52 protein-coding genes (2 of these 52 only partly in view) are annotated in these 57,671 nt (G+C 41.4%); 27 read left to right on the top strand and 25 right to left on the bottom strand.

The features are described 5' to 3' along the window. The 5 genes from MMO42_RS04825 to MMO42_RS04805 form a co-directional block, all read left to right on the top strand. Positions 1-1,670, top strand: partial view of a TonB-dependent hemoglobin/transferrin/lactoferrin family receptor gene (locus tag MMO42_RS04825; RefSeq protein WP_241319516.1) — the 3' portion only. 586 nt of this gene lie to the left of the window's left edge; 1,670 of the gene's 2,256 nt are visible here — the last part of the coding sequence; its start codon lies off the left edge, out of view; the stop codon is at positions 1,668-1,670. A 69-nt stretch (positions 1,671-1,739) separates the two neighbouring features. Next, positions 1,740-2,546, top strand: a complete 807-nt coding sequence (locus tag MMO42_RS04820) for a hypothetical protein (RefSeq protein WP_241319515.1) — start codon at positions 1,740-1,742, stop codon at positions 2,544-2,546. A gap of 464 nt (positions 2,547-3,010) precedes the next feature. After that, positions 3,011-3,781 carry a molybdate ABC transporter substrate-binding protein gene (gene modA / locus MMO42_RS04815; RefSeq protein WP_241319514.1) on the top strand — a complete coding sequence of 257 codons (771 nt, stop codon included), beginning with the start codon at positions 3,011-3,013 and terminating at the stop codon, positions 3,779-3,781. A gap of 7 nt (positions 3,782-3,788) precedes the next feature. After that, positions 3,789-4,481, top strand: a complete 693-nt coding sequence (gene modB, locus MMO42_RS04810) for a molybdate ABC transporter permease subunit (protein ID WP_005292665.1) — start codon at positions 3,789-3,791, stop codon at positions 4,479-4,481. After that, entirely contained in the window at positions 4,478-5,095 is a 618-nt protein-coding gene (locus MMO42_RS04805) for an ATP-binding cassette domain-containing protein (RefSeq protein WP_241319513.1), read from the top strand. Before modB ends, MMO42_RS04805 begins: the two co-directional genes overlap by 4 nt. On the opposite strand, the gene MMO42_RS04800 is transcribed toward MMO42_RS04805, so the two are convergent. Then, positions 5,090-5,356, bottom strand: coding sequence for a metal/formaldehyde-sensitive transcriptional repressor (locus MMO42_RS04800; protein ID WP_241319512.1), 267 nt, complete (start codon positions 5,354-5,356; stop codon positions 5,090-5,092). The genes MMO42_RS04805 and MMO42_RS04800 overlap by 6 nt on opposite strands. Positions 5,357-5,412: 56 nt before the next feature. Between MMO42_RS04800 and dmeF the strand changes: the two genes are divergently transcribed. Continuing rightward, positions 5,413-6,357 carry a CDF family Co(II)/Ni(II) efflux transporter DmeF gene (gene dmeF, locus MMO42_RS04795; protein WP_241319511.1) on the top strand — a complete coding sequence of 315 codons (945 nt, stop codon included), beginning with the start codon at positions 5,413-5,415 and terminating at the stop codon, positions 6,355-6,357. A 46-nt stretch (positions 6,358-6,403) separates the two neighbouring features. On the opposite strand, the gene chrA is transcribed toward dmeF, so the two are convergent. From chrA to MMO42_RS04745, 10 genes are all read right to left on the bottom strand, one after another. Next, positions 6,404-7,747, bottom strand: a complete 1,344-nt coding sequence (chrA, locus tag MMO42_RS04790; protein WP_241319510.1) for a chromate efflux transporter — start codon at positions 7,745-7,747, stop codon at positions 6,404-6,406. 139 nt (positions 7,748-7,886) lie between these two features. Then, positions 7,887-8,171 (bottom strand): gamma-butyrobetaine hydroxylase-like domain-containing protein, encoded by a 285-nt coding sequence (locus tag MMO42_RS04785; protein ID WP_241319509.1) that lies wholly within the window; start codon positions 8,169-8,171, stop codon positions 7,887-7,889. Further along, positions 8,161-9,153, bottom strand: a complete 993-nt coding sequence (locus MMO42_RS04780) for a HEAT repeat domain-containing protein (RefSeq protein ID WP_241319508.1) — start codon at positions 9,151-9,153, stop codon at positions 8,161-8,163. The genes MMO42_RS04785 and MMO42_RS04780 overlap by 11 nt, the downstream gene beginning before the upstream one ends. Positions 9,154-9,165: 12 nt before the next feature. Then, positions 9,166-9,987 carry an ABC transporter ATP-binding protein gene (locus tag MMO42_RS04775; RefSeq protein ID WP_241319507.1) on the bottom strand — a complete coding sequence of 274 codons (822 nt, stop codon included), beginning with the start codon at positions 9,985-9,987 and terminating at the stop codon, positions 9,166-9,168. A 1-nt stretch (position 9,988) separates the two neighbouring features. Further along, a complete protein-coding gene (locus MMO42_RS04770; RefSeq protein WP_241319506.1) occupies positions 9,989-10,831 on the bottom strand; it encodes an ABC transporter permease in 843 nt (280 codons plus the stop codon). Positions 10,832-10,984: 153 nt separating this feature from the next. Further along, a complete protein-coding gene (locus MMO42_RS04765; protein ID WP_241319505.1) occupies positions 10,985-12,394 on the bottom strand; it encodes an ABC transporter substrate-binding protein in 1,410 nt (469 codons plus the stop codon). Between the two features lie 10 nt (positions 12,395-12,404). Beyond that, positions 12,405-12,650, bottom strand: coding sequence for a ferredoxin family protein (locus MMO42_RS04760; protein WP_005292685.1), 246 nt, complete (start codon positions 12,648-12,650; stop codon positions 12,405-12,407). A 10-nt stretch (positions 12,651-12,660) separates the two neighbouring features. Next, positions 12,661-14,400, bottom strand: a complete 1,740-nt coding sequence (locus MMO42_RS04755) for a fumarate reductase/succinate dehydrogenase flavoprotein subunit (RefSeq protein ID WP_241319504.1) — start codon at positions 14,398-14,400, stop codon at positions 12,661-12,663. A 44-nt stretch (positions 14,401-14,444) separates the two neighbouring features. Then, positions 14,445-15,200, bottom strand: coding sequence for a GntR family transcriptional regulator (locus MMO42_RS04750; RefSeq protein ID WP_241319503.1), 756 nt, complete (start codon positions 15,198-15,200; stop codon positions 14,445-14,447). A 254-nt stretch (positions 15,201-15,454) separates the two neighbouring features. Beyond that, a complete protein-coding gene (locus tag MMO42_RS04745; RefSeq protein ID WP_241319502.1) occupies positions 15,455-16,399 on the bottom strand; it encodes a LysR family transcriptional regulator in 945 nt (314 codons plus the stop codon). 94 nt (positions 16,400-16,493) lie between these two features. Between MMO42_RS04745 and MMO42_RS04740 the strand changes: the two genes are divergently transcribed. Next, a complete protein-coding gene (locus MMO42_RS04740) occupies positions 16,494-17,135 on the top strand; it encodes a LysE family transporter (protein ID WP_241319501.1) in 642 nt (213 codons plus the stop codon). A gap of 45 nt (positions 17,136-17,180) precedes the next feature. On the opposite strand, the gene MMO42_RS04735 is transcribed toward MMO42_RS04740, so the two are convergent. The 4 genes from MMO42_RS04735 to MMO42_RS04720 form a co-directional block, all read right to left on the bottom strand. Further along, positions 17,181-19,133 carry a family 2A encapsulin nanocompartment cargo protein cysteine desulfurase gene (locus MMO42_RS04735; RefSeq protein WP_241319500.1) on the bottom strand — a complete coding sequence of 651 codons (1,953 nt, stop codon included), beginning with the start codon at positions 19,131-19,133 and terminating at the stop codon, positions 17,181-17,183. Next, positions 19,108-20,040 (bottom strand): family 2A encapsulin nanocompartment shell protein, encoded by a 933-nt coding sequence (locus MMO42_RS04730; protein ID WP_005151670.1) that lies wholly within the window; start codon positions 20,038-20,040, stop codon positions 19,108-19,110. The genes MMO42_RS04735 and MMO42_RS04730 overlap by 26 nt, the downstream gene beginning before the upstream one ends. 236 nt (positions 20,041-20,276) lie before the next feature. Continuing rightward, positions 20,277-21,215 (bottom strand): serine O-acetyltransferase EpsC, encoded by a 939-nt coding sequence (gene epsC / locus MMO42_RS04725; protein WP_241319499.1) that lies wholly within the window; start codon positions 21,213-21,215, stop codon positions 20,277-20,279. 62 nt (positions 21,216-21,277) lie between these two features. After that, positions 21,278-21,787 carry a rhodanese-like domain-containing protein gene (locus MMO42_RS04720; protein WP_241319498.1) on the bottom strand — a complete coding sequence of 170 codons (510 nt, stop codon included), beginning with the start codon at positions 21,785-21,787 and terminating at the stop codon, positions 21,278-21,280. Between the two features lie 404 nt (positions 21,788-22,191). On the opposite strand from MMO42_RS04720, the gene tauA reads away from it, so the two are divergent. The 4 genes from tauA to tauD are packed head-to-tail and all read left to right on the top strand — an operon-like array spanning position 22,192 to position 25,784. Then, a complete protein-coding gene (gene tauA / locus MMO42_RS04715; protein WP_241319497.1) occupies positions 22,192-23,232 on the top strand; it encodes a taurine ABC transporter substrate-binding protein in 1,041 nt (346 codons plus the stop codon). Positions 23,233-23,241: 9 nt separating this feature from the next. Further along, entirely contained in the window at positions 23,242-24,033 is a 792-nt protein-coding gene (locus tag MMO42_RS04710) for an ATP-binding cassette domain-containing protein (protein WP_241319496.1), read from the top strand. Then, the gene (gene tauC, locus MMO42_RS04705; protein WP_241319495.1) at positions 24,030-24,908 is read left to right on the top strand and encodes a taurine ABC transporter permease TauC; all 879 of its coding nucleotides are present in this window, start codon (positions 24,030-24,032) and stop codon (positions 24,906-24,908) included. Before MMO42_RS04710 ends, tauC begins: the two co-directional genes overlap by 4 nt. A 30-nt stretch (positions 24,909-24,938) precedes the next feature. After that, positions 24,939-25,784 carry a taurine dioxygenase gene (tauD, locus tag MMO42_RS04700; protein ID WP_241319494.1) on the top strand — a complete coding sequence of 282 codons (846 nt, stop codon included), beginning with the start codon at positions 24,939-24,941 and terminating at the stop codon, positions 25,782-25,784. A 312-nt stretch (positions 25,785-26,096) separates the two neighbouring features. Here the strand turns inward: tauD and MMO42_RS04695 are convergent, their stop codons facing one another. Next, a complete protein-coding gene (locus tag MMO42_RS04695; protein WP_241319493.1) occupies positions 26,097-27,194 on the bottom strand; it encodes an AraC family transcriptional regulator in 1,098 nt (365 codons plus the stop codon). Positions 27,195-27,259: 65 nt separating this feature from the next. Here MMO42_RS04695 and MMO42_RS04690 point away from each other — a divergent pair, with 65 nt between their 5' ends. From MMO42_RS04690 to MMO42_RS04680, 3 genes are all read left to right on the top strand, one after another. Beyond that, complete coding sequence (locus tag MMO42_RS04690; protein WP_241319492.1) at positions 27,260-29,008, top strand: neutral/alkaline non-lysosomal ceramidase N-terminal domain-containing protein; 1,749 nt, start codon at positions 27,260-27,262, stop codon at positions 29,006-29,008. Further along, positions 29,005-30,291, top strand: coding sequence for a D-arabinono-1,4-lactone oxidase (locus MMO42_RS04685; RefSeq protein ID WP_241319491.1), 1,287 nt, complete (start codon positions 29,005-29,007; stop codon positions 30,289-30,291). The genes MMO42_RS04690 and MMO42_RS04685 overlap by 4 nt, the downstream gene beginning before the upstream one ends. Positions 30,292-30,444: 153 nt before the next feature. Further along, a complete protein-coding gene (locus MMO42_RS04680) occupies positions 30,445-31,608 on the top strand; it encodes an alanine racemase (RefSeq protein ID WP_241319490.1) in 1,164 nt (387 codons plus the stop codon). 53 nt (positions 31,609-31,661) lie between these two features. Here the strand turns inward: MMO42_RS04680 and MMO42_RS04675 are convergent, their stop codons facing one another. The 3 genes from MMO42_RS04675 to MMO42_RS04665 form a co-directional block, all read right to left on the bottom strand. Then, positions 31,662-32,030, bottom strand: coding sequence for a hypothetical protein (locus MMO42_RS04675; protein ID WP_241319489.1), 369 nt, complete (start codon positions 32,028-32,030; stop codon positions 31,662-31,664). 141 nt (positions 32,031-32,171) lie between these two features. Then, positions 32,172-33,413 carry an outer membrane protein transport protein gene (locus MMO42_RS04670; protein ID WP_241319488.1) on the bottom strand — a complete coding sequence of 414 codons (1,242 nt, stop codon included), beginning with the start codon at positions 33,411-33,413 and terminating at the stop codon, positions 32,172-32,174. A gap of 238 nt (positions 33,414-33,651) precedes the next feature. Beyond that, positions 33,652-34,092 (bottom strand): universal stress protein, encoded by a 441-nt coding sequence (locus tag MMO42_RS04665; RefSeq protein ID WP_004805552.1) that lies wholly within the window; start codon positions 34,090-34,092, stop codon positions 33,652-33,654. A gap of 249 nt (positions 34,093-34,341) precedes the next feature. Here MMO42_RS04665 and MMO42_RS04660 point away from each other — a divergent pair, with 249 nt between their 5' ends. After that, positions 34,342-34,632, top strand: coding sequence for a hypothetical protein (locus MMO42_RS04660; RefSeq protein WP_241319487.1), 291 nt, complete (start codon positions 34,342-34,344; stop codon positions 34,630-34,632). Positions 34,633-34,739: 107 nt separating this feature from the next. Beyond that, positions 34,740-35,231: a DUF2505 family protein gene (locus MMO42_RS04655; RefSeq protein ID WP_005292731.1), complete on the top strand. Its 492-nt coding sequence runs from the start codon at positions 34,740-34,742 to the stop codon at positions 35,229-35,231. A gap of 45 nt (positions 35,232-35,276) precedes the next feature. Here the strand turns inward: MMO42_RS04655 and MMO42_RS04650 are convergent, their stop codons facing one another. Next, on the bottom strand, positions 35,277-35,480 hold the full coding sequence (locus MMO42_RS04650) for an amino acid transport protein (protein ID WP_241319486.1): 204 nt from the start codon (positions 35,478-35,480) through the stop codon (positions 35,277-35,279). 132 nt (positions 35,481-35,612) lie between these two features. Here MMO42_RS04650 and def point away from each other — a divergent pair, with 132 nt between their 5' ends. Continuing rightward, complete coding sequence (gene def, locus MMO42_RS04645; protein WP_005292733.1) at positions 35,613-36,095, top strand: peptide deformylase; 483 nt, start codon at positions 35,613-35,615, stop codon at positions 36,093-36,095. Between the two features lie 149 nt (positions 36,096-36,244). Further along, entirely contained in the window at positions 36,245-37,522 is a 1,278-nt protein-coding gene (locus tag MMO42_RS04640) for a glutaminase (protein ID WP_241319485.1), read from the top strand. A 229-nt stretch (positions 37,523-37,751) separates the two neighbouring features. Here MMO42_RS04640 and MMO42_RS04635 read toward each other — a convergent pair whose 3' ends face one another. Together MMO42_RS04635 and metH are read right to left on the bottom strand one after the other, a co-directional pair. Beyond that, entirely contained in the window at positions 37,752-40,454 is a 2,703-nt protein-coding gene (locus MMO42_RS04635) for a tetratricopeptide repeat protein (RefSeq protein ID WP_241319484.1), read from the bottom strand. Between the two features lie 118 nt (positions 40,455-40,572). Next, complete coding sequence (gene metH / locus MMO42_RS04630; protein ID WP_241319483.1) at positions 40,573-44,259, bottom strand: methionine synthase; 3,687 nt, start codon at positions 44,257-44,259, stop codon at positions 40,573-40,575. A gap of 438 nt (positions 44,260-44,697) precedes the next feature. On the opposite strand from metH, the gene MMO42_RS04625 reads away from it, so the two are divergent. Continuing rightward, the gene (locus tag MMO42_RS04625) at positions 44,698-46,329 is read left to right on the top strand and encodes an inorganic phosphate transporter (RefSeq protein ID WP_005151709.1); all 1,632 of its coding nucleotides are present in this window, start codon (positions 44,698-44,700) and stop codon (positions 46,327-46,329) included. Between the two features lie 480 nt (positions 46,330-46,809). Here MMO42_RS04625 and MMO42_RS04620 read toward each other — a convergent pair whose 3' ends face one another. Both MMO42_RS04620 and radA read right to left on the bottom strand, forming a co-directional pair. Then, entirely contained in the window at positions 46,810-47,796 is a 987-nt protein-coding gene (locus MMO42_RS04620; RefSeq protein ID WP_241319482.1) for a Tim44-like domain-containing protein, read from the bottom strand. A gap of 95 nt (positions 47,797-47,891) precedes the next feature. Further along, on the bottom strand, positions 47,892-49,280 hold the full coding sequence (radA, locus tag MMO42_RS04615) for a DNA repair protein RadA (protein WP_241319481.1): 1,389 nt from the start codon (positions 49,278-49,280) through the stop codon (positions 47,892-47,894). Positions 49,281-49,556: 276 nt separating this feature from the next. On the opposite strand from radA, the gene MMO42_RS04610 reads away from it, so the two are divergent. The 4 genes from MMO42_RS04610 (at position 49,557) to dapF (ending at position 53,485) form a co-directional block, all read left to right on the top strand. Next, positions 49,557-50,969, top strand: coding sequence for an amino acid permease (locus MMO42_RS04610; RefSeq protein ID WP_005211422.1), 1,413 nt, complete (start codon positions 49,557-49,559; stop codon positions 50,967-50,969). A gap of 142 nt (positions 50,970-51,111) precedes the next feature. Beyond that, positions 51,112-51,351, top strand: a complete 240-nt coding sequence (locus tag MMO42_RS04605; protein WP_005151714.1) for a lipoprotein — start codon at positions 51,112-51,114, stop codon at positions 51,349-51,351. 22 nt (positions 51,352-51,373) lie between these two features. Next, on the top strand, positions 51,374-52,624 hold the full coding sequence (gene lysA / locus MMO42_RS04600) for a diaminopimelate decarboxylase (RefSeq protein ID WP_241319480.1): 1,251 nt from the start codon (positions 51,374-51,376) through the stop codon (positions 52,622-52,624). Between the two features lie 6 nt (positions 52,625-52,630). Then, positions 52,631-53,485, top strand: coding sequence for a diaminopimelate epimerase (dapF, locus tag MMO42_RS04595; RefSeq protein WP_005292759.1), 855 nt, complete (start codon positions 52,631-52,633; stop codon positions 53,483-53,485). Between the two features lie 49 nt (positions 53,486-53,534). On the opposite strand, the gene MMO42_RS04590 is transcribed toward dapF, so the two are convergent. Continuing rightward, positions 53,535-54,146, bottom strand: coding sequence for a LysE family translocator (locus tag MMO42_RS04590; RefSeq protein ID WP_241319479.1), 612 nt, complete (start codon positions 54,144-54,146; stop codon positions 53,535-53,537). Positions 54,147-54,309: 163 nt separating this feature from the next. Between MMO42_RS04590 and xerA the strand changes: the two genes are divergently transcribed. The 4 genes from xerA to MMO42_RS04570 all read left to right on the top strand — a co-directional run. Then, positions 54,310-55,197, top strand: coding sequence for a site-specific tyrosine recombinase/integron integrase (gene xerA, locus MMO42_RS04585; protein ID WP_241319593.1), 888 nt, complete (start codon positions 54,310-54,312; stop codon positions 55,195-55,197). Positions 55,198-55,635: 438 nt separating this feature from the next. Then, entirely contained in the window at positions 55,636-56,385 is a 750-nt protein-coding gene (locus tag MMO42_RS04580) for an electron transfer flavoprotein subunit beta/FixA family protein (RefSeq protein ID WP_004654672.1), read from the top strand. A 17-nt stretch (positions 56,386-56,402) separates the two neighbouring features. Continuing rightward, the gene (locus tag MMO42_RS04575; protein ID WP_005292765.1) at positions 56,403-57,338 is read left to right on the top strand and encodes an FAD-binding protein; all 936 of its coding nucleotides are present in this window, start codon (positions 56,403-56,405) and stop codon (positions 57,336-57,338) included. Positions 57,339-57,413: 75 nt separating this feature from the next. Continuing rightward, positions 57,414-57,671, top strand: the beginning of a protein-coding gene (locus tag MMO42_RS04570) for an AraC family transcriptional regulator (protein ID WP_241319592.1). Its footprint extends 585 nt past the window's final position; the window shows 258 of its 843 coding nt (coding positions 1-258); its start codon is at positions 57,414-57,416; its stop codon lies beyond the right edge, outside the window.

Genomic DNA, 57,671 nt, shown 5'->3' with positions numbered 1-57,671 from the left:
ATTACTTAGTCGATGGGAAGACCGTTGCAGGTACACTGAAAACGGGTTATAGCTCTGCTGATCAGGCTTGGTTAGGATCTGTTACAGGCGCAATTGGAAATGATGATCTAAAAGCATTGGTTGCTTATGCACATCGTGATGGCCAAGAGACAAAACCCAATTCTAAAACTGCTGCTTTTCCCGCAGATTGGAGCTCTGACGCGGTTTTAACCCGTATCTTGTGGGCGTTATCAGATCAGCATCAATTGAATTTCACTGCGGATTATTATAAGAAAAAGTCGGATACCAAGGATATTGCAGCCAATCTATTTAGCAATTATAAAAGTGATGCGAAGCAGCATCAGGACATTGACCGTACACAATTCAGTATCCAACATATCTATAAGCCAAACGATTTCTTACTTTTTGATAAGTTGAATAGTAAAATCTGGTATCAAGAATCCAATAACGATACTGATACTTCATTTATGAACAGTGCGACAGTGGCACGTGACTTTTCAACAACCTATAAAGAGAAAAATGTAGGCATAAAAATTGATGCAAGCAAAGCAATCAAAAATCATACCCTCAAATATGGTCTGACTGCAGACCAGAAAGAATTCTCCAGTACCAAAGTCGATCTGCGTAATGGGGCACCACTTACGACGATCTACCAAGGTGCTTATTTATTAGACTCTGAATTGAAACGCTATTCAGCATTTGTGTCTGATGATATTCGTTTAGATGTTTTTGGGCGAAACCTAACTTTAACCCCATCGGTACGTTTAGAACGTCAAGAATTTAGACCAGACATTACCACTTATAATGATGTGCAGGCCAAAGACTTTAATTATGTCTCTCCAAGTTTTTCAGCAAGCTATCAGTTTAGTCCGGCTAACTACAGCTATTTAAAATATTCAAAAGGGAATCGTATTCCTTCACCAACGGAAATGGGCGGGATTTATCAAACTACGCCAGGTAATCCAAGTTATATTGTGATTGGTAATTCCAACCTGAAAAAAGAAAGCAGTGATGCATTCGAGATTGGATTGAGAAATACTTCGATTGATGGAATCAAGTTTGATATCACAGGGTTTTATACACAATATAAAGATTTTATCGATTACTACAATTACGGTACAACACCGCAATATCCATATGGTTATTACCGAGCTGAAAACTTAGCAGATGCACAAATCTGGGGTGGAGAATTATCTACTCGCATCGATTTAGGCCAGTTTATTCCAAATTCAGATGGCTTTAGCCTTGCATTGGTTGCAGGAAAAACCAAAGGAACAGCAAAAAATAAAAATGGTGCGAAGAGTGGCGTCAATTCAGTTCAACCAGAAAAAGGCAGCTTAACCTTTGCCTATGATGATCCTAATAAAGTATTTGGCTTAGGTATGACCGCAACTGCTGTAGGTGACAGAGTCGCAACACAAGATGTGAGTTCTTATCAAGAAAATACGCAATACCAACGTGTGGCAGGTTATACCGTATTTGATTTATCCGCTTATTGGAATGTCACTAAGTTTGCCAAACTCAATGTTGCTTTTAATAACATCTTTGACAAAACCTATTGGGACTATGCAGCTGTAGGAACAATTAACGGTACCAATCAGGCTAGCTTAATTGATCGTGCGGCTGAACCAGGTCGTAATGTTGTCGCAAGTATCGAATTTAAATATTAATTTTATTTTAGTAGCAAGATAGAAAAAAGGTTTTCGATCTAGCAAATGTTTACATTTAAGGAAATGAACATGAAAAAATTGGCTTTAATGATTGCAGGTTTAACTGCAATGGCGACTTCTGTGACCTCTGCTGCGGAAACGGTTGATCAGTCAAGTGCGTATCAGCAAGCTTATGCATTGTATGTGCTTTATCATCCAAATAATAAAGAGCAGAGCAGTGCGGCTTTATTAAAGCAGTATACTCAAGACTATGCGGCATTATTCAAAAACAATAAAAAAGTCAATCAACAGCAGTTTGTACAATATGAGCAAACACGCTTAGAGCCATTATTAAAACAGCGCCGTGACATGTCAGAGAAGCAGGCACATGTACGCTATGGCATTTTGGACAGTAATAAAGATCAGAAGCTCACTTTAAAAGAGTTTCAGGAAACAGGCTTAAAAACATTTAATGAATTCGATAAAAATCAGGATGGTCTAATTAACGGGGAAGATGCAAAACTATCTGAGAATAGTACCGCAACCCATGATGGCTTCCGTGTCAAACTTCCAATATCGATGCCAATGCCAAGTAATATCAATGAGTTCATCACACAATATGGCCAAGGAAAGGCATATGTGACACTTGGTGATTATTTGACTGCGCGAGATAAACAATTCTTTGAAACCGATGCCAATGGCGATCATATTGTGACTGAAAAAGAATATGTTGATGAGTTTATGGGGCGCTTTGATCGTAATATTGCATCTGGCAAAATTAAGATGCAGGAAATGGCTGCACAGCAATTCCAAGCGATCAGCGAAGGTAAATCTACGATCCAAAGCAGCGATCTTCAAAAGTTTGTAAAGAAGATTGATCAAGCCATTAGTCAATAAATCTTGATTTAAATTTTGAGTGCCAGCAAAGAAAACAGTCTTTTGAGGTGGCACATCTTTTGCTAAAACAAAAATAAGATCGCTTTACTAGCTATCGTTGAGTAATAGACAAAGGCGTCTATTCAGCATCATTTAATTGGTGTTTGAGTAGGCGCTTTTTTATTTTGGGAAACCTGATACGGTCAATCGCTATATTTTCGATAAATAACGATTGATGAAGAGCATATTTGATCTAGATGATGTGGTGTATAGCTCATTCTAAAAACGTATGAAGTGATGCACTGAATTGGTGTGAAAATGATTTTTTGCACTAAATGTTATTCATCAATGATCAAATGATGCTCATTGAATACATGTAAACAGGTGATTTATTAAAGATGACAAGACTGGCGTATTGTTATTTTTAGTGTATCTTTATTAAGCGATATATTTTTAAAAACATATCGAAATTTGAGGACAGAATAATGTCAATAATGATGAAAAAAACCTATCAATGCTGTGCAGTTTTAGCAGCCAGTTTATGTATTCATACGCATGTATTTGCGGGGGATGCCATTACGGTTTATGCCGCTGCCAGCTTAACCAATGCAGTGAATGAACTCGATACACTCTATGAACAGAAAAATAAAACTGAGGTCAAAACCTCGTATGCAGGTTCTTCTACCTTAGCCAAACAAATAGAAGCGGGTGCACCCGCTGACGTGTTTATGTCGGCAGATGTGCAATGGATGGATTATCTACAAAATAAACAGTTGGTTACGCCAACGGATCGCATTAATTTATTAGGCAATCGTTTAGTCGTAATTACACCTAAGGATCGTCCAATTCAATTAAAAATGGATAAAAACTTTGATCCAGCCAAGGCGATTCAAGGCAAGCTGTGTACTGGGGATACTAAGAGTGTGCCTGTCGGAAAATATGCAAAACAGGCTTTAACCTCACTGGGTTGGTGGGACAAAGTTGAATCAAAACTGGTTGAAACTGAAGATGTCCGCGCCGCATTAAACTTTGTCGCCCGTGGTGAATGTCAGGTTGGGATTGTCTATGCGACAGATGCCGCAATCAGTAAAGATGTGGTCGTAGCGGGTGTCTTCCCTGAAAACACTCATCCACCGATTATTTACCCTGTTGGCCTCACCAAGAAAAATGCCGATTCAATCAAGTTCTATAAATTTCTACAAAGTGGGCAGGCAAAAACCGTGTTTAAAAAATATGGTTTTACTGTGTTGCAGTAACTGAACGATGATCCTAAGTCCTGAAGAAATCGAAGTTCTCAAGCTGTCATGCAAAGTGGCAGCAACCTGTTTGGCGTTTAGCTTAATTCCAGCGACGTTGGTCGCTTGGGTTTTGGCTCGAAAAGAGTTTTGGGGAAAATCACTGTTTGAGACTTTGGTATTTTTACCGTTGGTCTTGCCGCCTGTTGTTCCAGGGTATTTATTACTCCAACTGTTTGGTAATCGTGGGTTATTGGGTCAGTATCTTGCGCCGCTTGGTTTAGAGTTTGCCTTTAATTGGAAAGGGGCAGTATTGGCATCAGCTGTGATGGGATTCCCTTTGTTAGTACAATCGATTCGACTGGCCATTGAGTTGGTCGATCAACGTTTGGAAATGGCTGCGAAGACTTTGGGTGCTTCCTCCTTTGGGGCGTTTATGCAAGTGACTCTACCACTCGCCAGTAGTGGGATTTTGGTGGGTGGGATTTTATGTTTTTGCCGAAGTTTAGGGGAGTTCGGCGCAACCATTACTTTCGTGGGTAATATTGCCAGTGAAACACGAACCTTACCTTTGGCAATGTATAGCTTGATGCAGCAACCTGATACCGAAGCAGCGGTGTGGCGATTGATTATCCTATCCTTGTCTGTGGCTTTCTTTGCACTATGGTTTGCGCAGTGGTTCAATCGTTATCAAAAAAACAAGCGTGGGTATTCAGCATGATTGATTGTCATATACAGTTGCAACAAGGGCAATTTTGTCTGGATCAACGCTTTCAATCGGATCAGCCTTTGATTGGTTTATTTGGTGCGTCTGGCTCTGGAAAAACCACGATTTTACATAGCATAGCAGGTTTAATTCGACCACAAGCCGGCTGGATTAAAATCCAAAATCAGACTTGGTTTAATCAGGCAGAGAATATTTATCTCAGTACACAACAGCGTCGAGTAGGCTTGGTCTTTCAGGATGCACAGCTGTTCCCACATAAAAATGTTAAACAGAATTTACTGTTTGGTTTTAAGCATATTGCACCAGAACAACGTCAATTTGAGCCTGACTATATCATTGAGCTGCTCAAATTGGGACATTTGATTGAACGTATGCCGATTAAGCTGTCAGGGGGAGAAAAACAACGGGTGGCTTTGGGACGTGCCTTGTTGTACTCACCACAATTACTGCTTTTAGATGAACCACTTTCTGCGCTGGACACGGCACATAAAGCAGAGATTATTCCTTTTTTCCAACGTATTAAGCAGGAGATCAAGATTCCAATGCTGTATGTGAGTCATGATCATTCAGAGATAGAACAACTGAGTGACGCCATTTGGTATTTATAAATAGCGTTGTAATAAGGTGAAAAACTTTTCTACTTCTTCCTCATCCACATGTTCAGCACCTTTTAATACATGTTCTTTTAAGTGTTGTTCGATCAATTGGTTCATTAAACCATTCACTGCTCCTTTGACTGCGGCAACCTGCTGTAGAACTTCTATACAAGAACTTTCAGGATTCGAAAGTGATTTTTCGACAGCGGTGACTTGTCCTTGAATCCGTTTAACGCGATTTAAAATTTTCTTATCTTGATGAAGGTGAGACATACTTTTTTTCCTAAAAAAATATATACTAGGGGGAGTATATTAAAAGACTGAAATAAATGCAGCATAGTAACCTAGAACGACGTCATTCTCATCAGTTTGATCAAGGAAATCCCTTAGCTCAAAAAAGAATTTTAATTGCCACTATCTTGACTGCTGTGATGATGGTCTTGGAAATTCTAGGCGGCTGGTTTTTTAATTCGATGGCTTTGCTCGCCGATGGTTGGCATATGAGTTCGCATATGTTGGCATTGGGACTTGCGTATTTTGCCTATCGCATGGCGCGACATTATGCCCAAGATCAACGCTTTAGTTTCGGCACGTGGAAAATTGAAATCTTGGCAGGCTATAGCAGCGCGATTTTATTGATGGTCGTAGCACTGCTGATGGGGATTCAGTCACTCGAGCGTTTATTTAACCCTGTCACCATTCATTTTAATGAAGCGATTCCAATTGCGATTATTGGCCTTATTGTAAATCTGATTTGTGCATGGTTGTTACATGATGGAGGACATGATCATCTCCATCACTCGCATAGTCATCATCATGATGAGACACATCATCACGGCCACGATCATCACCATGATTTGAATCAAAAAGCAGCATTTTTACATGTGGTTGCTGATGCAGTTACGTCAGTTCTGGCAATTATTGCCTTATTTGCAGCCAAGTATTTTGGCTGGAATTTCCTAGATGCATTGCTTGGAATCGTCGGCGCATTACTGGTTGCGAAATGGTCTTGGGGACTGATGCAGCAAACAGGGAAAACTTTATTGGATGCGGAAATGGGGCATCCTGTGGTTGAAGAAATACGTGAGGTGATTGCCCAGTTTTCACAAGTTGAAATTACCGATCTACACGTATGGAAGGTAGGGAAAGGCAAGTTCTCTTGTATTTTAGGATTGGAAACCACAATGACTGATCTTAATCCTGATCAGGTTAAAGCTGAATTGGCGATTCATGAGGAAATTGTGCATGCCTCAGTGGAAATTCATCATATTTAATATAGAACTTCATCGAGTATCATTTTGATCTACTCGATGAGCCCGATTAAGCACCGATATATAAGATGAGGCCACAAAAGGCTGAAGCAAAAATCACATACAATACGTTGAGCTGAAATTTGAATAAGGCAATCAGCGCACCTACTGTAATCAAGGCTGCTTCGTAATTAAAAGCATGATCAAAACCCTTTGGCCACAACACATGATAACTAAAGAACAAGGCCAGATTTAAAATAACGCCAACCACTGCCGCAGTAATCGCAGTGAGTGGTGCAGTAAATTTCAGTTCATTATGTGTGGACTCAATCATTGGTGCGCCCGCTAAAATAAATACAAAGGAAAATAAAAAGGTAAACCAAGTGACAATCACCGCACCAATTGCACCTGCTAAAAATAGCTGATCAGCGCCTAATAATGTATGGTTATAAGCTCCCAAAAAGCCCACGAAAGCAACCACCATAATCAGTGGGCCTGGGGTACTTTCACCAAGTGCCAAGCCATCAATCATTTGGGTAGGGCTGAGCCAAGCATAATGATTGACTGCACCTTGGTAGACATAAGGCAGAACAGCATAAGCACCACCAAAGGTCAGTAAGGCAGCTTTGGTAAAGAACCATGCCATTTGCGTATAGCTATGTTGCCAACCGAGGCTTAGGGTTAAAAGCGTGATTGGAATCAACCAGAGCAAGGCTGCAATGACCAGGATTTTAATCAGGTTTGTCCAACGAAAAATTGCATGGGCAGGCGTAGGCGTATCATCATTAATCAATGCCGTGCCATAATTTTTTTGATTATTTTGATGCGCAGCTTGATGGGCAAATAAATCTGGTTTTTTCTTGCTCAGTAAATATCCTGTAAGCGCGGCAGCAAATACGATCAAAGGGAAAGGAACATTAAAAACAAAGATAGCAATAAAGGCTGCTGCTGCAATTAACCAAAGAAATGAATTTTTGAGCGTTCGGCTACCTATACGATAGGTTGCATGGAATACAATGGCTGTGACCGCTGGTTTGATCCCATAAAACAGTCCTGCAATGATGGGGACGTCTCCAAATTTCACGTAAATCCATGACAGCGCAATTAAGATAAATAAAGAGGGAAGCACAAATAGAATCCCTGCAATCAAACCACCCTTGGTTCGATGCATGAGCCAGCCAATATAAGTCGCGAGTTGTTGTGCTTCGGGACCTGGAAGTAGCATGCAGTAATTCAGTGCATGCAAGAATCTTTTCTCAGAAATCCAGCGTTTTTGTTCCACCAGTTCCTGATGCATCACTGCAATTTGACCGGCAGGGCCACCAAAGCTAATAAATCCTAATTTCAACCAGAACAGAAAAGCTTGCCAAAATGGAACTGATTGAATTGGGGGCGTTATATCAGATTGTGGCATGATGGTTCCAAAGTGTTTTATTTTTATCGTTGTATCATAGGGGATGATTACAATTGAGCTTAGCTAATTTAGTGGCTTAATAATTCAAAATGATGAAAGCATGCGATGTATAGATCGATTTCATCATTTTGAAAGTTTTTTAACCATGTAATTCTTTTAAAAAAGCCCAAGGGAAAATCCCTTTATCATGTCCATCATCAAAACAAATTTGAATCCCATAACCTTGGGAATAGATGGCTGAGATTGCAACATGATCTGGATAATGAACCTCTTGTTGTCGTAGACGTTTAGCTCGACAAAAACCGCAAGGACAGCTAGCTCTGAGGTGAGCATGGCTAAAGTCCTTTTGTGTACCGTCATCCCACATCAGAAACAGGCGTTGTTGCTCGGTATCAACTTTGAGCTGATTGGGTTCAAGCGGCATAGCGTTTCTCCTGAATCAACGCCAGTCCAATACGAATCGATTTACGGACTTCTGGATCAGGGTCTTCCGCATGCTGTAATAAAATATTTTGAGCTGATTCCCCACCAATTTCACCTAAGGCAATGGCAACTTCTTTGCGTAAGTTGCTGATGTCATGCTGGAAATTTTCTTGGAGTTTTACAATTGCTGCTTTGGATTTGAGTAAACCTAAACTGCGAGTAACCGCAATTCGAACTTGCCAATAAGCGTCATCCAGTTGCTGCAAAAGAGGCTGTTCTAGTTCAACGGCTTTTAATTTACCGATGGTCAAGGCGGCTTCGACACGAAGTTGCCATGCCTCGGCTGTGAGAGAACTGTGTAAGGCAGATAAAATTTCGGGTGTTATAGCTTGGCTAGCCGCTAAAGCACCTGTCGCGATACGACGAATTTCTGTATCAACATCATGCTGTGCGATCTGTGCCAGTGTTGCCAAGCCTTCCTGTTTCTGCAACCAACTTAGGGTGCTCACAGCTTCTTTACGTACGAGGGGATTGGCATGTTGAACATGCTTAAGGATGGCACCAAATAATGGTTCAGCGCGCAACTCTTTAAGTGCTCTTAAGATGGAGGCAATCACAAAGTCATCGTGATGTTGCAAGTAGCTTGCCAGATGATCAGCAGATTCAGTATGTTTAATCTCACTAAGACTTTGTGCTGCAGCGATACGCACATTTTCATGTTGATCATCTAAAGCTTGAGCCAATGTATGTAAAGAAGTTGCATCCTCCCAACCTTCTAAACGAGTGGCAGCTCGCTCGCGTACTTTGCTTGCGGGATCATGTAAAACGGCGTGCTGCAACCAAGGCAATAATTCTGTTTGTTCTTCATCGGCAATATTCATAATTGCGACAAAGCGGATATTTTCGTCGTCCTGATTCAGTTGACGGAGATAATCAGCATAATCCTCATCAATCTCCGCAAGGATTGGGTAATTTAGACTCATATTTTATTATTCCTAAACAGCGACTTTCTGATTTAAACCGAGTGGATTCAATCGACTCAGTTCAGCTTGGGTGGCTTGTTTTAATACTTGAATGCAATGTTTTTTAATTTGGGTAAATTCAGTCGAGGTGACCAGATCGACATGTCTTGGGCGAGGGAAATCCAGTTTGATTTCTTCAATAATACGTCCTGGGCGATGGCTCATGATCAAGACCCGATCTGCCAGAAATAAAGCTTCATCAATATCGTGGGTAATGAATAGCACTGAAGTTTGAATGCTTTGCCAGATTTCAAGCAGCAGTTCCTGCATCTTTAAACGGGTTTGGGCATCCAGTGCACCAAAAGGCTCATCCATCAGCAATACACGAGGTTGATTGATCAGCACGCGTGCAATTTCAACCCGTTGTTGCATTCCACCTGACAATTCAGCGGGATATTTATGTTCAAAACCTTTTAAGCCGACCAGCTCAATCATTTGCTGGGCTTGAACTAAGCGTTGTGCTTTAGAGATACCTTTCATTTTTAAGCCAAAGCAAACATTCTCTAGCACACTTTTCCATGGAAATAGGGTGTGTTGCTGAAATACTAAACCACGATCAGATGAGGGTTTCTCAATGGCTTTTTGATCCAGCAACATGGTGCCTGAGCTAATTGGCAAATGGCCTGCCAGTGCGCCAAGCAGTGTTGATTTGCCACAACCAGAAGGCCCGAGCAAACAGACAAATTCACCTGCTTGAATATCAAAAGAGACATGATCTAAGGCCTGAAAACGTTGTTTGTCTTGCCCAAGGTGCAGATTGATATTGTGTAAATGGATATGACCGAACTGACTCATATTATGCCTTCCTTAACTGATACCAAGGGGTAAGTTTTTTACCGAGATAGCGCAGAAAAGCACTGCTGAACATGCCTAATGCCCCGATCAATAACATGCCTACAATAATGTCGGCATAGTTTTGCAAGGTGAAGGATTCCCATGTGAAATAGCCAATCCCTAACTGACCAGAGATCATTTCAGCCGTTACCAGACAGAACCAGCAAGTCCCCATGCCAATGGCTAAACCAGTGGTAATACTCGGTAAAGAACCTGGAATAATCACTTCGCGTAAAATAGCAAATTGGCCTGCACCTAGACTTTTTGCAGATGCAATCAGACGTTGGTCAACAGCCTCAACACCGTGAATGGTATTGAGCAAGATTGGAAATAGTGCGCCTAAAAAAGTAATGAAAATCATCGATGCTTCTGAGGAGGGGAACATCAAAATGGCTAAGGGAATCCATGCCACCGCAGGAATCGGACGCAAGATTTCTAGGGGGGGCATAAACAGAGCTGCCAGCGTTTTGGAATAACCAATCAATAATCCTAAAACAACGCCGATCACTGATGCGAGTAAAAAACCAATCAGAACGCGAGTAATACTGGCTTTGACATGGGCAAGTGCGGTATCAAGTTCAGCAAAAGCGAGCAACGATTGAATAACATCTCGTGGCGAAGGTACATTGGCGAAGTTGATCAGTCCTAAATTTAAATGGTACTGCGAGGCCAATTGCCAGAACATAAGACTGAGTAGCAGTGATATCACACTTAATAAATACGAAATCACACGACTTTTTGAAAATATAAACACAGGGCGGATTGCCTTGGGGGAGATGACTTGGGTGTCCGCTAAACTATTCATATTGTTTTCTCCTGAATTTCTTAAAATTAACCTCTCCCTAACCCTCTCCTAAAGAAGAGGGAACGCCGCGAAATAATGAAGTCTTTAAATTCGTGGCCTTGCGAAGATTCGCTTCTCACCCTTTGAAAAGGTGGTTTTAGGGGGGTTATCAGATTACTTCACCAGCTTTTGTGCATTATTAAAGTCATAGACTTTGCCACCATTTGCTTTGGCCCAATTGTTGGCATCTCCACGCAGTAAGAATGCATTGATCTGACCGTTTTTATCGGTGGCATACCAAGCTAGATTCGCGAGTAATTTGATTTTTAAATTATGGTCTTGGTTGTACACCACGCGGATATTTTTACCGTTTTTCTTTAATTTATTTAAATCTGCAAAGGCCGTTTCAGGTGTGGCATAACTACGTACCTTGGCTTCACCTTTCACCCAAATCTGTGTAACCCGATCAAAACTCTGAATTGGTTTTTGAGTCAGGGCATCTTTGGCAATAAGAGGAGACTGAGCATAGTTTTTTAGTTGTTGTGCATAATTCAGTCCTGCACTTTGGAACGCTTTTTTGATGTATTGATCGTCAATGAATTGATTTACATTGATATCAACATCATCTCGTCCCAAATATTTCAAAGTATCGACCGCAGTTTGCGTGGCTTGTTTATATTCAGGTTTCCACGTCAGGTCACGGGTTTGTACGCCGAGTGGTCCATGGAATAAATACACGACTTCGGCAGGAATCCCTGTTTTGGCTGCAATCAGTTCACTATATTTTTCAGGTTCTTTACGAATCAGTTGATCGGCTTCAATCATCGCGCGTAAATAGGCCTGAATAATTTCAGGATATTGTTGTGCATAGGATTTATTGGCTAAAGAACCATGGAAGGTTGGGGTTTTAGCCTGCGCACCGTCATAGATTTTTCGGGCAAAACCTTGGTAAGGAAATAATTCTGCAAAAGGGACGAAGTCAGCATGCGCATCAATTTTATTACTTTTCAGCGCTGGGCCTGCCACTTCAGGGGCTTGGGCAATAATTTTGACATCCTTTTTCGGGTCCCAACCTTGTGCTGCAATCGCCCGTAGTAATAGACCATGTGCAGTTGAAGCAAAAGGTACAGAAATGGTTTTACCTTTTAAATCTTGGATAGAGTTAACCTCAGAATCCAGCGGAACCACAATGCCGTTACCACTGCCAGTGGTACTGCCAGAGAGCACACTCAGGAAAATACTTTCTTTGCCTGTCTTTTTAAACGCGACATTGTTATTGACTGCTGGGAAGTCTGCCATGGCGCCAATATCTAAACGACCAGCCACCATTTCACTGGTCAATGGTGCGCCAGAAGTAAAGTTTTTCCAGACAATATCGTATTTAGCATCTTTATATTTGCCTGTTTTGGGTAAATATTTAGGTAATAAATTTAATTCGCGAATCAGTAAGCCACCTGTGGCACAGTTGATGGTCGTGTCTTGAGTACCAATCGCAATACGAATATTTTCTGCCTGCGCTGTGCTAAATACCGACAGTAAGCTACCGCCCAGAATTAGGCTTTTGGCCAAGTTGTTGAATCTCATGTTGTTCCCCTCATTTAAGTAAATATGGAATGTTGACCTGAATGGCATCGGTCGGGCAGTCCTTCTCGCATGGCATGCAATACCAGCATTCATCAAACTGCATATAGGCTTTGTTGCTGGTCGGATGAATCGCCAATAAGTCCATTGGACAAACATCGACACAGACGGTACAGCCTTTGTCCGCAATACATTTGTCTTCATCCACCAACACGGGTGCAGCAGTGCGGTGGGAAATTTCTTTAAAAATAAACGCCATGTGATGTTCCTTATTCGACTGCTTCAGCGACTAATTTCTTTTGAATTCGCAATAAGTTGTAAGCATTGGCTTCATCTTCCTCGATTGGAATGAAATAAGGCTCAACCGCTTTTTTAAAGCTAACCATATTGCCGTGCTGATCTTTTTTCAGATGGGCATGACAAAACCAGTCCCGATCATTTTTTTCTGGACAATCCGCGCGATAGTGATACAGGCCCCAACGACTTTCTTCACGAAATAGCGAAGCACGTGCCGCCATTTCAGCACAGTCCCGAATCACAGCGACTTCAGCAACGCGCATCAATTCATGTGGATGGCTGGCATTGATCTGCTCAATATCAGTTTTAATTTCTTCGAAGCGCTTTAGCGCTATTTCAATTTTTTGTCGGGTTTTCGGGGGCTGTAAATAGTCGTTGACCATACGGCGTAATTTGTATTCCACTTGTTCCGATGACAATCCTTCTGGACGTTGTAAGGGCGCAAAAATACGGGCTTTTTCGGCCTCTATTTCATAAGCATTCAGTTCTGAGTCGGCCTGTTCTACAACATATTCAGCGGAATTGACCCCAGCAAACCAGCCATAGGTAAAGGCACCCAGCATATAGTTATGTGGAACGGCTGCCATATCACCTGCGCTATATAAACCCTTGACGGAGGTTTCTGCTTTTTCATTGACCCAGACCCCGGATGCACTGTGCCCACTACAGAAGCCAATTTCTGAAATCTGCATTTCCACCATATCTTGGCGGTAATCTGTGCCACGTCCTTCATGGAAACGCCCACGACTTGGACGTTCATTGGTATGTAGAATCTCTTCAATGGTTTGAATGGTTTCTTCCGCCAAATGATCCATTTTCAGGAACACTGGGCCATTGCCACTTTGCAGTTCCTGATAAAATTCCCACATCATTTGGCCTGACCAGTAGTCACACTCAATAAAGCGTTCACCTTTGCTGTTGGCGGTATAACCACCCAAAGGACCTGTCACATAAGCACAGGCAGGGCCGTTATAATCTTTAATCAGTGGATTGATCTGGAAACATTCCAGATTTGAAAGCTCAGCACCTGCGTGGTAAGCCATGGCATAGCCATCACCCGCATTGGTTGGGTTTTCATACGTTCCCATGAGATAGCCAGATGCAGGCAAGCCCAGACGTCCAGCGGCCCCACAACATAAAATCGCAGCCTTGGTTTTGATCACATAGAAGTCACCATTGCGACAGTCAAAACCCAGTACGCCGTTGATGGCACCTTCTGCATTTTTCAGCAGACGAGTGGTGACGATGCGGTTATTAATTTTGACCTGAGCACGTTTCAGTTGGCGATACAGAACTTTTTTAATGTCATGACCTTCAGGCATTGGCAGCACATAAGCACCCATGTGATGGACCTTTTTGACCGCATATTCACCCGTTTCATCCTTTTCAAATTTTACTCCCCATTGATCCAGCTGTTGAATGGTGGTGAAACTATGTTTGGCATAGGCATAGACCGTGGCTTGGTTAACAATGCCATCATTGGCAATGGTAATTTCCTTGGTATATTGCTCAGGCGTGGCATAGCCTGGAATCACGGCATTATTCAGACCATCCATGCCCATTGAAATTGCGCCGCTGCGTTTCACATTGGCTTTTTCAATCAATAAAACTCTCAGGTTGGGGTTGGCTGTTTTGGCTTTGATGGCTGCCATTGGGCCAGCCGTCCCCCCACCGATGACGACAATGTCATAGTCCAGTGTAATCGTATTCATGTTGTGCCTTTTCGAGTGAGTCTTAACTCACAAAGTAATGGTCGTTAGGTATTTCGCTTTCGATCTACTCTTAAACGGTATTGGAAGGTCTCTCCTGAAAAATAGAGATATTCGAAATCGATTGGATGTCCTGCATGATCATGAGTTAGTCGCTCTACTCTTAACAGTGGCGCATTGATATCGACTTGCAAAAGCTCACTGAGTTCTTCATCAGCTAGCGTGGCATCAATGTTTAAATCGGCATGTCCCAAGGCAATCGATAAATCCTCTTCAATCGCTAAAAATACATCGCGAGTTGATAGGTTGATCTGTTGTTGCAAAGCAGTTCCAATCGCTTCGGGTAAATAGGTCAGTTCAAATGAAACCGGTTTACGATTGAGTAAGCGAATCCGTTTAATCTCCACCACAGTGCTATTGATTGAAAGTTTTAATTTCGATGCAATTTGCGGTGTAGCTGGAATAAAGCGAAACTCTTTTACAACGTTAAATACCTCATGTCCCATATTGGTCATAGCTTCTGCAAAGCCTTGTAATTGTGAAATATTTTGAAAGGTTTTCGGTGCGCTAACGAAAGTGCCTTTGCCTTGAATTTTGTAAACCAAGTGTTCGAGCTGAAGTTGATTGAGTGCCTGACGAATGGTGATGCGACTGACATTAAATAATTCACTCAATTCTTTTTCAGACGGCAGTTGCTGATGAATATGATAGGTTCCATCAACGATCTGCTGTAGCAGGGCCTGATAGACTTGATCATACAACGGGCGTTCGCCGTTCACTTTATTCACAATGGGTTGGTTCATTGAACTTAAACTTGTTATAACAACTTGGTTGTTAGATTAGCGATTATGCAAAATGAAGAAAAATAACTTATGCTGAAAAAAATATCTGTTTTTGTGCATTACCTTCTGCGTAGGATGAAAAATAAAGATGCTTTTTATTGTTTTATCTATCTATATTTTTTAAGAGTAAATCATTAAAAATAAATAATTTAGAATTTTATAAATCATCCTATTGTTTGCTATTGTCGCTAGATTTATAAATGAAAGTGATCGTTTTAGCTTGGGTTATTTTGCTGAAACAGGACCGGTTCTGCGGCTAATTTTTCAGCCAGATATTGAATGAACACACTGAGTTTTGGTGGAACATGTCGTGTTGGCGGGTAGAGTAACCATGCGCCACCGCTGTAGTAGGTTTTAAAATGCCAATCAGGTAAGACCTGAACCAGTGTGCCTTGTTCTAAAGCATGTCGAGCCACGAAGTAAGGCAAACTGGCAATGCCTAAATGTTGTAAGGCTGCACTCAGACGCACGCCTGTATGATTCGCAGCATAACGACCGCGGACAGCAACAGTAATGGATTTCTGTTCTTGCTGGAATTTCCATTTAGAATCATTCGGTTGTTCGCCCAAATAGATACATTGATGCTGTTTTAAGTCGTGTGGATGCTGTGGTATGCCATTTTTCTGCAAATATTCAGGCGTGGCACAAATCAAATGATCAATCTCAATCAGTTTACGTCCCATCAATCCACCTGGCGGTTGTTCGGTAATGCGAATCGCTAGATCTACACCATCATCGATCAAGTCGATGTAACGGTCTTCCAATAGTAGCTGAATATCAATTTTGGGATACAAGGCCAAAAATTCAGGTAAGTGCGGATGCAGCATAAAATGCCCAACGGCCTTTGGCACACTGATTCGGATAATGCCTTGCGGTTCAATATGAAATTGTCCTGAACTTTCCATTACTGCTTGTGCTGCATTGACCAGATCCACGCAGCGCTCATAGACCTGTTGACCACTTTCACTTAAGCGTAGTTTACGGGTGGTGCGATGCAGCAAACGTGTGCCTAGAGCACGTTCTAAACGGGCAATGGCACGACTGACTGCAGAAGGGGTTGAGCCGAGCTGACGTGCAGTTTCAGAAAAACTTTCCGTTTCGACAACTTTGACAAAAGTTGCCATTTCATTTAACAGAACCAGACTTTGATTTGTGCTCATGAGGCAAAAGTTATTTGGATTTTGATTGGATTATCGCGCTTTGAAAATCGCAATACAATCTTTTTCCTGTAGTCATGATGTGGAGATAAATGAAATGTGGCAGTTGTATGGACATGAGTTTCTAGCCTTGGCATTGATCCATTTTATGGCAGTCATTTTACCGGGACCTGATTTTATTATTACCGTAAGACAGAGTGTTCGCTATGGCTATTTGATTGGCTGTATCACCGCGATCGGTATTGGCGTTGGCATCTCTGTGCATGTGTTTTATACCTTGGTGGGTGTTGGGGTATTGATTCAGCAAAGTGTCTGGTTAATGTCGTTACTACGCGTTGCAGGTGCAGCTTATTTGATTTACTTGGGCTGGCAATGTTTGCGCAGTCAGCCAAATACCAATCTGGATATTTTGGCAGGTGAGGTGATGGGCAAACCGAGTTTAATCCAAGCCTTTAATATGGGTTTTTTAACCAATGCGCTGAACCCCAAAGCGACAATCTTCTTTCTGGCGATTTTTACTACTATTGTTAGTCCTACTACACCGTTAAAGGTTCAAATTGGTTATGGGCTTTGGATGTGTCTAGTCAATGCCTTGTGGTTTATCTTGGTCAGTATCATGTTTGCTCAACCGATTGTACGGAAACGATTCTTAGAGTTTGGTGTGTATTTTGAACGCGTGATGGGAATTATTTTGAGTGCAGTTGCATTACGCTTGATTTGGAGTGTTGCATTTTCCTGAATAGAAAAAAGACTGCGCTGAGGCAGTCTTTTTATTAACGTAGATTTAACTACTTCGCTTATTTCTTGAAAGTTGATGTAAGACGGATACCAACAAATCAATTTCTTCTGTAGTGTTATAAAACGCCAAAGATGGACGTACAGTCTGTTCTACACCAAAACGACGTAGGATCGGTTGAGCGCAATGATGTCCCGAACGTACTGCAATGCCATGTTGATTGAGTGCTTTACCCACTTGTTCAGTGGAATAACCTTCAAGGGTAAAGGACATCACACTGGCCTTGTTTCGGGCTGTACCAATGGGTCTTAAGCCTGAAACCGTACTCAATGCATGCTGACCATACTCTAGTAAGTCATGTTCATAACGGGCAATATTATGAATGCCAAGGCGTTCAACATATTCTAAAGCAGCACCTAAACCCACCGCATCAGCAATATTACCTGTCCCTGCCTCAAACTTATTTGGGGCAGGTTGGTAAATGACTTGTTCAAAGGTCACATCTTGGATCATATTGCCGCCGCCTTCCCAAACGGGCATGGTCTCCAGAATTTCAGGTTTGGCATAAACTGCACCAATGCCTGTCGGTCCAAATACTTTATGCCCCGAGAACACAAAGAAATCAGCATCAATCGCTTGGACATCAGTTGGCATATGCGAAACAGATTGAGCACCATCGACCAAGACGCGGACACCTTTGGCATGGGCAATTTTGATCACTTCTGCCACAGGTGTGACCGTACCAAGAGCATTGGACACTTGGGTAATCGAAATCAGTTTGGTACGCTCATTAATCAGTTTTGGCAGTTCTTCCAAAATGATTTGCCCTGTATCATCCACAGGAATGACACGCAGTTTGGCACCGACTTTTTTGGTCAACTGGAACCACGGTACGATATTGGCGTGATGTTCAAGATGCGAAACAATAATCTCATCACCCTCACCAATATTCTGTTCACCCCATGTCTTGGCAATCAGGTTGATGCCTTCGGTGGTGCCACGAACAAAAATAATTTCTTTTGATGATTTTGCCCCAATAAAACGTGCCACCACATTACGAGCGTGTTCATAAGCATCGGTTGCTCGTGCTGCCAGTTCATGTGCAGCACGATGAATATTGGAATTTTCGTGCTGATAAAAATAGGCAATACGATCAATCACGCTTTGTGGTTTCTGTGTCGTTGCAGCATTGTCAAACCAGACCAAAGGACGACCATTGACGCGTTCTTGCAGAATGGGGAAGTCACGACGGATCGCTTGAATATCCAAGGGCTGAGCGGCATTGGCAACAAACTGTGGCTGTGAAGGTTGATAATTGCCGTAACCCGCATTGTGTTGCGGCAGATCCAAAAAATAAAAACCTGAAGAGGCATTATTTTTTGCTTGAGTTGAAGCTTGAGAATCTTGCTGCAACAAACTTTTTAATGCATCACCATGAGGCAATTGAAATGATTGTGCTGTGGCAAAATTGGCAGCATCAAATTCAGAACTTGACGAACTCGGTGCTGTAAAATCATTTAAAAAATAAAAGGGTGAAGCATCGTTTGTTGAAGGACGAGATGGTTCAACTAAAGGTATATTCGGCGCACTATGAACCGCTTGTGGAAAATTAGGTTCAATCGGTGGACGTGGTAAATTGGCACCCCCCACGACTGGCGCAGAAGCGATTGCACGACGTTCAGGATAGTCAGGATAGTTTGGAATATGCTCAGGATATTCAGGGTTTAAACTTTTTTCATAAGCAATATTGGGCGCACGACCACTGAGTGCCGCCAGAGGTTCAGCGGGCTGTGGTTGATGAGGTGGCGTACCGACATTGGGCAAGTCCAAATTCAAACCAGAAGAATGACCACTGCCAGAATTTGGCAAGGCTGCAAAAAATTCAGAGGCAATCCGTGAAAGTGTTGCTTCATCTGGGAAGTTGGACGGTGGGCTAACACCGACCACTTCAGAACCCGTTGGACTACCGTGTAAATTACTTGTAGTTAACTGGGTAGTCATGATACTTGTCCACCTCCACATCTTCGAGCACAGCCAATGCATCCTCGGTCAATACCGCCAATGAGCAGTACAGTGAGATCAGGTAAGACGCAATTGCATTGCGGTTGATGCCCATGAAGCGTACGGAAAGACCAGGAGATTGCTCACCAGCCAAGCCCGGCTGGAATAAGCCAACCACACCTTGGCGTTTTTCACCCACACGCAATAACAAAATTTTGGTTTTACCATCTTCCACAGGAATCTTATTCGACGGAATCAGTGGAACACCGCGCCATGTGATGAACTGTGAACCGAATAAACTTACGGTTGGTGGTGGAACACCACGACGGGTACATTCACGACCGAAAGCAGCAATGGCATCTGGATGTGCAAGGAAGAAACCTGGTTCTTTCCAGACTTTACGGAGTAAATCGTCAAAGTCATCGGGTGTTGGTGGACCATTCAACGTAGAAATCCGTTGGTCATCTGCCACGCTTGCCAATAAACCATATTCAGGGTTATTGATCAGCTCACTTTCTTGACGCTCTTTAATGGTTTCAATGGTTAAGCGTAATTGTTCTTTAATTTGATCATGCGGGCTGCTGTAGAGATCGGCAACACGGGTATGGATATCTAAAACAGTTGAAACACCATTTAAGAAATATTCACGTGGTTGCGCATCATAATCCACAAAAGTTTGTGGCAAAGTCGCTTCATCACGTTGTGTGCACGCGACTTGGATATCGTCGGTATTGCTGACACGGTTAACGCGATAAATACCTGCTTCAACAGGAATCCATTGCAATAAATGCGTGAGCCAACGAGGGGTAATGGTCGAAAGTTGTGGAACGGTCTTGGTGGCATTTGCAAGCTGTCTAGCTGCATGATCCCCAAGCGCAAGTTGGACTTTATCTGTGGTTTTTGCCATGAATAAATTTTCCTGTTGTCTTTGGCTTTGTTAATAAAATTGGTTTTATTGCAATTAATGTTGAATTATTTATTTAGCTAGACTAGAGACTATTTAGTATTTTTAAAAATATTATTATGAGATAAATAATCGTGAATTATTTGCTTATTACTCATAAGAATATATTTATAAAAAATAAATATAAGTATTGAATATACGTTTATTTATTCTAAAAACTATTTAAATACTTCATTCATTTAAACTTTACTATTATGTAATGACTCACTGGGTGACTGTAAAATCTGGCTGCCTGCTGCAACACTATGGGTGAGCCATACATTACCGCCAATAATTGAGCCTTCGCCAATGGTGATACAACCTAGAATTGTCGCACCTGCATAAATCACCACATGGTCTTCAACAATCGGGTGACGGGCATAATCTTTTTTCAAGGCGCCATCTTCATTCAGTTCGAAGCGTTTCGCACCGAGGGTAACAGCCTGATAAATACGCACATATTCACCGATCACCGAGGTCTCACCAATCACCACACCTGTACCATGATCGATAAAGAAACCTTTACCAATTTGCGCACCTGGATGGATATCAATTCCTGTCGCGGAATGCGCCAATTCAGAAATAATCCGTGAGAGCAGCGGAACACTGTGATAGAGCTGATGTGCTACTCGATGATGGATGATTGCCAAAATCCCTGGATAGCAGAGCAGCACTTCGTCGACACTATGTGCGGCTGGATCACCTTCATAAGCAGCACAGACATCTGCATCCAACAAGCGACGGATATCAGGCAAAGTATTGGCAAAGTCTTGTACGATGGTTTGGGCCAAGGCAACTTGTTGTTCGTAGAGCAGACGATCATTGCTGGAAACAGGGATTTGTTTGACTCGACTTTTGGCTTCATAATTTAAAGCCAATTTTACCTGTGAAAATAATTCATTGAGTACACGGTCAAGGGTATAAGCAATATAGTAATCTTCTGTTTCTTGACGCAGATCACTGGGGCCAAGTCGCATCGGAAACAGAATTCCGCACAGGTCATCTAAAATTGATTTGAGTGCTTCTTTGGAAGGGAGTTCGCGTCCACCAAATTCTTTGATGCGATGTTGACGCTCTCTCCATTCGTGCCGCGCTTGTTGCAAGCCTTCAACGACAGGCTGTATTTTCCATTGGCTCACGTGAATTCCTTGCAAATCGAGGTATTGAATAAATCGTAAATTAACTGATTAAAAAAGCAGCGCTAATCTTGTAACCAAGGTAACTGATGTGTGCGCCAGCCATTGTTTTGATTACGCTGCTGCAGTTCATTTAAATCACCTTCAAAACCTTCCAGCACATTATAGACTTGTGCAAAACCTGCACTAAACGCTGCTGTTGCTGCTAAAGCAGAACGTTTACCGCTACGGCATAACAATAAAATGGGCTTATCTTTGCCGACTTTGCTATCCAGTTCTTTTAAAAAGCGTGGGTTACGGTTAAAGGATGTACCAGTTGCCCATGCAACATGAATACTTTCAGGCACATAGCCGACAAACTTACGTTCTTCATTGGTACGTACATCGACGAGAACCGCATGACCTTGTTCAACCAAATACCAAGCTTCGGTCGGTGGTACACTGCCCGTGAAATCAAGTTCATTTTCTTCAGCATATTGCTGGGCACGTTGCAAGATTTCTTGTGGATTGGTAGATAAACCGTGAATCGTAGATGTCGATTCTGCTATGTCAGTAGAATCAAATTGAGCATTCATTTTTATAACCTTTTCATACATCAGCGGGATGATGTTTTTATCTTAGGACTGTTTTTATATTCAGGAAAATAAGCAAAATTTATTTATATATCTATTTTTGATAAATAATAGCTTTTTATTAACTTATTCGGAATATAGTTTGAAACTGTGTTTTAAAATGAATGTGCTTATTGAATTTAAAGATGAAATTATCAATATTAAATATTTTACTTTTCAAATAACGAGAATCATAAATATTAAAAAGGCAACTTTGGAATTTTAATAAGATACAACTCAAAAATTAGATCTGATGATAAAAGCAGCAAGTAATGATCAACTCTTATTCTTATCTAATAATGGAATAAGTAACTCACTTTTTCTTATTTTTAATCATAAAGCATGCCGCATACCATAAGCCTATATTGTTGAAAGATCATCTAATTATGGGCATCAAGAACTCCAAGCCGCTAATTGTTACTGCGATCGTCCTAGTGGCGATTGTTGCTTTTATTGTCTATCAAAATCAAAAAGATGCTGCACCAACCCAATCTAAAAATAATAAAGCAGTGGTGATTGCCTATCAAACAGGTGTTGATCCAACCAAGGTTGCGCAGGCAAATGGTGATTATGAACGTAATAGTAATCAAGCAATTCAATGGCGTAAGTTTGATGCAGGTTCTGATGTGGTCAATGCATTGGCTTCGGGCGATGTGGTGATTGGTAATATCGGTTCTAGTCCTTTGGCAGCAGCAGCAAGTCGTGATTTACCAATAGAAGTGTTTCTTGTGACGGCTAAATTAGGCGGTTCTGAAGCGTTGGTGGTCAGCAATAAATCTGGCATTCAAACACCGCAAGATTTGATTGGCAAAACCATTGCAGTGCCATTCGTTTCAACCACACATTACAGTTTATTGTCAGCTTTAAAGCATTGGAATATTGCAGATAACCAAGTCAAGATCATCAATTTACGTCCACCTGAAATTACTGCAGCTTGGGAACGCGGTGATATTGATGCGACTTATGTTTGGGAACCTGCTTTAAGCAAAGTCAAAGCCAGCGGTCATGTTTTAACTGACTCTAAACAAGTCGGTGAATGGGGGGCACCAACCTACGATCTTTGGGTGGTACGTAAGGACTTTGCCGAGAAAAATCCTGAGTTCTTAAAAGCATTCGTACAAACCAGCTTGAAACAGGTTGAGGCGTACCAGCAAGATCCAAAAGCATTTGAGCAGAATGCTGACAATATTCAGAAAATCGCACAATTGACAGGTTCAGATGTAAAAGACATTCCATTGTTGCTTTCAGGAAATATTTATCTGGATCGTCAGCAACAGCAAACGACATTGGCGGGTGAATTTGCCAAGAATATCTTTGATACGGCAAGGTTCTTAAAAAGTCAGGGTAAGGTCGATCAAGTGAAGCCTGATTATCAAGAGAATGTGACCACCCATTTCTTACAGCCATAGGAGATCGAAATGAGCGTATTAGCTGCCGAGCATCTTCATTTAACTTTTCCAAAGCAGACGGTGCCTGTCCTTCAAGATATTAATCTGAAGATTGAAGAAGGGACTTTGACTGTGATTTTGGGTGAGTCGGGTTGTGGGAAAACCACATTGCTAAATATTTTGGCCGGTTTCCAAAAACCGAGTTCAGGTCAGATTAAACTGGATCATGAAGTCGTGACTGTGCCTGACGCACGCCGTGCGGTGGTGTTTCAAGATCATGCTTTACTACCATGGTTAAATGTCTCTGAAAATATTGGTTTTGCTTTACAGCTCAAAGGTTTGAAAGCGCAAGAGATTCAGCAGCAAGTTGATGCAATCTTGAAAATTGTGGGTTTAAGCCATGTTGCTCAAGCCAATATTTGGGAATTGTCGGGTGGTATGAAACAACGTGTCGGTATTGCACGTGCTTTGATTAGCCATGCAGCTTTTATCCTATTGGATGAGCCTTTTGCAGCTTTAGACGCTTTTACTCGTGAAACCATGCAGCAGTTGGTTCTGGATTTGTGGATTGAGCAAAATAAATCGTTCTTTCTGATCACGCATGACATTGAAGAAGCTTTGTTACTGAGCAACCAATTGGTGTTGATGAGTGCTCGACCCGGCAAGATTGTCGAAACTTTAAAACTGGATTTTGCTGACCGTTATAAGCAGGGCGAATCGATTCGTACAATTAAATCAGATCCGAAATTTATTCAATTACGTGAACAATTGTTTGAACGTTTACGCGTGCAGAAACTGGTAGGGCATGAGGTGGCTGTATGACGGGGCAAGCGAAAAATACGGCCTATGAGCTAAGCAAGGTAGATGAGCATCAACAATCTGACAAGCCGTCAGGCTCAGTTGTAAATACAGTAGTGTCTTTTATTGCTCGACATCGTAGTTTGGTGTTGAGTTTATCGAGCGTATTGAGTGTCTTGATCATTTGGTACTTGATCACTGCATTAAAAATTGTCCCAAGTTTATTTCTGCCGAGCCCACAAGCGGTATGGCAAAAGTTCCTTGAAGTCAGCCAACAAGGCTTTATGAAAGCAACTTTATGGCAACACTTGGCGGCGAGTATTTCACGTGTTTTGCTGGCACTTGTTGCAGCGATCGCGATTGGTGTGCCTTTAGGTTTGTGGATGGGGCAGAATAAATGGGTCCGTGCGGTACTTGATCCATTGGTTGAATTATTGCGTCCGATTCCACCGTTAGCGTATTTGCCATTATTGGTGATCTGGTTCGGGATTGGTGAAACCACCAAAGTGCTTTTGATTTTCTTTTCCATCCTTGCACCAGTGATTATTAGCAGTACCCATGGTGTGCTTAGCCATCAGCTCAATCGTGAACGTGCAGCCTTATCATTAGGGGCGAGCCAGTCACAAGTATTTTGGCATGTGATTTTGCCGACTGCGTTACCGCATATTTTAACGGGGATTCGCATTGGTTTAGGTGTGGGTTGGTCAACATTGGTGGCTTCAGAATTAGTTGCGGCAGATCGTGGTATTGGTTTTATGGTGCAGTCAGCAGCCCAGTTCCTGATTACTGATACTGTAGTACTTGGTATTATTGTGATTGCGATTGTCGCAGTCAGTTTTGAATTATTCTTGCGTTGGTTACAGAAGCAATTATCTCCTTGGTATGGTCAACAGCTGTAAGTGCAAATGGTAAAGATGAGAGAGTTAGAGATGACGTTAAATATTGAAATGATTAAACCAACAATCGGTGCGGTTATTCACGATGTTGATTTAAACACGGCTGATGAACATACCGCACAACAGATTCAACAAGCGTTGCTTGATCACCATGTCATTTTTTTTCGCAATCAGCAACTTGCACCACACGCTCAAGCTGAACTAGCACGTGGCTTTGGTTCTTTGCATATCCATCCGATCTATCCATCAGTTGCCAATGTACCTGAAATCATTGTACTGGACAGCTGGAAACAGGATTTACGTGACAACGAGCTTTGGCATACCGATGTGACCTTTAGCCAAAAACCACCATTGGGCTGTGTATTGCAAGCGATTAAGATTCCGCCTGTAGGTGGTGATACGTTGTGGTCGAGTGGGGCAGCTGCATTTGCTGCGCTAGATCAAGACTTACAGAAGAAGTTAAAAGGCTTAACCGCAACGCATGATATTCGTCAGTCTTTCCCGATTGAGCGTTTTGCGCATAATGATGTTGAGCGTCAAAAACTGGAAGAAACCTTTAAGCGGAATCCACCTGTTATTCACCCTGTGGTGAGAACGCATCCAGTCACAGGTCAGCCAATTTTGTTTGTGAGCGAAGGGTTTACCACGCGTATTAATGAGTTGGATGAGACGGAAAGCACTGAGTTGTTGCAATATTTATTTGCACATGCCACCAATGAGCAGTTCCATTTGCGTTGGCAGTGGCAAGCGGGTGATGTGGCAATTTGGGATAATCGTTGCACACAGCACAAGGCTTTATTTGATTATGGGGATGCGCATCGAATTATGCATCGTGCCACGATTAATGGTGATGTGCCGTTTTATCAAGCAGCAAGTTAATATTTAGTTTTAGATCAAAAGCTTGGGTAAAACCCTGAGCTTTTTTGTTTTTGGGGCTGAGGTTATTTCCAGTATTTGATACTCGGTAATCTCATCCACAACCTGCGCGGTTTTTATAAAGTTTAGTTTCTGCGAAAGATTTAAAAAGATTACAAGAAGTGGACAGGTTTTGTGGATGAGGATGCTTTTGGTTACTTTGGGCGAAACCAAAGTAACTCCAGCTGAAGGCTTATCCTTAAATTAGATGAGAGCACGGCACGACTCCGTTAAAGTCTATCCTTCAATAAATTAACTTAATATTTTAAACGGACTTTAGTGGCCGATTTCACAGGTCTGCTTATAAACCGAAGGCGCTTGTCCCGTCCAACGTTTAAAGGCACGTCTGAATTCACGTAATTCACTAAAACCCAATTGCAGGCTGATCTCACTCATGGATAGGTTTTGTTCAAGGAGTTGCTTTGCTTTACGTTCCAGTACATTTTGCCGAATTTGTTGAAAACTCAGACCTTCCAATAATAATTGCCGTCTTAGATGGCGCTCACTGATACGTAAATGCTCAGCAGCTTGCTGCATCTCGAAACGTTCAGGTAATTGCTGTTCAATTAAATGGTCGAGTAAATGCACATAACCCACCTGATTGAGCTGATCAATTTCTTTTAGGGCCTGCTCACAGATTTGGATGGCAGTTGCATAGTTGGCTGGGCTGTAATTCTTTAAGCCACGTTGCAACATGCTGGTATTAAAGCGGATGATATTTTTAGAACTGTTAAATTGAATCGGGCAGCCAAAGATAGTTTTATATTGTTCTTGGTATTGGTTGGGGAAATAGCTGAGCTCAAGACTGATCACATCATCATGATCGCCCAGCATCGCGTTTAGACAAGTGATGATGCTGCTAAATAATTCATCATAAAAGAAGGCTTTCAAATCTGCACATGGATGAGACTCAGTCACTTCCAGCTCACAGATATCTGTTTGGAGACTAAAGTTGATATTGAGCACGCTGCCAGAAATACGATGGTAACGCAGCGCAATGTCTAAAGCATCAGCCACGGTTTTGCATGATTGCATGGCAAAACCTAAAATTCCCATTGAAATCAAACCTTCACTGCTGCCAAGTTTTAAGCCGAGGTCGGGTTGTTGATAGGCCGCAATGGCTTGACGCAAGACATCGCAAAGCTGTGGGAAACGAACAACGCCTTGGGTTTGCCGAATCTGAGTGATATCCAGACCAGAATCCTGAAACCAGACGGCATATTCCCAATGCTGTTGTTCAGCGTAGTGGATCAGACTGGCTAAAATCGTGGGTGGAATAAACTGTTGTTGGTCATTTTTATAGATACTGTGTTTAGGCATAAGTCCGTTTTGCCCCCCAAATAAAAGTTCCTTTAACCCTGTTGGGTATCGCATAATTTTGATTAACTTTCAACATGCTTTAACACAGTTAGAAAAAGAATTGGAAAAGGAAAGCACCAATGTATCAGGTGGGTTGGGATAAACAGCAAATTAAAATAACACCGAAAGGCTATGCCATGTTTGGTTATGGGCAATGGTCTCATCGTGCCTATGAGCAGCGCACGGCATTATTTGCCCGGAGTGTGAGCATTGTCGATCAACACGGCAATCGACTACTGATCTGTTGTCTTGATTTAGGCTGTATTACGCATGCTATGCGTAGCCAAACAGTCGCGCAATTAACTGAACGATTAGGCTCGACATTTGATGAAAATCAATTGGTGTTAACGGCAACGCACACCCATTCAGGGCCAGGCGGCTGCGCGCATGAGGCTTTGTATAATATGCCGACACCAGGTTTTGTACCTGAACATTTAAATGCCATTGTTGAAGCGATTGTACTGAGCATTGAACATGCGATTGCGGTAGAGCAAGATACTGAAATTTTTACCAGCACACAGCATTTTCCTGAACAAACACCTGTTGCATGGAATCGCTCAATTAAAGCCTATAACCGAAATCCAGAGGTGCGAATACATTCCGTAGCTGAAACGCATTTGGCATTAAACCGAGAAATGCAACTGATTGGTTTTTATCGTGAACAGAAATTACAGTCCTTTATTTCTTTCTTTGGCGTACATGCCACCTGTTTGGGAAACACTTTAAAAGCTTATGATGGCGATAATAAAGGTTATGCGGCTGCATTTTCAGAGCAGGCTTTAATCCAACAAGGCATTCAAAATCCTGTAGCAATTTTTGCCCAAGCCACCGCGGGGGATGTATCGCCGCATTTTCATGGTAAAGACCAGCTTAAGCTTCGTCATCAGATTAAAGGTGAGCAGGAGTATCAATACGCACAACAAAATGGACGTTATCAAAGTGAATTGGCTTTGATGGCTTTACAGCAGGATATTTCTAAAAATCTGAAAAAAGTTGAAGGCAAGATAGATGCGGTTTTGTCCTATGTTGATTTGAGTAATATTGAGATTCCTGCTGAATTTGCCTATGGACAGCATGATGCAAAAACCAGTCTTCCTTGTCACGGCACTGCATTTTTTGCAGGTACGCCTGTGGATGGTTTAGGTGCGCCCAAACCATTCATTATGGGGATGCAATTTATAGCAGATCAACTGCGTAAACATAAACTTAAAAATTCAAATTCAGCCGATTTTATTGCAGATCAGCAGCTGTATGCTTCACAAGGACCAAAGCAAATTGTATTGGAAGCTGGTGCTAAAAAGATTTTAGGCCAACCGATTGGCTTTCCACCCAGTATTCTTGATCCATTGATTGCCGAGATGAATCGACAAGTCAAAGCAGGCGCGATTCAGGACAGTCCTTTAGTGCCGAACGTTGTTCCCTTACAAATTGTGCGATTAGGGTCTTTGGCACTGATATGTTGTCCGGGAGAATTTACTACGATTGCTGGGCAACGTGTTGTGGCTACAGTGAAACAGACGCTTGCTGCACAGACTTCAATTGAAAAAGTTTGGTTCGCTTCATATTGCAATGATTATATGGGTTATGTCACCACCTATGAAGAATATCAAGAACAGGCCTATGAGGGTGGACATACCTTATTCGGGCAATGGACCTTGGCCGCTTGTCAAAGCAAATTCAAAGATTTAGCAGAACAATTATTATTAGAAAAACATAAACGTCATTACGATGAAATGACACGACCGCAACCCATTCCAAAACAAGAACTCGCAAAACGCAGTAATCATGGCAATTTAAAAACTGCCGTCGTCCAAGGAGAGGCAGTATGAGCGATCTAAAACAAGGGATTTGGTCAAACTGGTCTGGCTTTCAAAAAGCCAAGCCGCAACAGATTCTTCGACCTGCCCATATTCAAGAACTACAGAACATTGTGCGAGAACATCAAAAAATACGGGTGGTGGGTGCAGGACATTCATTTACGCCGTTGGTCTGTACTGATGCCACCTTATTGTCTCTGGATCATATTGCCGGAATTGCATCGACTGATATTGATCGATGTCAAAGCAGTATCTATGCAGGCACACGTTTGTATGATTTAGATCAACATTTAAAACAGCAGCAAATTGACCAAGCCCTGATGAATCAGGGCGATATTGATCAGCAAAGTCTAGCGGGTGCGGTGTCTACGGGCACACATGGGACTGGGGCAGATTTGCATTGTATTTCGGCCTATGTTGAAGCTTTCGAGTTACTGACAGCTTCAGGTGAAATCCTAAAATGCAGTCGTACTGAACATGCTGAAATTTTTGCTGCTGGACGGGTGTCTTTGGGGAGTTTGGGGATATTGACTCAGATCACCATGCAGAATCGCCCACGCTATAAGTTAAAAGAACATATTGAACTTTGTCCTGTAGAGGACATGATGCAGCATATTCAGCAATGGAAGCATCAGCATCGGCATATTGAGTGCTTTGTATTTTCCTATGAAAAGCAGTTGATGTTAAAAACATTGGACGAGACCGATGAGGAAATTCTGCCACGGAAGGAGAATTTCCCTTCCGATGATACCTTGCTGACATTATGTTCTGAGCTGACCAAAAACTTTCCTTCATTAAATCCGTATTTACAGAAGCTGTTGGGAATCTTTGTTAAACCGACGACCTATGTGGATTGGTCGAGCACAATCTTCCCAACGCCTCGTAATACCAAGTTCAATGAAATGGAATATCAGATTCCAGTTGATCGTGGAATTGAATGTTTGGATGAAGTATTGCATGCGTTAAGAGCCAATAAGGTTGCGACTTTTTTTCCACTCGAATTTCGCTTTGTGAAGGGGGATGATATTTGGCTCAGTCCTTTTTATCAGCAGGATTCGATTTCGATCTCGGTGCATCAATACTATAAACAAGATCCGCGTTTGATTTTTGATGTGGTTGAACCGATATTGCAGAAATATCAGGGTCGTCCGCATTGGGGTAAAATGCATCATATGACCACGACACAGCTTCGTGCTTTATATCCAAAGTGGGATGATTTTATGGCTTTGCGTCAGCAGCTTGACCCAGAAGCCAAGTTTTTAAATCCCTATCTGGAAAAGTTGTTTTTAGGTTAAAAGAATTTTTTATGCGTTGAAAGTGCTTAACGGAGTCATATCGAGTTCTCATCCAATTAAGAGTAAAGCTTTCAACTGGACTGACTTTGGTTCCGCCCTGAGAAGCGTATCAAATTGTATGTAAATTTTCTTGGATTGAAAAAAGGTATCGCCATGTTGGATCATTATTTTAAGCAATTCACTTTCGACCTGAAAAAACAGGGGATTGCTACACCACAACTGATCGTCGATGAAGCGGCTTTAAAACAAAATATCCAGCATGTTCAAATTCGTCTTGCTCATGCCAAACACTTAAAAGCACGCTTGGTGGTAAAGTCTTTAGCCAGTCTAGATTTACTCAAGTTATTATCTGAACAGATCAATACACAACGCTTTATGGTGTTCCATCAACCGCATATTATTTCAATCTTAGAAAATTTTGCCGAAGCCGATATCCTATTAGGCAAACCGATGCCTGCCCAAGCGGTTCGTCAATTTTTTGAACAGCATGCAGAATGGTCAAATGCCAACATTCAGTGGCTGATTGATACCAAACAACGCTTACAGCAATATTTGGACATTGCTCAGCTTTATTCTCTATGTTTGCATGTGAATATTGAGATTGATGTTGGTTTACATCGTGGTGGGGTGCAATCGAAAGCGCAACTGACTGAAATATTAAAGCCGATTCAACAATATCCGCAGTATTTAAAACTCTCAGGTTTGATGGGCTATGATGCGCATGTCAGTAAAATTCCTGCCATCATTAAAAAACCTGAACTGGCTTATCAAAGCTCACAGCAGACTTATGCCAATTACCAAAAGTTGATTCAAAAACAGTTCCCAACGTTATGGAATGATGAACTTTGTTTTAATGGTGGTGGTAGCCCAACCTTTAGTTTTCATACGACTGAAAGTGTCTGTAATGATTTGTCTTTTGGTTCAATGTTGCTCAAACCGAGTGATTTTGACAGTGATTTTTTAAGGGCATTACAACCTGCTTTATGGATCGCAGCACCTGTGTTAAAAATCCTGCCGTTTACTCAGCTTCCTTCGATGTCTTTACTGGATAAATTGCCGCATAAATGCAAAGCGCTGTTTATTTATGGTGGCTATTGGCTGGCTGATTATGTCTATCCTGCCCAAGCACATACGCATGCGTTGTATGGACGTAGCAGTAATCAGGAGTTGGTCAATGTGCCTAAGGATTGTGATATTCAGGTCGATGATTTTGTATTTTTAAGACCCACACAAAGTGAAGCGATTATTCCTCAGTTTTCCGAGTTAAAGCTGTATAGCAACCATGCTTTTGAGTCATGGCAAACTTTTAGTGAGTGATTGAGCATTACTCATCAACATTCAACCTAAAAGCCTGCCGTGTATTTTGAGTTTTAAAATAAATCGCTCAAATGACAGCTTTTCGCCTCAGTCAGATTGTCAATGGAATCGACCAGTAAAACATTGGTGTCTTCTTCGCTTTTATAAGCCGCAATCACTTCTGCATAAATCGGCTGTTTGAGTTTTGTCGCTTTAGATAGAAAGCGTGATACCGCCTTTTCCTGAGACCAGTCTGCATCTTTGAGAACGTATTCATTTGCTGCAATATCACATCGTGTCAAAATGGCTTTTTTATCTTTTATGCTTAAGGTGCCAATAAAAATATCCATGCTTTCTTGGGGATCAGTTGAATTGGCGAAAGCCGCTACAGGCAGGAATAGGCTCAATATAAGCAAAGAAAAGGTAAGCAATGTTTTTTTCATTGGTTTTTCCTAGAGATCAAATGGGTTATAAGAATAATGCTGCTGAGATTCTAATCTAATCCGTGTATTTGATACTAGGAGATAGCCATGTGGGAACAGTGTATGTTCCTACATGGCTGAATATTTGATTGAAGCTATGCTTTAAAAACGATAACCAATTTTCAAACCATAGCCGATGGCGCTGTTATCTTTAAAGTCGGCCTGTTCAGCAATCGGTTTAATCCCTGGTACAGGAATGTAATAGGTACCATCTTCTGCAACGACATCACCGAGCCAGAAGTATTTAATCCCGCCTGCAATAAAGTAGTTGGGTGCTGGATTGAACTGAATACCTACGCCCACGCCCCAAGAGCCTTGAGTCGGATTTAAGGTGGATGCAGGATCGCCTGTGCCAGAGTCCCAACTCACTTCCGTGGATGCACTCCATTTTTCGGTAAACTGATGTCCAAGCCCGACATTCACCGTCCACTGATCTTTTTGATAGCTGTCCAAATCAAAGCCACCAGTATAGGTACCTTCACTGATTAGGCCTGTGAGGTATTCTGTAACAGCACCAAATTGAGTAGGGCGAATATGGAAATCTTTCCAGTTGACCCAACGGAGATTGGCATAGGCGAGCGTGTCCTTATACACACCTGTTTGAAAATCAAGATTCACGGATTGTGGGGTCGAAATTTTGGTTTTACTTGGTGTTGTTACTTCTAAGGGTTGCCCAAACATGGTCTCTGTCACTTGCATGTCGTGGTCGATTTTGGAGCGATAGGTGACTGCGGCTTTTAACGCAATATCTGGAATCAGATAACTCAGACCTGCTAACCAACCCACAGCATGATCTTGTTTAAATTTGGCATCATAACCATTAAAGGCTTCGCTATAAGAATTACCACGCAGAGCCACATCACCTTTGACGGATTGATAGACTGCGCCGCCATACAGTTGAAAATTGCTAAAAGGGCTTATACCAAAGATCATGCTGATACTTTCGGTGTCGACATTGACCGATGTGCCTTGCTGAGTAAACTCATTGTCTGAAAAGGTATTATTCGACTGCATCGGATAAGTAATATCGGCACCAAAAGGCTGGTCATAGAGTAGACCAAAGCTGATTCGGTCGGTCAGTTGCAGCTTGAGCGCGGCAGCATAATATTGAAAGCTATTGCCCATATTGCCTGAGTTGAGATTTTGCGGATCATTGACCAGTTCTGGGCGGTTTCGAATTTTCCCCGAAATGTCAGGATCAACGGCTGTGGCACTGACTTCGACATAGTTACCATTTTCCAGAAAAGGCAATATGGATTGTCCTGACTGGTCCAGTGCGGCAGCATGGTTAAACGTGCTGGCACATATTCCACATATACCGATCAAAATTCGATTGAGTTTCATATTTATCATCCTTGCAAAACGTCGTCTTATTCTTAAAAGCGCTCTTTTTATTGATGGTCATTTTCTCGCTTTCTTTGGAAAGTGAGTGCAATGCCTATGCTTGAGTGAAGCATCTTTTGCAGGTGTGGAATAGGGTTGGAGATGTTCAATATGGGGGGCGAAACGGTCACATCCTTAATTATAGGCAATAAAAAAACCTTGTGCCGTGACACAAGGTTTTTTGAATTAAAGCAAGCGGTTATTGCTTCACAATCAGCACAGGAATATGTGATTCGGTTAAAACGGCACGGGCAACACTACCCAGTAATAAACGTTTTACCCCTGTACGCCCATGAGAACCCATGACAATCAAATCTGCACCGACTTCATCGGCAACAAAGATAATACCTTCACTGGCTACGCCATGATGAATTTTGGTTGTCACTTGAATGCCATCACGTACGAAAGATTGGGCAATATCTTGAAGCTGGGTTTTGGCATGTGCTTCGGCCTGCATAAAATGATCGGTGATCGCAGGTGCGACTTGGTAAAAATCTACGCCAACAAATGGGTCGACTGCAACCACGCTGAGAATGGTCACTTTTGCCCCTGATAATTTTGCTAGGGAAAGTGCATGTTCGACTGCGGCATAGGAAATTGGAGAATCATCAACAGGGACTAAAATATTTTGATAAGACATGTTTACTCCTTATAGTTTATCGTTGTAAAAAATATAAAGCATAACAAGTTGATAACATATTGAGTCTGGTCTAGCAAATCAGCGCATCCAAAAAAGCGATGATAAAACTGAAAATAATGTAGAAAAACAGCAGATTCCTCAGCAAAATAGAGAGATAAGAAAATCACTGTATTTTTGTAATTCGGCTTAAGATTAACTTTAGATCAAACCATGAAATTTAAGCTGTATTTGAATGAATAAGGAAACTTTGTGTTATTGAGTTTAGAGGCATTTAAACAACAAAAATTTGATCAGATGGCAGCTAAGATCATGGCTGATCCAGAACATTATCTGGCGTTTGACTCTGTCTCCGATTTTTACAAAGCCGCGTGGTTAGATGAGTTTCCTCAAGGGACGACATGGTCAGCAACAGGGTTGGATGATGGGGCAGAACAATTTTATGCGGTGATTGAATATGGTAATCATTATCTGTATATCAGCCGAACCGAACGCGTCACGGTCAAATTAGGCATGCGACATCATTACAATCAAAATAACTAATCCGAGCAGTCATCCATTTTTGCCTGATCAGATTTTGAGATGTAAATGAGAATGCTATACTTTTGTACAATGATGAAATCCTAATAAAACGAAATGGACATTTAAAAATGGCACATCAATTTACGGTTAATGAAACAATTCATGGTGTTTCAATTGAAGACTTTTCAAGACTGGTAGCGGATACTTCATTGCATGAAGCAGTGTGTAAACGCATTCCGGGTGAGAACTTGGAAATTATCGAGTCGAATATTAAGGGTGATATTTATACCTTACGTCGTGAATATAATCTGGATGTGAATATTCCAGAGGTGGCAAAAAAATTATTAAAGAATGCATTCCGCTTAAAACGTGCTGATGTGACGCATTTGAAAAACTTAACCTCTACGGTTGAATTGGGTGCAAACCTGCCTTTGGAAGCGAAGGGTGAGCGTAGCGTGACAGGCGATAGTGAAAAAGTGAATATCTCTTTAACATGGACGGTTAAAGTCAAAGTACCATTAATTGGCGGTATGTTAGAGAAGCATGCTGAAGGTGAAATCCGTAAATTCAGCACACTTGAAATCGAGATCGTAGCAGATGAATTAAAGAAACACCTTTAATTTTTCAATAAATAAAAGACTCTCCATTTGGGGAGTTTTTTATTTTTAGAAGCGCAGAAAATATGGAACAACTGAAAGAATGACACCAATAATACTGATCATCGCCGTGCTATCGATAAAATAGGTAAAGAGCATCAAGACCAAGCCACAGACCAAAGGTACCGTCATTTTCTGCTTCTTGCCATATAGAAAATAGCCTAAGCCAATCGAACTAAAAATGACACCTAAAAATAGTTGGGTTGCATTCATTGTGGTTTGCCGTCGTTATTTTTTTCGCAAATATATTATGACAAGATTCTTAAATGAAAATTATGGTAACCCGATAAAATATCCAATACGATGATATTCACTATTTGGTCAAAATAACGATAAGGGCGTGGGATGAGTGTAATTCTACCTGTAGCACAACGTGGTGAAGAAATTTTAAACATTAAAGCGGCTACGGTCGCGAACGGGGAATTTAACAGTGAATGGCTATTGCAACTGGCTTCTGCCATGCATGCGACCATGCTGGAACGGAATGGGGTCGGGATTGCAGCACCACAGGTCTATATTTCAAAGCGATTAATTATTGTGGCATCTCGTCCCAATCCACGTTATCCCGATGCACCTGAAATGGATGCTGTGGTGATGGTTAATCCAGAGATTTTGGCGTTTTCTCAAGAGTCTTGTTTCGGCGAGGAGGGTTGTTTAAGTGTGCCCGATGAGCGTGGACAGGTAGAACGGGCGCAAGCAATCAAAGTACGTTATTACACTTTACAGGGTGAAGTCATTGAAACGGCTTTTGAAGGTTTTCCTGCACGGATTGTTCAGCATGAAGTCGATCATTTGGATGGGATTCTATTTGTCGAGCGAGTCGCTTAATTTTTATAATAAGTGAGCACTTCGTTTTGGTTTTAGCAATGCACCATGACTCTAAATCATTACAAAAGCTATAATTTTAATATGATTCCTACTCTGTACTATAAGACTTATCTAAATTAAAACTTGAAACATTCAAAGGCTAGATGACCATGAAAACTCCACTTCCTGATTATTTGGCACATGTGATCGATGCCTGTGATATCGATAACAGTGGGCATCTCGCTGATTATATTCCTGAGTTAGCCAATGCCAATCCGAATCGATTGGCGTTGGCACTCTCCACCGTCGATGGTGAAATCTATTCCGTTGGGGATGATGAGATTGAATTCACCATTCAATCGATGTCTAAGCCGTTTACTTATGCCTATGTGCTACAACAACTTGGTATTGATGCGGTATTAGAAAAAGTCGGTGTTGAACCTTCGGGTGAGGCCTTTAATGAAATTTCACTGGGCAAAGACCGCCGTCCTAAAAATCCGATGATTAATTCGGGTGCAATTACCACACATTCATTGATCCCAAGTAAAGATGATCTATCAGGCGCAGAAATTTTACGTCGATTTATGAGTGAATTGGCAGGACGTGAACTACAATTTGATCATGCGGTGTATGAATCTGAGGTGAAAACGGCTTATCGCAATCTCTCGATCGGTTATATGTTGCGTACCGTGGGGATTCTGGAATCTGATCCTGTCGATATTGTGAATGGTTATATTCGTCAATGCTCCATCTTGGTGACGGTCAAAGATCTGGTACGGATGGGCAGTGTTTTTGCCAATGGCGGGGTTGATCCTAAAACTGGAAAACGCTTATTAAATCGTGCGGTGGTACGACAAGTTCTGAGCGTGATGATGAGCTGTGGCATGTACGATGCAGCGGGGGATTGGCTGACGACGGTTGGCATTCCTGCTAAAAGTGGTGTCGCAGGTGGAATCTTGGGTGTGTTACCCGGTCAGGTGAGCATTGCGGCTTTTTCTCCTCGACTCGATGAACATGGCAACAGTGTACGCGGCATTGATATCTTGGAAAGACTCTCCCGTGACATGGGCTTGCATTTGATGGAAGGGACACCTTCTGCACAAACCATTGTGCAGAGTCATTATCGAGCTGGTAAAGATGCTTCTTTGAGTGTGTATGTGCTTCGCGGAGTATTGAAATTTACTGAAGCGGAAATGTTGTTACGGACATTGCAATGTGAGCCAGACGATAACAGTAGCATCGTGATTGATTTATCCCAGATTTCCCTAATTCATGATGTCGGAAAACGCATGTTTTTAGAAGGCATTGATCGTTTGATTGATGATGGTCATAGTTTGCTGTTGGTTGATCCTGAGCAGCGTTTGGATAACGCGCGAACGCATAAAGATAGGGTCTTGCATGTTTATCAGAATCTTGAAGATTTGATTGAGAAGCATAAAGAGCTGTAGGAGAAGAGAGCCTATATTGAAATGATATAGGTTCTAAATTAGTGCGATGTTTTTCCGATGTAAGGTTTAAACATCGCACTCAATATAGTCGGATGGAGTAGTATTTTTATAGTGTGGCTATCTATTTAAAGTAATAAATTTATATGCAAATATGATTCCGTATACTAGTGACTGGATTTGTATCATATTTGCATAAACTATATAATTTATTTTAGAGCCTTTTAGTTAACTATTCCAAATAAATTGCACTTGCCTTGGTTGCTTTGCCATCAGCCTTCTCATTACTAATTTGAATGAAAACTTCTTCCCCTGTACTTAATTGACACCAGTCTTTCCATTTTCCATTTTTGAAGCTCTCGAAATGTAAAAAATAATCTTCTCCGAAAATATCTTTTGCAAATAAAAAACTAGCCTTATCTTTTGGACGATTAGTTATTTTTACTAAAATTTTATCTACTTTATTACTATATGTATCAGTAGCTGCTTCATTGAATTCTCTATAGCTTTTACTGTTGCGAAATAAGTTATTAGGTATATTAAGATCAGAAAATTTATTGATAATCTCATCTAATAGTGGTGTTTGTTTGATTTGATAAATTTCGAAAATGTTATCAAATGCAAAACGAATAAGTTCTTCACATGCTTCTGGGAACTTTTGATAATAGATTGGTCGAGAAAGACAATAATCGATTTCTTCAAAAATTTTAATAGCTTGCTTATTTGCAGTTCTAGAGTAACCATCATTTTTAAAAACATCCTGTAATATTCTAGATGCTCTCAATAATGCATCAATTGTAATTTCTGGGTCTTCATCAACTAAACTTTCTATTTTTCTTTTCCATGCTCCCGCTCTATATGTTCCTAATGTTGCTCTATAAGGACCAGCTTCTTTCCAATGCTTTGTTTTCTCGAAAACTGCATCATATTGCCCTGTGAATAAAAGTGCTAAGAAGTAACCTGAGTAAATTGACTTTCCCAGAGGAACAATGGAGGATTCATTATTTACCCAGCCCATTTCTATAAGTTTCTCATATGTCTTTTCGGCTAAATCAAATCTATTTGTAGTGTGAAAAAGCCTGGCAAGTAAGTAATGTGCAGATGGGTGATCTGGATTATATTGAATTGCTAAATTATATTGCTCTTCAGCTGATTTATAGTCTTTTAGAACCTCTAAAACTCTTCCATATGCTCTATGGAAAATATCATAACCTTCATAAATGAATTTAGAGTCTCTTAGTTTTCTAAATAGTGTGGCAGCAATTTCAATATTCTTTAGGCTCTTTCTCAAATCATTGTTTACTTGAGTGATAAGTATTTTTAAAGTTTGATTAGTTTCGTTTGGAATAAAATCTGAATGCCACTCAGGAGTATCCTTCTTATTCTGCTTGATATCAATTTCATTAACTAAATTTCTTCTTTTTAAGATTACATCTTGAACATATCGTCTAACTTCTAGATTCTTAGGAGATACTAAAAGAAGATCACGAACAGAATCACTCAATTTATATGATTCACCTTGTTCTGAAGATATTCGGTTAATAAGGCTAGTCTTTGATAATTCACCTACGGCAGAAGAGATTTCATCAAGTGATTTATTCAAAAGCTCACATAATGAAAGCCTTGTGGATACATCTTCGGCAAAGATAGCCTCTAATACTTCGATAGCATTTTTACTTAGTACATTTATTAAATTATTATATGAAAATTCAGCAATTTCTTTGTTTGCAACATTAATAGAATCGGGGAGGTCCTTGCCTGTTACAATTAGATCAATAGTCAAACGTATAGCTAAAGGGTTGAAAAAGCATGCTTTAGTTAGTTGTAGGTAAATAGAATCCTCTAGGGCAGATCCACCTCTTTTAGAAAGATAAGTTCTTGCAAGATGTATTGCAGAACTTTCTTTTAAAGCATCCAGGCTTAATATCGTAGCATTAGAAACTGAAATTCGACTTGTTACAAAAACTTGCCAAGACTGTGGCAATTGATAATTTAGCTCATCAAAAGATTCAGGATGTTCTCTTAGCAAAGTTTCTAAATTATCTATACAAAGTAATACTTTTTCATTTTCTTTGCTTGAAATTACTTCTTCAAAGGTCTTAAAATTTTCGTCGTAAATATTGTTTAATGAAACTAAAATATTATTTTTCAGTTCTTCAATAGTTTGAATTGAATTCAGGCTAATAACACCATTTGATGTAAGCTTTTCTGTTTTCATTGTGATGAAAACAACACAGTCTAGTGTTTTAGAGAAGCTAGGTGTTGATACTATGCTATTTAATAGGTCTAGTGCTAAAGCTGTTTTTCCTGCTCCACCTGGTGCAACAAGTGCTACAGTATTAATTCTAGGATTCGATATATACTTTTTTAGTTCGTTGAGTTCTTTAGAGCGGCCGATTAATCCAGTTAATCCATGATCAAATTGTTCAGGTAAATTATTAGGTATTTGCCAAATAATTTTATTTACCCAATCATCGGGAGGATCAGTAATTATGCCTTTTTCAATACATTCTAGAGCAGTTTTAACCTCTGAAAGACCTAAAATTTCATTAACTGGGTCACTCGCTATACTTGCTACTCGATACCAGTAGCAGTCCCAAAATGGTCTATTAGGATGAGAGATTGCATTTCTTATTTCATAAATATCAAGATGATGAAATAGAGAGTAAAGGTAGTTAATTGAATCAATTAAACTACTATCTCTAGCAATATCTAAAGCAAAACCAAATAGTTCATCTAGATATGTAGCTTCGACAACATCTTTAATGGATTTCTTATTAAAAACTCTTCCTTTATCAACTTCTCTTTTATGAATGTTTTCAAGAGAGTCTATGTTTAGATAATTAATATCCCCATTATTTAATACGAAATTTCCTAATGCTTCTTCTATTTGGTGTAAAAGCATAGTTGTCTTTCTTTTTACTTCGTTGCTCATTTATTAAAATCCCCAAAGTCTTTTCTGAAATTTATATTTATTAATAAAATAATGCAATAAAAAACCCTCAGGTGAGGGATTTTTATTGCATTATTTTAGAAGGACGGGAGATTCTAACTTAACCAATCGAATCATCTAAATTCGGTGCTAACCAACGCTTCGCTTCATCCAGTGTCCAACCTTTACGCTTTGCATAATCCTCAAGCTGATCTTGAGAAATCTTACCCACGTTAAAGTATTCACTTTCAGGGTGTGAGTAATAGAAACCACTCACAGAAGAAGGCGGCATCATCGCAAAGTGTTCAGTCAACTTAGTACCAATCTTCGCTTCCGAACCTAACCAATCAAATAACACCGCTTTTTCAGAATGCTCTGGGCAAGCAGGGTAACCTGGTGCAGGACGAATACCGACATATTTCTCTTTGATCAATTCTTCATTGCCCAAAGTCTCATCGGCTTTATAGCCCCAGAATTCTTTACGGATACGTTCATGCAAGTGCTCAGCAAATGCTTCGGCAAAACGATCAGCCAAAGACTGAACCAAGATTGCTGAATAATCATCACCTTTGGCTTTATATTCATTTGCTAATTCTTCTGCACCAAAGATCGATACAGTGAAACCACCGAGATAATCGGTATTCTCTTTAGAAGTACTAATAAAGTCCGCTAAAGATAAATTCGGTTTGCCTGTGACTTTGTCAGATTGCTGACGAATATGCTCAAAAGTATGCGTAACTTTTTGACCAGCTTCATCAAACACGCTGACCGTATCCGCAGCTGTACGTTGTGCAGGGTATAGACCAAATACAGCACGCGCATCGAAACGGTTATTCTCGATAATGTCTTTCAGCATCGCTTGTGCTTGGTTATACAAATCAGTTGCCGCTTCACCGACCACTTCATCTGTCAGGATTTTCGGGAATTTACCCGCCAAGCTCCAAGAGATAAAGAATGGTGTCCAGTCAAAATATTCAACCAAGGTCGCCAATGGATAATTGGTAATCACTTGCGTACCTAAACTATTTGGAATTGGTGGCACATAGTTGTCATCCACCTTAAAACCATTTTCAATTGATTCGGCATAGCTGAGTTTGGCTGCTTTCGGTTGCTTGTTGGCTAAGCGTTCACGAATCTTGGCATATTCAGCGCGATGTTCTGCAATAAAGTTGCCACGCATTTCTTTAGAGAGCAGTGTAGTTGCCACACCGACCGCACGCGAGGCATCGGCCACATAGATCACAGCATCATTTTGATACTGAGGATCAATCTTCACCGCAGTATGTGCTTTTGAGGTGGTTGCGCCGCCAATCAACAATGGAATGTCAAAGCCTTTACGTTGCATTTCTTTGGCAACAAATACCATTTCATCTAAAGACGGAGTGATCAAACCAGATAAACCGATGATGTCACATTTCTCATCAATCGCGGTTTGTAGAATTTTTTCCGCAGGTACCATCACGCCAAGGTCAACGATGTCATAACCGTTACAACCCAACACCACACCTACGATATTTTTACCAATATCGTGTACGTCACCTTTTACGGTCGCCATCAAAACACGACCTTTAGATTGCGCATTGCCTTTTTCAGCTTCGATATACGGGTTTAACCACGCCACGGCTTGCTTCATCACACGCGCAGATTTCACTACCTGTGGCAAGAACATTTTACCTGAGCCGAACAGGTCACCGACCACGTTCATACCATCCATCAATGCGCCTTCAATCACATCAAGTGGACGTTTGGACTTTAAGCGTGCTTCTTCGGTATCTTCATCGATATACGTAGTGATACCTTTGACTAAGGCATATTCAAGACGCTTTTCAACCGACTCATTACGCCATTCTAGATTTTCCGCTTCGCGTTGTGCACCCGTATGACCACGGAATTTTTCTGCCACTTCAAGCAGTTTCTCTGTCGCGTTTTGACCTGATTCACCTTGGTTCTGATTTAGAACAACATCTTCAACCGCTTCTTTCAGTTCTTTTGGAATATCATCATAAATCGCCATTTGACCTGCGTTCACGATCCCCATAGTCATGCCTTGTTTGATGGCATGGTAAAGGAATACCGAGTGAATCGCTTCACGCACAGGCTCATTACCACGGAAGGAGAAGGAAACGTTCGATACACCACCTGAGATCATCGCATGCGGCAAGTTCTGTTTGATCCAGCCTGTAGCTTCAATAAAATCGACGCCATAGTTATTGTGTTCTTCAATCCCTGTTGCCACGGCAAACACGTTCGGGTCAAAAATAATATCTTCAGCAGGGAAGCCGACATCATTGACTAAAACATCATAAGAACGTTTACAGATTTCACGTTTACGTGCAGCGGTATCTGCCTGACCCGTTTCATCAAAGGCCATCACAATAATCGCAGCACCATACTGGCGGCATAAACGTGCTTTTTCGACAAACTCGTCATAACCTTCTTTTAAGGAAATTGAATTGACGACGGGTTTACCTTGTACACATTTTAAGCCTGCTTCAATGATTTCCCATTTCGATGAGTCAATCATGATCGGCACACGAGAGATATCTGGTTCAGATGCGACGAGGTTGAGGAAGTGCACCATCGCATTTTGCGAATCGAGCATCCCTTCATCCATGTTGATATCGATGATCTGTGCACCTGCTTCAACTTGTTGCTGAGCCACTTCTAGAGCTTCGGCAAATTTTTCTTCACGGATGAGGCGTAGGAATTTTTTTGAACCCGTCACGTTGGTACGTTCACCGACATTCACGAATAGTGAATCATCATAAATGTTAAATGGTTCTAAGCCACTTAAACGACAGGCAGTTTTGGTTTCAGGGATTTGACGCGGCTTGATATCTTTAACTGCGTTATAAATCGCACGGATATGATCTGGCGTGGTACCACAACAACCACCCGTGATATTGATGAGACCGCTTTCGGCAAACTCTTTAATGAATTCCGCTGTTTGTTCTGGGGTTTCGTCATATTCACCAAATGCATTTGGTAAACCTGCGTTTGGATGGGCAGAAATAAAAGTATCGGCAACATCAGAAATCGTTTTAACGTGTGGACGCATCGCGTCTGCACCCAAGGCACAGTTAAAACCAATTGAGAGTAAATCACCGTGGCGAACCGAGTTCCAAAACGCTTCTGCGGTTTGACCGGTTAAGGTACGACCTGATGCATCGGTGATGGTGCCTGAAATCATCAACGGCAATTCATGACCAATTTGCTTGAAGACTTCTTTGACCGCAAAAATCGCTGCTTTACAGTTTAAGGTATCGAATACTGTTTCGATCAATAGAATGTCTGCACCACCTTCAATCAAAGCATGAGTTGCTTCAATATAGTTTTCTTTGAGCTCATCAAAGCTAATATTACGGAAGGCAGGGTCATTTACATTCGGTGAAATCGAACAGGTACGTGAGGTCGGGCCAAGTACACCTGCAACAAAACGTGGTTTGTCTGGAGTTGAGTATTTGTCACATGCTGCACGCGCTAAACGAGCTGCTTCACGGTTGATCTCTGGTACGAGGTCTTCCATGTGATAGTCCGACATTGAAACACGTGTGCCGTTAAAGCTGTTGGTTTCAATGATGTCAGCACCTGCATCCAAGTACGCTTCATGAATGCCTTGGATAATCTGTGGCTGAGTTAACACCAATAAATCGTTATTGCCTTTTAGGTCTGAGGCCCAGTCTGCAAAGCGTTCACCACGATAATCTTCTTCTTCTAATTTATGGCGTTGAATCATGGTTCCCATTGCGCCATCAATAATCAGGATACGTTGGGCAAGAAGTGATTTTAGGGTGGCAAGCGTGGACATGAAGGAACCCCAGTCAATGATGTAGATAAAAAGCAGGGGCATTGTAACAGAAGCGAGATCAAAGCGTGTATTTTCAACAAGCCGCAGCAGTGATTCATCAGTTCACGCAATGAATGTCATAAAAGCTTCATTCAATTGTCATAATTGAATTGGATAATGCTTAAAAAGAAAACATCCTGTTCGAAATATGACAGTTCGATGTCATATTTCGTAGCATTTGTTGCAAAATCAGACAAACAGTTCTATCGCTGTTTTGTTTTTTATAATTCATTGTTTTTTATTGATTAAAATAAAGAATAGGGTGCGTTTATTGCCGAAAAATACAAAAAAATGTGATGAAAATATGAAATTTTGGCTTTATGTGACAGTCCTTTGTCATATAATTGTCATAATTTAATTAAACAATACAGGGGATTTTATTATCCTCTAACCGTCTACATGAATTCTAATCTTCCTCCTGTTTCGGATTCACCGCTTGCCAGCTCTCAGGCAAAATCGACGAATGTACATGTACCAACACCGAAATTCTTTATGCCGGTGTTTTTGACAATTATTGTTGCAACACTGATTTATATCGGTTTTCAGTTAAGTGCTGATTTGGCACATGTACCGCCTTTAAGTTTATATTCAGTTATTCTTTTATCGACGGCACTTTTCATTGCTTTAGGCTTTGAATTTGTAAATGGTTTTCACGATACGGCAAACGCTGTAGCGACGGTTATTTATACCAATGCATTACCTGCTCCAGCGGCAGTGATGTGGGCTGGCTTCTGTAACTTCCTTGGGGTTATGGTGGCGAGTGGTGCAGTTGCATACGGTATTATTGCATTACTCCCTGTAGAAATGATCATGAATGTCGGCAGCGGTGCTGGCTTTGCGATGGTTTTTGCACTATTAATCGCGGCGATTCTCTGGAATTTAGGCACGTGGTTTTTGGGGATTCCTGCATCAAGTTCACATACCTTAATCGGTTCGATTTTGGGTGTGGGCATCATGAACCATATCTTAAACGCGTCAGCTGGTGCGACCAGTAGCGGTATTGATATGGATCAGGTGATTAAAGTTGGTAAGGCATTATTATTCTCTCCACTGATCGGTTTTGCGTTTGCAGCAATCCTGTTCTTATTGGTGAAGAAAGTATTTAAACGCCAAATGGAGCTGTTTCAGCCACCAGAAGGCAATAAGCCACCACCACCAGTGATTCGTGCAATTCTTATTTTTACCTGTACAGGTGTAAGTTTTGCACATGGTTCAAACGATGGTCAAAAAGGCATGGGTTTAATCATGTTAATCTTGATCGGTTTAGTTCCATTGGCTTATTCATTGAACAAAAATTTAGATGCACAGCATTTACAGTCATTCGAACAGCTTTCTGCGCAGACGGCAACCGTTTTAAATGTGAATCAAAACGAGCTGACCGATGAGAAAGCGCGTGATGTATTAACCAAATATATCCAAACCAAAGAACAAACTGCTGAGGTTGTGCCTGCGCTTGCAAGCATGACGGCACATATTGGTACACGCGTTGCAGGTTATGGTGATCTCAAGTTAATTCCTGAGGCTGCTGTGAGTGAAATTCGTAATGACATGTACTTAAGCACCACAACGTTTAAGCGTTTAGATAAAGCTGAAGCTTTGCCAGAAATGGATAAAGACCAAGCCAAACTTGTGAAAGAATACCGTAGTAGTTTAGATTCATTCCTTCAGTACATTCCAAACTGGGTGAAAGTTGCAGTTGCACTTGCGCTTGGTCTAGGCACCATGGTGGGTTGGAAGCGTATCGTTGTGACTGTGGGTGAGCGTATTGGTAAGAACCATATGACTTATGGTCAGGGGATGTCTGCTGAGCTTGTCGCGATGAGTACGATTGCTGCGGCAGATGGTCTTGGTATGCCAGTTTCGACAACGCATGTTTTAAACAGTGCGGTTGCAGGTACCATGGTTGCAAATAAATCAGGTTTAAACTTCGCAACAGTTCGAACGATTCTTTCTGCGTGGATCTTTACGTTACCAGCAACGATTACCTTGTCTGGTGGTCTATATTGGTTGTTCCTACAGTTTGTTTCATGATCCTGAATAGTTAAACTGAAAATCAGATGTAAAGGCTTTGCTTCGGCAAAGCCTTTTTTATGTGCTTCAATTTATGTACCACCATCAGTCGAGTCTGATTTCATTGCTAAGGTTGTCGTTGTTTATGGTGTAGGGGGGAAGTCTTTAAGTCTATCTTTAACCTGCTGAGAGCGATTTTTAGAGGCTTATTCAAGGTGTGATAGGCCCTCCAGAAGAGAGGGCTTGAACGTTATGGAAATGGCCTGAAGAAAATTGCATTTATTCCCCAAAAGAGGAATAGTTTTTCCATGAACTTATCCGTTAGTATCAATAGACAGATCGTGCTAGGTTGTGTTGTTTCATTATTATAATAAGTGTCAAGCGTTGTTCTATTTACACTCCGCCATTCTCCGATATAGAGAGTGGCTTTTTTTAGCTTTGCTCAAAGCCAAGCCATAAAAAAAGAGCTGTCGAAACAGCTCTTTTATTCAATCAACGTAATTAAGCTTGTTGAATACCCGCAACAACCCAATCTTGCTGTGAGCCAGCAGGCTTAACAAAATGCCAGATTTCAGCAAATGGCTGAGGCAAGCTGTTTAAGTCTTCACTCACGGTACCTGTAAAGCGTACGCTCACGACGTATTGACCATTTTCAGTAGAGCTTTCGACAACCATTGCATTGAGGTTGCTAAATTCAGCCACGTCTTGATCTTGGTTCGCCATAATATCGCTATACATTGAGTTATAAAGCTCAGGTGTTAAATAACGACGAATTTCTTCGACATTGCTCGCACTGTTCACCGATTGAATGTGGTTAAAACGTTGGCGTGCAATGCGTAAGAACGCAGCAGGTTCAGTACCATCTGGTAATTGGTTGCCACTACTCATTGATGCAGCACCAAATGGCGCTTGTGGCGCAGCAGTACCACCACCTACAGATTGACCAAAAATATTGGTATTGTCAGTTGCTGCTTGACGTGCAGCAGGCTGCGGTGGTGTTTGACGGCCAAAGTTGTTTTGACCGCCATTGTTTGGTGCGTATGGATTATTGGCTGCTAATTTTTTTTTTGCGCCTAATTTGCGGAAAACAAAGAAGGCGATCGCTGCAGCAAGAAGAACCCAAAGCCAGCTAGGAACGCCACCTTTTTCTTCCTGTTGCTGCGCTTGAGCATTGGCTTGTTGCTCAGTTGCTGTTGGATTTTGTTGCTTGTCATCTGCCAATGCGTTTGCAGCAACTGCACCCACTGCAGCACCTGCGACACCTGCAGCAACCATCGTACCTACACCTGGACCAGATTTCTGTGGTGCAGTTTGTTGTTGAGGTGCTGGAGTTGCTTGACGAGATGGCTGGTAAGATTGGCTAGATGAACTAGATCTGCTCATGCCGTGGCTTTTACCGCCACCTGCACGCTTTGCTTCCGCAAGCGGTGCAGCAACCAAAGTTGCCATTAAAAGAGCTGCCATCAAGCCACGCTGATGTACTTGCATCGAAAATTCCTATTTAAATTCAATTTGTAAATGTATTTATGCAGGTATTTCGATGTAATTTCAACTAGAAAAGTATGTTTTTTTATGTCAAGGCATCATAGCAACTCATCACTCAACTGCATGGCTTCGGTCAAGGCTTCATGTAAACGGGCAACTGCAATGATTTGCACGCCTTCAATAGCTTTTTGCGGTGCGTTGCCTCTGGGTAAAATCACATATTTAAAGCCATGTTTTGCCGCTTCTTTCAGGCGTTCTTGGCCATTGGGTACGGGACGAATTTCCCCAGATAAACCAACTTCACCAAACACCGCTAATTGTTGCGGTAGGGCTTTGCCTCTCAAGCTTGAGGCACAGGCAAGCAAAACAGCTAAGTCAGAGCCTGTTTCAGTAATCTTTAAACCACCCACTACATTGACATAGACGTCTTGCCCTGAAGTTTGCACACCACCGTGTCGGTGCATCACTGCAAGCAACATGTTTAAACGGTTTTGCTCCAAACCCAATGCCACTCGACGGGGTTGTCCGTGTGCATCATCCACCAGCGCCTGAACTTCAACCAACAGTGGGCGAGTTCCTTCACGGCTAATCATCACGATTGAACCTGGAATAGCTTCATCATAGCGACTCAGGAAAATAGCAGATGGATTGGCAACCTCGCGTAGACCTTTATCGGTCATCGCAAATACGCCCAATTCATTGACTGCACCAAAACGGTTCTTGACGGCACGGATCATGCGATAACGGGAGTCGGATTGACCTTCAAAATAAAGTACACAATCGACCATATGTTCTAAAACACGTGGACCTGCCAATGCACCTTCTTTGGTGACATGACCGACAAGGAATAAAGCTGTGCCACTATTTTTGGCAAACCGAGTGAGCAGGGCAGCAGACTCACGGATTTGTGAGACGCCACCTGGTGCCGATTGCAGTGTTTCGGTATATAAGGTTTGAATTGAGTCCAAAATTGCAACAGCAGGACGTTCTTGTGCAAGTACTTCACAAATGCGCTCGACACAAGTTTCCGCCATGACTTTAAGTGAGTCTGTAGGGAGATCTAAACGTTGTGCACGCAAGGCGACTTGTGAAAGTGATTCCTCACCAGTCACATAAAGCGCTGAGCTTTTTTTACTGGCCATGTGTGTTGCGGTTTGCAGCAGGATGGTTGATTTACCAATACCTGGATCACCGCCAATCAGTACCACAGAGCCTGTGACCAAGCCGCCACCCAATACACGATCAAACTCACTGATTCCCGTTTGCAAACGGGTTTCGTGCGAGACCGAGATTTGATTGAGTGTAGTGATATTGGCTACTTGTCCAGCATAACCACCCACTTTCGGGCGAGCTCGATGGGTGGTGGTGGTTTCTAAACGAACCTCAGTCAGACTGTTCCATTCACCACATTCTGAACATTGACCTGCCCATTTCGGATGGTCTGCGCCACATTGTTCGCAACGATAAACGCTTTTAACTTTGCTCATATTCGGTGATAGATCAATAAAATTGTTGAAAATGTAACAATAGCCAATCGGAAATACAAATTTTATCTATAACTGTCGCAAAAGTTGATTTTGGCACGTAAACTGCTACTTACATGGAAATGTGTACAGAGGTTTATAAAACGGGAAAAGATGATTAAAAATGAAGCTAAAAGCTGTTGAAATTTTAAAATTGTGAAGAAAAGCCGAAAAAACTTTTTCTATTGTTAAGTTTTTAGGCTAATTTTGTGACATAAAACTTGAGAGTTGAATATAACAATGTCAAATGAATTCCTTGGTTCATCTAATGAAAATGGAGAACTGCACCGTAGTCTGTCCAATCGACATTTACAGTTGATCGCGATTGGTGGTGCAATCGGAACAGGATTGTTCATGGGATCTGGTAAAACAATTAGTTTAGCTGGACCATCAATTCTGTTTATTTACATGACAATTGGTTTGATGGTGTTCTTTGTAATGCGCGCATTAGGGGAATTATTACTATCAAACTTAAACTATAAATCTTTTATCGATTTATCGACGGATTTAATTGGTCCTTGGGCTGGCTATTTTGTTGGTTGGACCTACTGGCTCTGCTGGGTCACAATTGGTATCGCAGATTTATCCGCTATTATTTATTATCTCGAATTCTTTAATGGTGGTGAATCCTTCAGTGCGGCTGGTGGTTTACTGATTAGTACCGTCGCTATTCTATTCGTACTTGGCTTGAACTTGGTCACCGTAAAGCTGTTTGGTGAAATGGAGTTCTGGTTTGCAATGGTGAAGATCACGGCGATTATTGTCTTGATTGCTGTTGGTTTATGGATGATCTTTACTGGATTTACCAGCACTACAGGTACCGTTGCTAGTGTATCTAACTTATGGACACATGGTGGCATGTTCCCTAAAGGCTTGGATGGTTTCTTGGCTGGTTTCCAGATTGCGATTTTCGCCTTTGTTGGTGTGGAATTGGTAGGTACAACTGCTGCTGAAACACAAGATCCAAAACGCAATTTACCAAAAGCGATTAACTCGATTCCAATTCGTATCATTATTTTCTATGTATTGGCATTGTTCGTGGTGATGTGTGTGACACCTTGGGATCAAATTAATCCTAAAGTAAGTCCATTCGTCAATATCTTCTCGCAAGCGGGAATTGCATCTGCTGCGATCATTATGAACTTGGTGGTGTTGTCTTCGGTCATGTCATCAATGAACAGTGGTGTCTTCTCGACCAGTCGTATGTTGTTTGGTTTATCTGGAGATAATCAAGCACCTAAACTATTCGGAAAGCTGTCTAAATCTGCGGTACCTGCAAAAGCATTGATTTTCTCGTCAATCTGTATCTTTATCGGTGCATTTGTACAGTTTGTTTATAAATTACAAACGGGTACCAATGACGAAGTTACAGCGTTTACTTTAGCGACGACGTTATCAACGATTCTGTTCATCTGTGTATGGATCATTATCATGTGGAGTTATATTAACTACCGCAAAAATCGTCCTGAACTACATGCACAGTCTACATTTAAATTGCCTGGCGGCGTGTTTACATGTTGGGTTGTGATTTTATTCTTCCTTGCAACAATTTACTTCCTAGCGTTGGATGAAACGACTTTAGAATCATTAAAAGTCAGTCCAATCTGGTTCGTGATTTTGGCCATTGGTTATTTCTTCTATAAGAAAAAGTAAGCTTTTAGCCAATGAATGATGAAAACGTCGACTTGAGGGTCGGCGTTTTTTATGCTTAATTGTTTTATTCATTGAAGTTTAGACTTTAGCCAATCTGATGATCACGCTATACTGCTCCGAATTGTAAAAGTTAGGTGCTCAGATGCTTAAAGTCATTTGTTCAATCAGTTTATTGCTCAGCAGTGTGGTTTTAACTGCATGTGGTCAGTCAGGTGCATTGCAATTGCCATCTGATCCAAACTACGACAACCGTGCAAAATATCTGCTTTATAAAAATGAAGCATCTCAGGCGAAAGCATCGTCAGCAAGCAAAGCAGATGATGTAAAAATGGAAAGCCCAGCGACGTCTTCAACGACTCAATCACAGACCATCTCACCTTAAGTTTGTAAATAAGGACATCTTCATGAGTTTCACTCGCATTAATGGAGTATTGCATGCTGAGCAATGTTCACTGGATCAGCTCGCACAGCAATACGGCACGCCTTTGTATGTTTATTCAAAAGCAACTTTTGAAAAGCATTACTTGGATATGCACCGTGCTTTTGATTTTATTGATCATCAAATCTGTTATGCAGTGAAGTCAAACTCAAATTTGGCTGTGTTGAATGTATTGGCGAAAGTAGGTGCAGGCTTTGACATCGTGACCGGTGGAGAGTTAGCACGCGTATTGGCGGCAGGGGGTGATCCTGCAAAAATCGTATTCTCTGGTTTGGGCAAATCTGAAGCAGATATTGAAAAAGCCTTGAATGTTGGGATTGCATGCTTCAATGTGGAGTCACATGCTGAGCTAGATCGCATTCAAAAAGTAGCAGCGAAATTAGGCAAAAAAGCACCGATTTCTTTACGTGTAAACCCAGATGTTGATGCAAAAACGCATCCTTATATCTCGACTGGGTTGAAAGAAAACAAGTTTGGTATTCCAAGCGATACGGTTGATGAAACTTATCAATATGCAGCTTCATTGCCAAATCTTGAGATTGTTGGGATTGATTGTCATATTGGGTCGCAGTTGACTGAAACCAAACCATTTGTCGATGCACTTGATCGTGTCATTTTGATGATTGAGCAATTGAAAAACTTAGGTATCAACCTCAAACATATTGATATCGGTGGTGGTTTAGGTGTGCGTTATAAAGATGAAACGCCACCAAGCGTTGAAGAATATGCCAATGCGATGCGTCCCGCTTTAGAGAAGCTTGGCTTGAAAGTCTATATGGAACCAGGGCGTAGTATTTCGGCGAATGCAGGTGCATTATTAACCAAAGTTGATCTATTAAAACCAACCAATCACCGCAACTTTGCCATTATTGATGCAGCGATGAATGATTTAATTCGTCCCGCTTTATATGAAGCTTGGATGGATATTCAATCGGTGAACCCGAATGCTGATGTTGAAGTGAAAACTTGGGATTTGGTCGGTGCCATCTGCGAAACAGGTGATTTCTTGGGTAAAGAGCGTGACTTGGCCCTTCAGGAAAATGATGTGTTGGCAGTACTCGGTGCAGGTGCATACGGGTTTGTGATGAGCTCGAACTATAACACTCGTGGCCGTGCTGCTGAAGTTATGGTCAGTGGTGATCAAGCCTATTTAATTCGTGAACGTGAAACCATAGAATCACTTTGGGAAAAAGAGCGTTTGTTGCCTGAGGAGTAAATTGAGATGTATTTAGAATTTACCAAAATGCATGGTTTGGGCAATGATTTTATGGTCGTTGACCTCGTTACCCAGCGAGCTTATTTAGATACAGTGACGATTCAGCGATTAGCTGATCGTCATTTTGGTGTGGGCTTTGATCAACTACTGATCGTTGAACCACCTGATTTGCCAGATGTTGATTTTAAATATCGAATCTTTAATGCTGATGGCTCAGAAGTAGAGCAGTGTGGTAATGGCGTGCGTTGTTTCGCTCGTTTTGTACATGAGCGTCAACTCACGACCAAAACCAAGATTCGTGTGCAAACCAAAGCAGGTATCGTTGAGCCTGAATTGGGTGCCAATGGTTGGGTGCGCGTCAATATGGGGCAACCGAAGTTTCTTCCAGAAGAAATTCCATTTGTGACCCAAGAGCATGAAGATATCGAAGGCTTATATGGATTGGCACTCGCTGACAATCAAAGCATTAATATTGATGTGGTGAACATGGGAAATCCGCATGCGGTCACCATTGTTCCTGATGTATTGACTGCGGATGTTGAGCGCATTGGACCACAAGTGGAATCACATGCACGTTTTCCTGCACGTGTGAATGCAGGGTTTATGCAAATCATCGATGAAAAGCATATCCGTTTACGTGTGTTCGAACGTGGTGTAGGGGAAACCCTAGCGTGCGGTACAGGTGCTTGTGCAGCCGCTGTCAGTGGCATGCGTCAGGGTTTGTTAGCCAATGAAGTTGAAGTTCAACTTGCAGGTGGTAAGTTACATATCGCTTGGCGTGAAGGTGATGTGGTCTGGATGACAGGTCCAACCACACATGTTTATGATGCCCGTTTGGATTTAAGATATTTCCAAGGCTAATGATCTAAGATTTAAAAAAGCGCGTTTTAATCAACGCGCTTTTTATTGTTTATCGTTTGCTGAATGCCAGTTTCAATGCAAACAGGATAAAAATACTGCCAGTGATGCGATCCATATATTTAATGAATTTTGGCCGTTTTAAATAGCCAGAAATGGACTGCATCGCGGAGATCAGGAAAATGGACCAAATAAAGCCAATCAGCACATGAATCATCACTAAACCCATGGTCCAAATGACTGGTGAGGAAGACTGTGGAATGAACTGCGGTAAAAATGAGATATAAAAAATACCGACTTTCGGGTTGAGTAAATTGCCCCAGAAGCCTTTAATAAACCAGTTCTGCGTTGCGGTCGTTTCATTGATATTTGCAAGTTGGGTGCGTGGTTTTAACAGCAGATTTAAACCTAACCATGTCAAATAAATTGCGCCCATCCACTTTAAGGCATTGAAAGCAAGGTCGGAGGTCATCAATAAAGCCCCTAAACCACAGGCTACAATCACACCCCAGACGATACAGCCCAAATTAATACCCAATGCAGCTTGGAATGCTTTCGCTTTACCTTCTAATGTTGCTGTACGAATGATAAGCGTGGTATCAAGGCCAGGCGTAAGTGTCAGCAAGGTAATGGCGATCAGATAAGGAATAAGGGTTGTGAACATGATAAGAGCTGCTATTTCATACTGATATAAGAATTGTAGTACAGCAATAGATCTGCTTCGAGACTTGTTTAGCTTGATTTGGAAAAAAATTTGTTAGACTGTAGTTGTTAATATTTGCATAACTTTGGAGAGCGATTTGGAAAGCCCAGAAAAACTGCTGTCCATGTGGTTAAAAGAACGAATGATTCAAAATCAATCTGAACATACGATTGCGGCCTATCAACGTGATTTAACCGATTTCTTTCAGTTTTGCGAATATAAACAATTACAACTGCAAGATATTGAAGCATCGGATTTGAGAGAGTATCTGGCTAATCGGGTTGAACGAGATCAACTGAGTAGTAGTAGCTTGCAGCGTCATTTGACTTCAATTCGTCAATTTATGAAGTGGGCAGAACAAGGCCAATATCTAGAGCAGAATCCATCTGAAGATTTTAAATTAAAACGTCAGCCACGACCTTTACCGGGGATGATTGACATTGAAACTGTACATCAAATCTTAGATCAAATGGCTCCCGAGAAGCCGCTTGAACAACAACTATGGTTACGTGATAAAGCGATGCTTGAATTGTTATATTCAAGTGGTTTGCGTTTGGCTGAATTGCAGGGTTTAACGGTTAAAGATATTGATTTTAATCGACAGCTGCTACGTATTACAGGTAAAGGTAACAAAACTCGGATCGTTCCATTCGGGACTAAGGCCAAAGACAGTCTAGTGGAGTGGCTGAAAATCTATCGGATTTGGCAAGGTGGCTTTAATGCTGAGTCAGCAGTTTTTATTTCGCAACGGGGCAATGCCTTAACATCTCGACAGATTGAAAATCGAGTCAAACTACAGGCGCAACGCGCAGGCGTGAATGTCGATCTGCATCCACATTTATTGCGTCATTGTTTTGCCAGCCACATGCTTTCAGCCAGTGGTGATTTACGGTCTGTGCAGGAGATGCTGGGACACAGTAATCTATCGACCACCCAAATTTATACCCATGTTGACTTTGAGCAACTGGCCAAAGTTTATGATCAAACACATCCGCGCGCGCAAAAAAGCTAAATCTTGATATATTATGTTGCAAATTTGAGCGTTTAATCATCGATGACTTTTCCACTTTATTCGCAATATCTGTTGAATTGTTGTTCTTACTTAATTGCCACATTTTTGCAAAACCTTAAAGCCGTCAGTTTTTACTCGAAATGATCCGTTACAGTGCGCGTGGGCAAGATCGAAAAAGCCTGTTTTAGATCATTGAATTTTATAAAATATTAAAAAAATCAAAGTTTAATATCTATTATTCTTGTTAACTAAATTTATAAAATGGATAACTATTTTCAATATGTGAACTGAGCGTTTCATCTTTTTTATAGCTGTAGCGGAAATTGTGACTTGACCGAAATGCCAAATACATTGCAAGATAGGGCACCTAAAAAGTTTCGATCGAAGAGTTAGAATGCTCTTCATTACATTTACTTGCTTAGAACAGCCGAGGATTACATGAAGGCTCTTGTCGCTGTAAAACGTGTGGTTGATGCCAACGTTAAAGTTCGTGTTAAGCCGGACAATAGTGGGGTTGACCTTACCAACGTTAAGATGTCAATCAACCCATTTTGTGAAATCGCAGTGGAAGAAGCGGTTCGCTTAAAAGAAAAAGGAACAGTTTCTGAAATCGTTGTTGTTTCAGTGGGTTCTAAAGACGCTCAAGAACAAATTCGTTCTGCAATGGCTTTAGGTGCTGACCGCGGTATTTTAGTTGAAACTGCTGATGAAGTTGGCGCTTTAGAAGTTGCTAAAATCTTGAAAGGCGTTGTTGATGCTGAAAAACCAGAACTTATTCTTCTTGGTAAACAAGCAATTGATGATGACTCTAACCAAGTAGGTCAAATGCTTGGTGCTTTACTTGGTGCAGGTCAAGGTACTTTCGCATCTGAAGTTAAAGTTGATGGCGGTAAAGTTCAGGTAACTCGTGAAGTGGATGGTGGTTTGCAAACTGTTGAGCTTGCATTACCAGCAATCATCACCACTGACTTACGTTTGAATGAGCCACGTTATGCTGCTCTTCCAAACATCATGAAAGCGCGTAAAAAGCCACTTGATACTAAATCACCTGCTGATTATGGCGTTGCAACGGGTACTAAACTTAAAACAATTAAAGTTGAAGCACCTGCTGAACGTAAAGCTGGCGTACAAGTGAAGTCGGTAGACGAGCTTGTTGAAAAATTGAAAAACGAAGCGAAAGTGATCTAATACAGAAGGATAAAATCATGAGTATTTTAGTTATCGCTGATCACAACAACCAGACACTTAACGGTGCAACTTTAAACGTTGTTGCGGCAGCTCAAAAAATCGGTGGTGATATTACTGTATTAGTTGCTGGTTCTGGCGCTCAAGCAGTTGCAGACGCTGCTGCTAAAGTTGCTGGTGTGAGCAAAGTATTACTTGCTGACAATGCTGCTTATGCAAACCAATTGGCCGAAAACGTTGCTGGCTTAGTTGCTGACATCGCAAAAGGCGGATACAAATACGTATTAGCTGCTTCTACAACGACGGGTAAGAACATTCTTCCACGCGTTGCTGCACTTCTTGATGTAAGCATGATTTCAGATATTATTGCTGTTGAATCTGCGAATACCTTCAAGCGCCCAATTTATGCAGGTAATGCAATCGCGACTGTTCAATCTGATGAAGCAATCATCGTTGGTACAATTCGTGGTACAGCATTTGATGCTGTTGCTGCTGAAGGTGGTTCAGCTGCAGTTGAAGCGGTTGCAGAAGCGAAAGATGCTGGTATCTCTACGTTTGTAAGCGAAGAAATCGTGAAACTTGATCGTCCAGAGTTAACTGCTGCACGTATCGTTGTTTCTGGTGGTCGTGGTGTTGGTTCTGGTGAGAACTACCACAAAGTACTTGATCCATTAGCAGATAAGCTTGGCGCTGCTCAAGGTGCTTCACGTGCTGCGGTAGATGCTGGCTTCGTACCAAACGACTTCCAAGTAGGTCAAACAGGTAAAATCGTTGCTCCAGATCTTTATATGGCGATTGGTATCTCTGGTGCGATTCAGCACTTGGCAGGTATGAAAGATTCTAAAGTTATTGTTGCAATCAACAAAGACGAAGAAGCGCCAATCAACAGCGTTGCTGACTACTGGTTAGTTGGTGATTTGAATACTGTTGTTCCAGAATTGGTCAGCAAGTTGTAATTTACAGCCTGCTACTTATTCTAGAAAAGCCCTTGTGCTATAAATTGCACAAGGGCTTTTTTTATTTTCATGATTATGAATATTGATTCTTCTGTTTCCATTGATGCTGATGATTTGCATGGTTCACTTGTGAAATTAGCACGTGCAGATATGGCGCGGGATTATTTGTGTATTCGGGCGAAAAATCAGCATGGTCTGTCAAATATTCAAGTGAATCAATTGCACATGGGGATTATTCTACATGGGCAACAGCAGTTGAATGTTTATAACCACCAGATCGATCTCAATGTCGGTGATCTTTTTATCATCAAGCCAGATACCATTGCGGATACG

This window comes from Acinetobacter sp. ANC 3882 (assembly GCF_022549545.1).
Taxonomy (GTDB): domain Bacteria; phylum Pseudomonadota; class Gammaproteobacteria; order Pseudomonadales; family Moraxellaceae; genus Acinetobacter.
The sequence above is the reverse complement of the archived record's forward strand: the minus strand, read 5'-3'. Positions and strand labels throughout refer to the sequence as shown.

Bases quoted from the DNA above. Each gene is read 5' to 3' on its own strand.
- MMO42_RS04820 (WP_241319515.1), top strand. From the start codon at position 1,740: ATGAAAAAATTGGCTTTAATGATTGCAGGTTTAACTGCAATGGCGACT.
- modA (WP_241319514.1), top strand. From the start codon at position 3,011: ATGTCAATAATGATGAAAAAAACCTATCAATGCTGTGCAGTTTTAGCA.
- modB (WP_005292665.1), top strand. From the start codon at position 3,789: ATGATCCTAAGTCCTGAAGAAATCGAAGTTCTCAAGCTGTCATGCAAA.
- MMO42_RS04805 (WP_241319513.1), top strand. From the start codon at position 4,478: ATGATTGATTGTCATATACAGTTGCAACAAGGGCAATTTTGTCTGGAT.
- MMO42_RS04800 (WP_241319512.1), bottom strand. From the start codon at position 5,356: ATGTCTCACCTTCATCAAGATAAGAAAATTTTAAATCGCGTTAAACGG.
- dmeF (WP_241319511.1), top strand. From the start codon at position 5,413: ATGCAGCATAGTAACCTAGAACGACGTCATTCTCATCAGTTTGATCAA.
- chrA (WP_241319510.1), bottom strand. From the start codon at position 7,747: ATGCCACAATCTGATATAACGCCCCCAATTCAATCAGTTCCATTTTGG.
- MMO42_RS04785 (WP_241319509.1), bottom strand. From the start codon at position 8,171: ATGCCGCTTGAACCCAATCAGCTCAAAGTTGATACCGAGCAACAACGC.
- MMO42_RS04780 (WP_241319508.1), bottom strand. From the start codon at position 9,153: ATGAGTCTAAATTACCCAATCCTTGCGGAGATTGATGAGGATTATGCT.
- MMO42_RS04775 (WP_241319507.1), bottom strand. From the start codon at position 9,987: ATGAGTCAGTTCGGTCATATCCATTTACACAATATCAATCTGCACCTT.
- MMO42_RS04770 (WP_241319506.1), bottom strand. From the start codon at position 10,831: ATGAATAGTTTAGCGGACACCCAAGTCATCTCCCCCAAGGCAATCCGC.
- MMO42_RS04765 (WP_241319505.1), bottom strand. From the start codon at position 12,394: ATGAGATTCAACAACTTGGCCAAAAGCCTAATTCTGGGCGGTAGCTTA.
- MMO42_RS04760 (WP_005292685.1), bottom strand. From the start codon at position 12,650: ATGGCGTTTATTTTTAAAGAAATTTCCCACCGCACTGCTGCACCCGTG.
- MMO42_RS04755 (WP_241319504.1), bottom strand. From the start codon at position 14,400: ATGAATACGATTACACTGGACTATGACATTGTCGTCATCGGTGGGGGG.
- MMO42_RS04750 (WP_241319503.1), bottom strand. From the start codon at position 15,200: ATGAACCAACCCATTGTGAATAAAGTGAACGGCGAACGCCCGTTGTAT.
- MMO42_RS04745 (WP_241319502.1), bottom strand. From the start codon at position 16,399: ATGAGCACAAATCAAAGTCTGGTTCTGTTAAATGAAATGGCAACTTTT.
- MMO42_RS04740 (WP_241319501.1), top strand. From the start codon at position 16,494: ATGTGGCAGTTGTATGGACATGAGTTTCTAGCCTTGGCATTGATCCAT.
- MMO42_RS04735 (WP_241319500.1), bottom strand. From the start codon at position 19,133: ATGACTACCCAGTTAACTACAAGTAATTTACACGGTAGTCCAACGGGT.
- MMO42_RS04730 (WP_005151670.1), bottom strand. From the start codon at position 20,040: ATGGCAAAAACCACAGATAAAGTCCAACTTGCGCTTGGGGATCATGCA.
- MMO42_RS04720 (WP_241319498.1), bottom strand. From the start codon at position 21,787: ATGAATGCTCAATTTGATTCTACTGACATAGCAGAATCGACATCTACG.
- MMO42_RS04710 (WP_241319496.1), top strand. From the start codon at position 23,242: ATGAGCGTATTAGCTGCCGAGCATCTTCATTTAACTTTTCCAAAGCAG.
- tauC (WP_241319495.1), top strand. From the start codon at position 24,030: ATGACGGGGCAAGCGAAAAATACGGCCTATGAGCTAAGCAAGGTAGAT.
- tauD (WP_241319494.1), top strand. From the start codon at position 24,939: ATGACGTTAAATATTGAAATGATTAAACCAACAATCGGTGCGGTTATT.
- MMO42_RS04695 (WP_241319493.1), bottom strand. From the start codon at position 27,194: ATGCGATACCCAACAGGGTTAAAGGAACTTTTATTTGGGGGGCAAAAC.
- MMO42_RS04690 (WP_241319492.1), top strand. From the start codon at position 27,260: ATGTATCAGGTGGGTTGGGATAAACAGCAAATTAAAATAACACCGAAA.
- MMO42_RS04685 (WP_241319491.1), top strand. From the start codon at position 29,005: ATGAGCGATCTAAAACAAGGGATTTGGTCAAACTGGTCTGGCTTTCAA.
- MMO42_RS04680 (WP_241319490.1), top strand. From the start codon at position 30,445: ATGTTGGATCATTATTTTAAGCAATTCACTTTCGACCTGAAAAAACAG.
- MMO42_RS04675 (WP_241319489.1), bottom strand. From the start codon at position 32,030: ATGAAAAAAACATTGCTTACCTTTTCTTTGCTTATATTGAGCCTATTC.
- MMO42_RS04670 (WP_241319488.1), bottom strand. From the start codon at position 33,413: ATGAAACTCAATCGAATTTTGATCGGTATATGTGGAATATGTGCCAGC.
- MMO42_RS04665 (WP_004805552.1), bottom strand. From the start codon at position 34,092: ATGTCTTATCAAAATATTTTAGTCCCTGTTGATGATTCTCCAATTTCC.
- MMO42_RS04655 (WP_005292731.1), top strand. From the start codon at position 34,740: ATGGCACATCAATTTACGGTTAATGAAACAATTCATGGTGTTTCAATT.
- MMO42_RS04650 (WP_241319486.1), bottom strand. From the start codon at position 35,480: ATGAATGCAACCCAACTATTTTTAGGTGTCATTTTTAGTTCGATTGGC.
- def (WP_005292733.1), top strand. From the start codon at position 35,613: ATGAGTGTAATTCTACCTGTAGCACAACGTGGTGAAGAAATTTTAAAC.
- MMO42_RS04640 (WP_241319485.1), top strand. From the start codon at position 36,245: ATGAAAACTCCACTTCCTGATTATTTGGCACATGTGATCGATGCCTGT.
- MMO42_RS04635 (WP_241319484.1), bottom strand. From the start codon at position 40,454: ATGAGCAACGAAGTAAAAAGAAAGACAACTATGCTTTTACACCAAATA.
- metH (WP_241319483.1), bottom strand. From the start codon at position 44,259: ATGTCCACGCTTGCCACCCTAAAATCACTTCTTGCCCAACGTATCCTG.
- MMO42_RS04625 (WP_005151709.1), top strand. From the start codon at position 44,698: ATGAATTCTAATCTTCCTCCTGTTTCGGATTCACCGCTTGCCAGCTCT.
- MMO42_RS04620 (WP_241319482.1), bottom strand. From the start codon at position 47,796: ATGCAAGTACATCAGCGTGGCTTGATGGCAGCTCTTTTAATGGCAACT.
- radA (WP_241319481.1), bottom strand. From the start codon at position 49,280: ATGAGCAAAGTTAAAAGCGTTTATCGTTGCGAACAATGTGGCGCAGAC.
- MMO42_RS04610 (WP_005211422.1), top strand. From the start codon at position 49,557: ATGTCAAATGAATTCCTTGGTTCATCTAATGAAAATGGAGAACTGCAC.
- MMO42_RS04605 (WP_005151714.1), top strand. From the start codon at position 51,112: ATGCTTAAAGTCATTTGTTCAATCAGTTTATTGCTCAGCAGTGTGGTT.
- lysA (WP_241319480.1), top strand. From the start codon at position 51,374: ATGAGTTTCACTCGCATTAATGGAGTATTGCATGCTGAGCAATGTTCA.
- dapF (WP_005292759.1), top strand. From the start codon at position 52,631: ATGTATTTAGAATTTACCAAAATGCATGGTTTGGGCAATGATTTTATG.
- MMO42_RS04590 (WP_241319479.1), bottom strand. From the start codon at position 54,146: ATGTTCACAACCCTTATTCCTTATCTGATCGCCATTACCTTGCTGACA.
- xerA (WP_241319593.1), top strand. From the start codon at position 54,310: ATGTGGTTAAAAGAACGAATGATTCAAAATCAATCTGAACATACGATT.
- MMO42_RS04580 (WP_004654672.1), top strand. From the start codon at position 55,636: ATGAAGGCTCTTGTCGCTGTAAAACGTGTGGTTGATGCCAACGTTAAA.
- MMO42_RS04575 (WP_005292765.1), top strand. From the start codon at position 56,403: ATGAGTATTTTAGTTATCGCTGATCACAACAACCAGACACTTAACGGT.